This window comes from Pseudomonas sp. UBA5568 (assembly GCF_002425525.1).
Classification (GTDB): domain Bacteria; phylum Pseudomonadota; class Gammaproteobacteria; order Pseudomonadales; family Pseudomonadaceae; genus Aquipseudomonas; species Aquipseudomonas fulva.
Map to the genome: position 1 here is coordinate 1 of NZ_DIMK01000022.1, position 55,507 is coordinate 55,507.

Genomic DNA, 55,507 nt, shown 5'->3' on the forward strand with positions numbered 1-55,507 from the left:
GGCCAATGCGGCGACCCCCAGGGTCAGCCCACCTGCCAGCAGGTCCACCCCGGCACCGGCCGCCGCGCCTGCCGCCACCCCGCCGCCTACCCGCACCCCAAGCTGCTTCAGGGTTTCAGGATTGAACAGATCGTCTCCCCAGCGCCCGTCCAGCAACGGCAGGTCACTGGCGTGCGCATCGTCGCGCCGGAACGCATAGAGCTTGAGCAGGGCCTCCACGCAGCGCTGTTCACGCTGGCGCACGGCCTGGTGAAGCGCCTCGATGGCCTGTGCCTGGGCAGACGGTTCACCTTCCACGCTGCGCCGACAAGCGGCGCAGTCCAGCAGCAATTCGGCGATCAGACGCTTGCCGCCTTGCTGACGAGCTACCCGTTGGGCCTGCTGATCATCGATCAGGCGCTGCAAGCTGGGGCGCGCCTCCTCCAGCAGCAGGGCTAGGCTCTCGTACAGGCGGCGCTCGCCATCTTCTGGCGGGGCCACGCTGTCGAATTTCACCAATGCATGAAGCCCAAGCCGGGCGAGTGCTTCACGCCACTGCGGTTCGCGATGCGGATGGCTGGAAACGAAGTTGAGCACCGGTAGAAGTGGCTTGCCGCAGCTTGCCAGCACGTCGAGTTCGTCACGGTACTTGGCCAGCACCGGCTCGCGGGCGTCGATGACATAGAGCCCGGCGTCGCTGGCCAGCAGCTGGCGCAGCACCTTGGCCTCCTGCTCGAAGCGCTGGCGGGCCTCGCTGCCCTGAAGAAACCGCTCCAGCCGCGCCGGGCCATCCAGGCGCTCGCCAGGGCGCTCAAGGCGTTCGAGGTAGTCGAGCAGGGCAATTGCGTCTTCCAGTCCCGGTGTGTCGTAGAGCTCCAGCAGAGGCTGCCCGTCCACGGACAAGCGAGCGCCTTCCACATGGCGTGTGGTGCTGGGACGATGCGAGACCTCCCCGAAACCGACGTCGCGCGTGAGGGTGCGTAGCAGCGAGGTCTTGCCCACGTTGGTGTGGCCTACCACGGCCAGCTTCAAGGGCTCAGTCATGAGCGTGCTCCAACCAGGCCAGCGGTAGGGTGTCGGCATAGGGAAGCCCCAGGCGATCCAGGGCTTCACACCAGTCATTCAGGCGCCGCTCATCGCGAGGCTGATCAGCGGCGGCAGGCAACAGCCAGATGCGCGTACTTCCGGCATTGCGCGCCAGCTCGGCGAGCAAGGCCAGGCTGCCGCGATCCGGCGAGCGCTCAGGGTCAAGGGCAATGGCCAGGCGTGCGGGTGGAAAACGCCCCAGTTGTTCGAGCAGACGATGCCGCGACTCCCGGCTGTCCAGTACGCCGGCATCGGCGACGTTGGCGGGCAATGACGGCGGCCAGGGGCGCTGATCGTCCAGCTCGACGCCAACCAGCAGTGCGCCGGCATTTTCGATGAGTGACGGCTCGGCCTTGAACTGCGGCAGTGTGTCGGGTGCATCGTCTTGGACGCCCAGGCGCTCGCTGTTGGGCATCAGCCTGTCGCGCAGCGGCATGTAGCCTGGCAGGTTCGTGTCCAGCGCCAAATGTTCGCGCCCTTGCCGCCAGCGCCACAGGCACACGCCGGCCAAGAGCAGGCGCGGCAGCACGCCATAGACCAACACCACGCCCAGCAGCCAGCTGGCCCATGCCTGGCGCGTCATGGCCAGGGCCGGCGCGGTGTCGCCGCTGGCACGGATCATGGCCGGGTCAGGCACCGCAAAGCCCAGCAGCGCGGGCAGGGAGCCCAGGGCCTGGGTCATGGCGATGAAGGGTTCGGCCGCCAACAACGTGGTTTCCCAGACGAAGCCATAGCGCCGGGTGGCCAGCAATGTCAGCAGCACACCTACCGCGCTCAGCATGGCCACCAGCCACAGGCTGTGGACCAGCAAACCCAGCAACCAACGGCCCAGGCGTTGGCGCCCCAGCAGCACTAGCAAGGCCGGCGCCAGGTGGGCGGCACGGGCGTCGCGGGCCAAGCGTTCGCTCAACCACAGCCAAAGCCGCCCCAGCAGCGCGCCGTGCTCACCGCTCAGGAACAAGCCGATCAGCCAGCCCAGCAGCATGACCAGGTTCAGCCCCAGCAGGCTGCCCAGCGCCCAGAAGACATTCACCGGCCGCTGCCCGTCACCCAGGGCGGCCAACGCCAGGCCCCCGCCACTGAGCACCGCCATCACCAGCATCGCCAACAGCGCCAGGCGCGCCCCTTGCTTCCAGCGCCACAACGCGGCAGTCATGCCGTCGCGTTCGGCCAACAGCAGCGCACGGGTCTCGATGCGCAAGGCCAGGCTGCCGCCTTGCTGGCGAGCACGGCGGTTGGCTTCCTGATCCTCGAGGGGGCCGGCATGTTCCTCGCGCAGGCGTATCGCCTCGGTGAGCCAGCGCTTGTCCAGCAAAGAAGGTGCAGTCACAGGGTCTTCCATTGCACAGGTCGTGGCAGCAGCATAACTCACCCGTGCGGTGCTATTCTCGCTGGCATGAACACATTACTGCCCCTGAGCCTGATCGTGGCCTGCGCCGAAAACCGCGTGATAGGCATCGACAATTCCATGCCCTGGCATTTGCCGGGGGACTTCAAGTACTTCAAGACCACCACCTTGGGCAAGCCCATCATCATGGGCCGCAAGACCTGGGACTCGCTGGGAAGGCCGCTGCCTGGGCGGTTGAACATCGTGGTCAGCAGGCAGCCCGGGCTGGAACTGGCCGGTGCCGAGGTTTTCGCTTCACTGGAAGAGGCGCTGGTGCGGGCCGATCAGTGGGCGCGCGAGCAAGGTGTCGACGAACTGATGCTGATCGGTGGTGCGCAGCTCTACGGGCAGGCGCTGGAGCAAGGGCTCGTCAGCCGCCTGTACGTGACGCGGGTCGAGCTGTCGCCGCTGGGCGATGCCTGGTTCCCGGATTTCGATCGCAAGCAGTGGACGCTCACGTCCAGCCAGGCGCAGGCTGAGGAAGGCAAGCCGCTGTATCACTTCGAGGTGTGGGACAAGGCCTGAACGCCTGTTGCGCCAGGAAGGGAGCCGCGCTGTGCGGCCCCATCTGCACTCAGGTATGGCTCAATTCTGCGTGTTCATCATCGGCCAGTACCTGCTTGTCGGTTTCCTTGAGCAGCTGGCTGGTTACCACGCCTGCCGTCATCGAACCGTTCACGTTCAACGCCGTACGGCCCATGTCGATCAACGGCTCTACCGAAATCAGCAGTGCCACCAGCTCCACCGGCAAGCCCATGGCCGGCAGCACGATCAGCGCGGCGAAGGTGGCGCCGCCGCCAACCCCGGCCACCCCGGCTGAACTGAGCGTGACGATGGCCACCAAGGTGGCGATCCACAGCGGGTCGAAGGTATCGATGCCAACCGCTGGCGCGACCATCACTGCCAGCATGGCAGGATAGAGCCCGGCACAGCCATTCTGGCCGATGGTGGTCCCGAACGAGGCGCTGAAGCTGGCGATCGACTGCGGCACGCCCAGCCGGCGCGTCTGGGCCTCGATGTTCAGCGGGATACTGGCAGCGCTCGAACGGCTGGTGAAGGCGAAGGTCAGCACCGGCCACACCTTGCGGAAGAAGCGCAGCGGGCTGACCCCGATTGCCGCCAGGATGATGGCGTGAACCACGAACATCAGCGCCAGGCCCAGGTAGGACACGACCACGAAGCTGCCCAGCTTGAGGATGTCTTCCATGTTCGAGCTGGCCACCACCTTGGTCATCAACGCCAGCACGCCGTAAGGGGTGAGTTTCATGACCACGCGCACCAGACGCATTACCCAGGCTTGCAGGGTATCGATGGCCGACAGTGCACGCTGCCCCTTCTCGGCGTCGTCCCTGATCAACTGCAAGGCGGCCAGGCCGACGAAAACGGCAAAGATGACCACGCTGATGATCGATGTCGGCTTGGCCCGCGCCAGGTCGCCGACCGGGTTGCTGGGGATGAACGAGAGCAGCAGTTGCGGGATGTTGAGGTCGGCGACCTTGCCTGCATAGTCGCTGTGGATCACCTGCATGCGTGCGCTCTCCTGGGCGCCTGCCACCAAGCCTTCGGCACTGAGGCCAAAGAGGTTGGTCAGCAGGATGCCGATCAGGGCAGCGATCGCCGTGGTCAGCAGCAGCGTGCCGATGCTCAGGACGCTGATACGCCCCAGGGAAGAAGCATTGTGAAGACGCGCCACGGCACTGAGGATGGAGGCGAAAATCAGCGGCATGACGATCATCTGCAACAGGCCTACGTAGCCGTTGCCGACCAGGTCCAGCCAGGTGATGGTGGTCTTGAGCACGGGGTGCCCTGCGCCATAGATCGTGTGCAGCACCAGGCCGAAGCCCACGCCCAGTGCCAGGCCCAGCAGCACTTTCTTGGCCAGGCTCCAATCGGTATGACGGGTCTGCGCCAGCCCCAGCAACAAGGCCAGGAACGCCAGCAGGTTAAGCAGCAGTGGCAGGTTCATTAAAGCTCCGGAAACGAGAGGATGAGTCGCCGCCTCTATGTGCGATTGCGAGTGGAAATGCTAACAGCCTGAAAACAAAGGAATTTATACCCAAATGGAATTTGTATAGTCGTAAATGGAATATCGAGACGTCGCGGATTGCAATGAACACGGCGTTTACGGGGGCATAAAGGTCGCAATCGAGCGTGACCGACGGGTCTCACTCGACTAGCGTCTGTCAGTCGTCTCAGGAGATTCGTACATGAACGTTGCGCTCAAAACCGCTGCCATTGGCCTATCCCTGCTGTTGAGCCTGAAAACCTTCGCTACCGAGCTTGATCATTGGCCAGCTGAAGCCGCCAAACAGCTCGACCGCATGATCACCGCCAATGCCCACAAAGGTAACTACGCGGTGTTCGACATGGACAACACCAGCTATCGCTATGACCTGGAAGAGGCCTTGCTGCCCTTCATGGAGAACAAAGGGCTGCTGAGCCGCGACAAGCTGGACCCTTCGCTGAAACTCATACCCTTCAAGGACAGCGCCGAGCACAAGGAGAGCCTGTTCAGCTACTACTACCGACTGTGCGAGATCGACGACATGGTCTGCTACCCCTGGGTGGCGCAAGTGTTTTCCGGCTTCACCCTCAAGGAACTGAAAGCACAGGTGGATGAACTCATGGCGTCTGGCAAGCCTGTGCCCAGCACCTATTACGAAGGGGGTCAGGTCAAGGCCATCGAAGTGCAGCCGCCCAAGGTCTTCAAGGGCCAGGCCGAGCTGTACAACAAGTTGATGGAGAACGGCATCGAGGTCTACGTGGTATCAGCCGCTTCCGAAGAGCTGGTGCGCATGGTCGCCTCCGACCCCAAGTACGGCTACAACGTGAAACCGCAGAACGTGATTGGAGTCAGCCTGTTGCTCAAGGATCGCGCCACGGGACAATTGACTACGGCACGCAAGCAGATCAGCGCTGGGCACTACGATGCCAAGGCTAACGAAGGGCTTGAACTGACCCCTTACCTGTGGACACCAGCCACGTGGATGGCGGGCAAGCAAGCGGCGATCCTGACCTACATTGATGAATGGAAAAAGCCCGTGCTGGTGGGCGGCGATACCCCGACCAGCGATGGCTACATGCAGTTTCATGGCGTGGATGTCGGCAAGGGCGGTCTCCACCTGTGGATAAACCGCAAGCCCAAGTACATGGAGCAGCTCGAGGGGATGATCGCCAGCCAGGCAGCTGCCCAGGCCAAGGAAGGGTTGCCGGTGACGGCAGACAAGAACTGGGTGATCGTGACGCCTGAACAGATTCAGTGATGCGTGCAACGGTTTCCTCGTGAGCCAGGCGGTGAACATCGTTAAAAGCTTTTATGGAATGCGGATCGAGTGCTGGCGCAGTGAAATGCCTGGCATCCTGAATGTCGATCACAAATAGTGGACGCATACTTTTAGCCAAGCCCATGCCGAAGAAGATGTCTAGGTGTATGACTTCCAGATGTAGGAAAGGGCCTGAACGCCTTTGCGCTCGGGCCCAGGATCGCCCTGCCGTGGCATCACGTGAACTCAAGTATGGCTCAGTGTTGCTGATTCATCACCAGCCGGCATTGGCTTGTCGGTGTCCTTGAGCAATTGGCTGGTCACTACGCCTGCCGTCATTGATCCGTTCACGCTCAACGCCGTACGGCCCATGGCGAGCAGTGGCTCTACCGGAATCAGCAATACCACCAATACCGCCGGCATGCCCATGACCGTCAACACGACTATCGGCATCAGTGCGCCGCCGCCAACTGTGAGCGAAGTGAGCGTGACGACACCTATAAATGCGGCGATCCACTGCGGATCCAAGGTGTCGATGCCGATAGAGGGCGCGACCAGTACCGCCAAAATGGCAGGATAGAGCCCGGAACAGCCGCTTTGACCGAGGGTGGCTCCGAATGATGCGCTCAAGCTGGCGATCGAGTGAGGCACTCTGAGGTGGCGCGTTTGTACGTCGATGTTCAGCGGGATACTGGCCATACTCGAACTGCTGCTGAAAGCGAGAGTCAGCACCGGCCACACGTTACGGAAGAAATGCAGAGGGCTAACGCCGACTGCCGCCAGTATTATGGCGTGTATCAGGAACATCAGCATCAGGCCCAGACAGGTCACGAACACATAGCTGCCCAGCCCAATGAGATCTTGCAGGTTGGCGTTGACGACTGCTTTTGTCATCAGCGCCAGCACGCCGTAAGGCGCCAGGTTAATGATCACGCCCACCAGGCGTATCAACCAGGCTTGCAGCGTGTCGATGGCCCACAGTGCACGCCGTCCCTTTTTTGCATCTTCATTGCCCAACCGTAGGGCGGCCAGGCCAACAAAGACGGCAAAGATGATCATGCCAATGATCGAGGACGACTTGGCCTCCGGCAGCTCGCCTACCGGGTTGCTGGGGATGAGCGAGAGCAGCGTGTCTGGGATGTTCAGATCGGGGCTCTCGAATGCTTGGCTTTTGTCGTTGAATTGGAACGGGTCGAATAACTGAGCGCTTGGCGTCCACGCTTCGATAGCAAAGCTGACGAAGTTGGTCAGCAGGATACCGATCAGGGCAGCGATGGCGGTGGTCAGTAGCAGCGTGCCGATGCTCAGGACGCTGATAAGCGGCAGGGAGCGGGCAGTGCGCAGACGCGCAATGGCGTGAAGGATTGAGACGAATATCAGCGGCAGGGTGATCATCTGCAACAGTTCGACGTACCCGTCGCCCACCAGATTCAGCCACGGGCTGGTGGCCTTGAGCACGGAGCTTTCCGTGCCATAAATCCTGCGAAGGACCAAGCCGAAGGCCACCCCCAGGGCTAAGCCCAGGAGCACTTTCTTGGGCAGGCTCCAATTGGTATGACGAGTCTGGGCCAGCCCAAACAACAATGCCAGGAACGCCAGCAGGTTAAACAGCAGTGGCAGATTCATTGAAACTCCGGAAAAGGCGGCGGACTCAACGCCGTGCAATACGATTTCAAATGAAAAGGCTAACAGTCAAAAATGGCGTTCTATATATCCAAATGGACTTTACATATTTGAAAAGGGAATAAGGGAAATTCGTCAATTCCGCTAGACCCTGCGTCTTCTGGGGGGTGTAGGCCGTTGTAGAGGTTCGCGACCACAGGGTGCCGGACTGATTTCTATCGTTCCTTTCAGGACATTCTTACGCGATCTTGCATTCAAAACCGCCACCGCTGGCGACCCCTGCTTTTGGTTAAACGCCAACGTCCCTGGACACGATCGCTGACCAGTCGATGTCAAAGATGATGTATGAGCCAAGTCACCGTTTCGGCAATAAAAAACCGGCGCTCAAGGCGCCGGTTCTTGTACAGCTGGACGAGTATCACAGCCCTTCGAGCATCGCCTTATTGCGCACGGCACCTTTGTCGGCACTGGTCGCCAGCAGGGCGTAGGCCTTCAAGGCTGTCGTCACCTTGCGCGAGCGTACTTCAGCCGGTTTCCAGCCCTTCTTGTCCTGCTCGGCGCGGCGCTCGGCCAGCTCGTCATCGCTGACCAGCAGGTTGATCGAGCGGTTGGGTATATCGATCAGGACCTTGTCGCCGTCGCGTACCAGGCCGATGGCGCCGCCTGCGGCGGCTTCCGGCGAGGCATGGCCAATGGACAGGCCCGAGGTGCCCCCCGAGAAGCGGCCGTCGGTGAGCAGGGCGCACGCTTTGCCCAGGCCCTTGGACTTGAGGTACGACGTGGGATAGAGCATTTCCTGCATGCCCGGGCCACCTTTCGGGCCTTCGTAGCGGATGATCACGATGTCGCCGGCTTTTACTTCGTCGGCGAGGATGCCACGCACGGCGCTATCCTGGCTTTCGAAGATCTTGGCCGTGCCTTCGAACACGTGGATCGATTCGTCGACACCGGCGGTTTTCACCACGCAGCCGTCCAGGGCGATGTTGCCGTACAGCACGGCCAGGCCACCCTCTTGTGAATACGCGTGCTCGAAGCTGCGGATGCAGCCGTTCTCGCGGTCGTCATCCAGGGTTTCCCAACGCGTCGACTGGCTGAACGCGGTCTGGGTCGGGATGCCGGCCGGGCCCGCCTTGAAGAAGGTGTGGACTGCTTCGTCGTCGGTCTGGGTGATGTCCCACTTGGCGATGGCTTCTTCCATGCTGCGGCTGTGCACGGTAGGCAGGTCGGTGTGCAGCAGGCCGCCACGGGCCAGCGAACCCAGGATGCTGAAGATACCGCCAGCGCGGTGCACGTCCTCCATGTGGTACTTCTGGATGTTGGGCGCCACCTTGCACAGTTGCGGCACCTTGCGCGACAGGCGATCGATGTCGCGCAGGTCGAACGCCACTTCGCCTTCCTGCGCCGCCGCCAGCAGGTGCAGGATGGTATTGGTCGAGCCACCCATGGCGATGTCCAGCATCATGGCGTTCTCGAACGCCTTGAAGTTGGCGATGCTGCGCGGCAGGACCGATGCGTCGTTCTCGCCGTAGTAACGTTTGCACAGCTCGACGATGGTGCGGCCGGCGGTCAGGAACAACTGCTCGCGGTCCGAATGGGTAGCCAGGGTGGAGCCGTTGCCCGGCAGGGCCAGGCCCAACGCCTCGGTCAGGCAGTTCATCGAGTTGGCGGTGAACATGCCCGAGCACGAGCCGCAGGTAGGACAGGCGCTACGCTCGTATTCGGCGACCTTTTCGTCGGAGGCCGTGCTGTCGGCGGCGATGACCATGGCATCGACCAGGTCCAGGCCATGGCTGGCCAGCTTGGTCTTGCCAGCTTCCATCGGGCCGCCGGAGACGAAGATCACCGGAATGTTCAGGCGCAAGGCGGCCATCAGCATGCCGGGGGTGATCTTGTCGCAGTTGGAGATGCAGACGATGGCATCGGCACAGTGCGCGTTGACCATGTACTCCACCGCGTCGGCGATGATTTCACGGCTGGGCAGCGAGTACAGCATGCCGTCGTGGCCCATGGCGATGCCGTCATCGACCGCGATGGTGTTGAATTCCTTGGCCACGCCACCGGCGCGCTCGATCTCGCGAGCGACCAGCTGGCCCAGGTCCTTGAGGTGCACATGGCCCGGCACGAACTGGGTGAAGGAGTTGGCGATGGCGATGATCGGCTTCTTGAAGTCTTCGTCCTTCATGCCGGTGGCACGCCACAGGGCGCGTGCACCTGCCATGTTGCGGCCGTGGGTGGAAGTCTTGGAACGATAATCAGGCATGAAACACTCCTGGCGGCTTAATCAGGTCACAGAAAGGGGAGTGAGCTTCTCTTGTCCTCTGTACCGCAGGCCGGTTGCCACTGGCACGGATGGGGCCGAAGACCGCGCGGGATCGCCGCGTGCTTGGCCAGAGCTCATAAACCCGCCGGGGGATGACTGGCGATGAATAGCCCGATTCTACACCGCTGGCGCCGGGAAGGCATGACGATGTGCCCAGGTGGCGTTTTTGGGCAAAACCCGAAGTTGTAGGAACCGTCTGAAACGATCCGTGTGAGGCTGACCTGCACCTGACTTGCCATTATCATTCGGCCGCCGCATGTGCGGCTTGACGAGATGACCCTCAATGGACCTTCCCAGTTACCGGTTCACCATGAACTGCAATCTGGCACTGAGCGCGCCGCCGCCAGGGCTGCCTAGGGCTTGAGTCTGCGAGGCTGAAGCCTGCAGGCGCCTGGTCGGCGCCTGGAGAACTTCATGCAAAACCCTATCGATAAAAACACCGCTGTTTGTGCCGTAGACGCTGCGCTCGATACGCAACGGCGGCAAACCACCGAAAGCTTCCACAAAGGCGCCTCCATCACCAATACTATCGGTGACCTGCGGCATGCGACCCTCGGGTTGCTGTACCGCAAGCGTGTGCTGTGGCTGGTGCTGCTGGTGTTCGGCAACCTGTTCTCAGGGGCCGGCATCGCGGCCTTCGAAGAAACGATTGCCGCGCACATCGCGCTGGTATTCTTTCTGCCACTGCTGGTGGACAGCGGCGGCAATGCCGGCTCGCAGTCGGCTACTCTCATGGTCAGAGGTCTGGCCACAGGCGAGGTCACGCTGAGCGACTGGGGAAGAATGCTGGGCCGTGAATTTGGCGTCGCGCTGCTGCTGGGCTGCACCATGGCGGTGGCCGTGGCATCGCTTGGGCTGCTGCGGGGCGGCCCGCAGATCGCCTTGATCGTGGCCAGCAGCATGGTGGTGATCGTGCTGGTCGGCAGCCTGATCGGCATGAGCCTGCCGTTTCTGCTGAGCCGGCTCAAGCTGGACCCTGCCACGGCCAGCGGGCCGCTGATCACCTCGATTGCCGACGCAGCAGGCGTATTGGTGTACTTCGGGATCGCGACCCAGGTGCTTGGGCTTTAAAACGATCGGGGGCCACCCAGGCCCCCGTCTTGGTTTAGCTGTTAGGCAGCAACCGGCAGGTAATGCTCTTGATGTAGCGGGTTTCACCAATCGCCGGGTGCACCGGATGGTCAGGGCCCTGACCACCGCGCTCGAGCAACTGCATGTTGCGGTCCAGGTGACGGGCACTGGTCAGCAGGATGTTGTGCAGGTCGTCTTCGGGGAGGTGCATCGAGCAGGAAGCACTGACCAGAATGCCGTCCTTGTTCAGCATGCGCATGGCCTGCTCGTTGAGCCTGCGGTAGGCAGCCTCGCCGTTCTTCAGGTCTTTCTTGCGCTTGATGAAGGCGGGCGGGTCGGCAATGATCACGTCGAAGCGTTCCTCGGCTGCCTTGAGTTCGCGCAAGGCTTCGAAGACGTCGCCCTCGATGCAGGTCAGCTTGTCACCGATACCGTTGAGCTGGGCGTTGCGTTCAACGCCATCCAAGGCAAAGCCCGAGGCATCGACGCAGAACACTTCGCTGGCGCCGAAGGCACCTGCCTGCACGCCCCAACCGCCGATGTAGCTGAACAGGTCGAGTACGCGCTTGCCCTGAACATAGGGGGCCAGGCGTGCACGGTTCATGCGGTGGTCATAGAACCAGCCGGTTTTCTGGCCTTCACGGACCGGGGCTTCGAAACGGACACCGTTTTCTTCCAGCGGTACCCAATCCGGGACTTCACCGTAGACGGTTTCCACATAGCGCTGCAGGCCTTCGGCATCGCGGGCTGCCGAATCGTTCTTGAACAGGATGCCGCTCGGCTTGAGCACCTGGACCAGCGCCGCGATGACCTCATCCTTGTGCGCTTCCATGGTTGCCGATGCCAGTTGCACCACCAGAATGTCGAAGAAGCGATCGACGACCAGCCCCGGCAGCCAATCGGAATCGCCATAGACAAGTCGGTAGCACGGCTTGTCGAACAGGCGCTCGCGCAGGGACAAGGCCACGTTCAAGCGGTGCACCAGCAGCGATTTGTCCAGCGGCAGTTTAACGTCGCGTGACAGCAGACGGGCGCAGATCAGGTTATTGGGGCTTAGGGCAACGATGCCCAGTGGTTTGCCGTTGGCGGCTTCGAGCACGGCCTGCTGACCGGCCTGCAAGCCTTGAAGCGGGGTGGCGGCAACGTCCACTTCGTTGCTGTAGACCCACAGGTGGCCTGCGCGCAGGCGGCGGTCGGCATTGGCTTTAAGGCGAAGACTGGGCAGGGACATGACGTCGCTCCGGAAAAAAGAGCGGGAGTATAACCCCTACCCAGCCTTATTGCTGAGCGCCAGCGGTCAGGACGACAGGGCCTGGATCAGTGCCTTGTTGAAGGCAGGGATGTCATCGGGCTGCCGGCTGCTGATCAGGTTCCCGTCAACCACCACTTCTTCGTCGACCCACTCGGCGCCAGCGTTGCGCAGGTCATCCTTCAGGGTCTTGAAGCTGGTCATGCGCTTGCCCTGGGTCAAGCCGCTCGAAATCAGCAGCCAGCCGCCGTGGCAGATCACGGCAATCGGTTTGCCGGCTGCGTCATGGCTTTTGACGATTTTCTGGGCGCCTTCAACCAGGCGAATGGTGTCCGAGTTCTGTACGCCGCCTGGCAGGACCACGGCATCATAAAGCTCGCTGGCGCTGTCGAAGGTGCCGTCGACCTTGAACTCGTCCGCGGGCTCGTCGTGGTTCCAGCCGCGCACCGTGCCTTGCTTCTCGCTCAGCACGTGCACCTGCGCACCTGCCTGCTGCAGGGCGTCACGCGGGCCTGTCAATTCCACCTGTTCGAAGCCATCAGTCACCAGGATGGCCACGCGCTTGCCGTTCAATTCAGTACCCATGGGCCTTGCTCCTTTACTCGATGAATATGATAAACAGGCCCGTCCGCGCTTGTGAAAGTTCAAGTTCACTGATCCAGCGGTTAGTTCTGTGGGGTGCATCGCGGTAGAATTGGCAGTCCCATACGAGTGTGCACGCATGTCCCAAGAACTCACCGCCGAACAGATCCAGCAAGCCTTGCAAGGCATCAGCATCCCGCCGCAGCCGCAGATCATGGTCGATTTGCAGTTCGAGCAGTACATGCCTGATCCGGACCTGGAAACCATCGCCAAACTGATCGCACAGGACCCTGGGTTGTCGGGCGCCTTGCTCAAGCTGGTCAACTCGGCGCACTTTGGCCTGTCCAACAAGATAGGCTCGATCCAGCGTGCGGTGAACTTGCTGGGTAGTCGTTCGATCATCAACTTGATCAACGCGCAGTCGATCAAGGGCGAAATGAGCGATGAAACCATCGTCACGCTCAACCGGTTCTGGGATACCGCGCAGGATGTGGCGATGACCTGCCTGACGCTGGCCAAGCGCACGGGTATTCAGCCTGCCGACGAAGCCTATACCCTCGGCCTGTTCCACGACTGCGGCGTTCCGCTGATGCTAAAGCGCTTCCCCACGTACATGGATGTGCTCGAAGAAGCCTATGCAAAAACCGACGAGCAGACCCGCGTCGTGGACACGGAGAACCGCGCCTTCAACACCAATCATGCCGTCGTCGGCTATTTCACGGCCAAGTCCTGGCGCTTGCCCGAACACCTGACCGGGGCCATCGCCAACCACCACAACGCGCTGGCGGTGTTTCGCGATGACAGCGCCCGCAACAACCAGAGCCAGATGAAAAACCTGTTGGCGGTGCTCAAGATGGCCGAGCATATCTGTGCCTCCTACCGGGTATTGGGCAACCAGTCGGTGGATCAGGAATGGAACGTAGTGGGGCCGCTGGTGCTCGATTACATAGGCTTGTCGGAATACGACTTCGACAACCTCAAACAGAACATCCGAGAACTAGGTGGGCACTGATACATGCCTGAGTTACCCGAGGTAGAGACCACCCGGCGCGGTATTGCACCGCACGTCGAAGGTCAGCGCGTCAGCCGCGTGGTCGTGCGTGACCGCCGCTTGCGCTGGCCGATCCCGGAAGACCTGGACGTGCGGCTCTCCGGGCAGCGCATCGTCACGGTCGAACGCCGGGCCAAGTACCTGCTGATCAATGCCGAAGTGGGCACCCTGATCAGCCACTTGGGCATGTCGGGCAATCTACGGCTGGTGGAGGCGGGCTTGCCGGCTGGCAAGCATGAGCACGTGGACATCGAGCTCGAATCCGGTCTGATGCTGCGCTATACCGACCCGCGCCGCTTTGGCGCCATGCTCTGGAGCCAAGACCCGCTCAACCATCAATTGCTGCTGCGGCTCGGCCCCGAACCGCTGACCGAGCTGTTTGACGGTGAGCGATTGTTCCAGCTGTCCCGAGGCCGTTCGATGGCGGTCAAGCCCTTCATCATGGACAACGCCGTGGTCGTTGGGGTGGGCAACATCTATGCGACCGAAGCACTGTTCGCTGCCGGCATCGATCCGCGCCGAGCGGCCGGTGGCATCTCGCGGGCGCGATACCTGAAGCTGGCCATCGAGATCAAACGCGTGCTGGCGGCCGCCATCGAGCTGGGCGGCACCACGCTGCGCGATTTCATCGGCGGTGATGGCCAGCCAGGGTACTTCCAGCAGACACTGTTCGCCTACGGGCGCGGCGGCTTGCCCTGCAAGGTGTGTGGCACCGAGTTGCGGGATGTGAAGCTTGGGCAACGCGCAAGTGTGTTCTGCCCGCGCTGCCAACGCTGAAGCCATGCGCGCTTCGGGATGATCGCCATGGAGAGGCCGATGCGCGAGGATGCCGGCGGCCGGCAGCGTCAGGCCTTGCCAGTGATCTTGAGGTACTTGGCCATCAGTTGCTCTTCGCTTTCCGGGTGCGCCTCATCCAGTGGGATGCAGTCGACCGGGCAGACCTGCTGGCACTGCGGCTCGTCGTAATGACCCACGCACTGGGTGCACAGGTTGGGGTCGATCACGTAGATCTCTTCGCCTTGGGAGATGGCCTCGTTGGGGCACTCGGGTTCGCAGACGTCGCAGTTGATGCAATCGTCGGTGATGATCAGGGACATGGGGGCTCCGGCCGGGGCTCAGCGCCCGGGCATGTTCAACGCAATGGGCACAATTGTGCCGCATTCGCGCCTGCAGTGCACGCAGGCGCGACGATCTGGAACAGCGGCTTTACTTCTTGAAGCGTTCAGTCAGCGCATCGGCCACGGCCGGGTGCACGAATTTGCTGATATCGCCCCCCAGTGCGGCTATTTCGCGGACCAGGGTCGACGAGATGAACGAGTACCGCTCCGACGGCGTGAGAAACAGGCTCTCGACGTCGGGTGCCAGTTGACGGTTCATGTTCGCCAGCTGGAACTCGTATTCGAAGTCCGACACTGCACGCAAACCCCGAAGGAACACATTGGCACCTTGCTCCTTGGCAAAATGCGCCAGCAACGAGGAAAAGCCGATGACTTCGACATTGGGCAGGTGCCTGGTGACCTCACGGGCCAGCTCCACGCGTTGTTCCAGCGGGAACAAAGGGTTTTTCTTGGGGCTGGCGGCCACTGCAATGATCACGGTGTCGAACAGCCGCGAGGCGCGCTCGACCAGATCGCCATGGCCTTTGGTAATGGGGTCGAAAGTACCCGGGTACAACACTCGGTTCATCGCGTCATCCTGGCTGGAGTGCGTTGGGGAGTCGGATGGTAGCGCAGCGACTGCGCCCGGCCAAGTCATGCGGCCGGCCAAGGCACTATACTTTGGGCCAGCCAATGGTGCGAGGGCACGGCGCTTTGATACGGTGCAACGCCTTGGCAATACCTCGTACCATGGCGGTTTTCACTGCTCCGTAGACAGGATGCTGGACATGGCCCGGCCCATCAAGACCCGCGAGAGAATCGTTCAGAGCAGCCTTGAGCTGTTCAATCAGTCGGGCGAACGCAGCGTCAGCACCAACCATATCGCGGCGCACCTGGGCATCTCGCCAGGCAATCTCTATTACCACTTCCCCAACAAACAGGCGATCATCGCGGTTTTGTTCAGCCAGTACGAAACGCACGTAGACAGTTTTCTGCGTCCGCCGCAGGGGCGCCCGCTGGCGGTGCAGGACAAGCGGTTCTACTTGCAGGCGCTGCTGGCTGCCATGTGGAACTACCGTTTCCTGCACCGGGACCTAGAGCATCTGCTGGGCAGCGATGCTGAGCTGGCAGCCCGTTATCGGCGCTTCTCCGCACGCTGCATGCGTCAGGGCAAGGCCATTTACCGCGGCTTCGTCGAGGCGGGTATTCTGGCGATGAACCCCGCGCAGCAGGAGTCGCTGACCATCAATGCCTGGATCGTGCTCACCTCGTGGGTGCGCTTTCTCAGCACGACCCGGGAGCATGCAACGCACCTGGGTGAAGAAGCGTTCAAGCGGGGCGTCTATCAGGTGCTGGCCCTTGAGCTGGGGTTCGTCACCGAGCCTGCGCGCAATGCCGTGCAGGCCTTGTGCAGCGAGTTTCACGTACCGTTCATTCAGGCGCTTGAGCACTAGCGCCCGGGCCCGGGATTACATCGATCAGGAGATTGTCATGTCACTTGCGCAGTTGATCACCCCGCAGCAGTTGGCCGAGCGGCTGGATTCACCCGGCCTTGTCATTCTCGACTGTCGTTTCGCCCTTGAGGATGTGGATTACGGTCAGCGCAGTTACGCCTTGGGTCACATCGAAGGGGCGCACTTTGCCGACCTTGAGCGAGACTTCAGCGGCCCGGTCAGCAAGGGTGTGACAGGGCGACACCCGCTGCCTGATCCAGAAAAGCTGGTAGCGCGCCTGCGCGAATGGGGCGTAGATAACGAGAGCGACGTGGTGCTGTACGACGACGGTACCGGTGCCTATGCGGCGCGAGGCTGGTGGCTGCTGGCCTGGCTGGGCAAACGCAGTGGCGTTGCAATCCTGGACGGCGGCCTGACCGCCTGGCACGCCGCGCACCTGCCATTGAGCCTGGATCCCCCGGCCCGGCGCGAAGGCAACTTCAGCGGCCAGCCCGATGAGGCCATGCTGATCGATGCCGAAAGCCTGGTTCAGCGCCTGGGCAGCTCAGACCTGACCCTGCTGGATGCGCGCGCATTGCCACGTTTTCGTGGCGACATGGAACCCATCGACCCAGTGGCAGGACACATCCCTGGCGCACGCTGCGCCGCCTTCACCGAGAACCTTGGCAGCGACGGCCGGTTTCTTCCGCCCGAGCAACTCCGGCAACGTTTCGAGCAGCAGCTGCAGGGACGCGCGCCTGAGCATCTGGTTGCGTACTGCGGTTCAGGGGTAACGGCGTGTCATAACCTGTTCGCGCTGGCATTGGCCGGTTACCCGCTCGGCAAACTGTATGCAGGCTCATGGAGTGAGTGGATCACCCGCCCTGAGCATGCAGTGGCAACGGGCGACCAGTAGGCCCTCCACTACAGGCCTTCGCGTAACCATTGCGGAATTCGGCGCTCCAGGTAATAGCCCGGTTTTCGCAGGCTGCCGTCGACGAACCCGACATGGCCACCCTGAGCGTGCAGCTCAAGCTCGGTCCCTGGGGCCAGCTCATCTGCCGTCGGCACGCTCAGAGGCGAGACGAAGGGGTCGTCGCTGGCCTGGATGATCAGGGTCCGGGTACGGTTATGGCTCAGGTAGAAGCCACTTGAAGCGCGGCGATAATAGTCGTGCACATCCTGAAAACCGTTCAGCGGTGCAGTGACCTTGGCATCGAAATCCCAGAACGTGCGCAAGCCATGCAGTGGACCGAGCTGCTCCAGGATTGCCAGCCGTTCTGGGTGACCATGGTCTTTGAACAGGCGCTGCTTGACCTGCACATAGGCCAGCATCTCGCGCATGAAATGCGCCTGGTACACCTTCGAAAACCCCAGGCCGATACGATCGGCACACTGATCCAGGCGAAAAGGCACGGAAACGGCGACTGCCGCCTGCAACCGGCTGTTGTCACCCTGTTCGCCCAGGTATTTGAGCAGGACATTGCCTCCCAGGGAGTAGCCCACCGCGTACAGGGGCGCCAGCGGCCTTTTGGCACACAGGTGACTGACGATCTCAGCCAGGTCCTCACTGGCGCCGGAATGGTAGCTGCGGGGCAGCAGGTTCGGTTCCCCAGAGCAGCCCCGCCAGTTCGCCGCGACGCTCGCCCAGCCCAGTGCGTGCAGCGCCTGTTGCAAGCCTTTGACATAGGGTGAGCCCGATGACCCCGTCAACCCGTGAAGCACCAGCACCAGCGGCGCATGGGGCTGGTGCGGGCCATGCCAGTCAAGGTCGATGAAGTCCCCGTCCGCCAGCCAGATGCGTTCGCGCTCGCGTTGCAGCGTCGGCGTCTTGCGCCACAGCGGTCCCCACAATGTTTGCAGGTGAGGGTTGGAAAGGCCTTTGGCAGGATGAAACAGGGCGCTGGAACTTGGCATGCTGGGCAACTCGTGATGTGCCCGGCTAGAGTGCCATGAAACAGCGCTTGTATCAGCCTTCACTGACTCGCCTTACCCCGTGCTCGCCTATCGCTGGGCTGGCTCCGGCGCAGGCAAGGGGGACTGCTCAGCGTCGGGGCCGAGGGTGACGAATACCTGAGGTGCCTTTCGCCACCACACCTGCGCCACTTCACGAAGGTATGCAGGGGTCAATGAAGCAAGCCTGTCCAGATGGGTGGTCAGGTAATCGGCGGGCAAGCCCTGATGGCTGTGCGTGGCCAATGTCGCTGCCAGATGTGCGCTGTCGGCCAGTTGGCGGTGCAGCCGGGCAGCGATCTGATTGACGGCCATGTCGCACTCGACCTGAGTTGGCCCACGTGTGTGCAGGCAGTCCAGCATCCCTGCGACCAGTGCATGTGAAGCTTCCCGGTATTGGGGGGCGACGTCCCAGTGTATGTGCAGCAGTGTTCCAGCATCCAAGTGCCTGAGTTTGGTGGTGACCGTGTAGGTCAGCCCTCGCAGATGGCGCAGTTCCTGAGGCAAGCGCGCTTCGTGGTTGCCGCCCAGAATCTCGGTCAGCAACTCCAGTGCAGCATAGACCGGGTCGCTGGGTAGCACAGGAACGGCCACTGTCAGCATTGCCTGAGTTGCACTGCCAGGGTGCGTGATATGGTGTGACAGCGGCGACTGCTCAGCCAGCATGGACGGCGGCTGCGCTGCCCACTGCTGCGGCAAATCACGTGTCAGGTCATTGACCAGTTGCTCTGCGTCGTCCCGGCTAAGGTCGCCGACCAGCCCTATGTCGAGGTTATTGGCCGAGTAGGCCTTTGCATGAAAAGCCCGCACTTGGTCAGTGGTCAAGGGGCCGATGATCCCAGCATCGGCGTGCGACGCGTACGGATGGCCGCTGAAGACATGACCGGTGGTTGTATTGATCAGGCGTGCCAGCGGATTGAGTTTTTGCCGGCCTTGGTAGAGCGCTATTCGATCACGTATCTTCGTAACGTCCTCTGGGCGAAACGCAGGGCGAGCCAGCATCTGCGCCAGCGTTTGCGAAACTGCTCGCAGCAAACCGGGTGTGCTCAGGCACCTTAGCGTGATCGTGGCTTTTTCTTCGCTCAACGAGCGTCCCACGATGGCGCCCCTTGCAGTCATTTGCTCGGCAAATTGCGCCGCGCTCAGGGTTGCCGTGCCCTGATCAAGGCTGTAGAGCGTCAGCGCGGCCAGCCCTGGGTGATCGCCATCAAGTGCGCTACCTGCCCGGAATCGCAGCACCAGATCAATCATGGGGCGATCATGCGTAGCCATGAAACTGACCTTCGTGCCTTGCGCCGTCTCCCACCGCTCAGCCGTGGCCAGGAGTGCAGGAGGCTGGTCGAGTTCGACACGCTGGGTCGAGCTCAGCCTTGCCATCGCTTGCCGCGCCGTATCGATGGCAGGCCCTTGGCACAGCACAGGTGCTGGTTGGCGTATCTGATCGTCGTTCATGCTTGCGCTCCTGGTAGAAGAGAGGTGGTGGTCAGCCGCTCACGCCCCAGATAAGTGCGCGCTACCTGCTGCACCTGAGCACTGTCGATGATCGATATCAGGCGCGCATGTTCGTCGATCAGGCTTGCTGGTTGCCCTGTCGCGGCCATGGCGCCGATTTGCGAAGCTTGGGCCGTTGCGCTGTCGAGAGAGAAAAGCTGGCGGGCGAGCAGTCGCAGCTTTATCTGCTGCAACTGTTCAGCCGACAAGGCTTCGGTTTGCAAGCGTGCTATCTGCTCATAAGTCGCTTCAGTAGCTTGTTCGAGGGTCGCATTCAGTGTGTTCACGTAGGCTGAGAAGGTGATTACGGTGTCGCCACGTACAAGGGGGTCATAGGTTGCGGCAACGCCTGTCAGCAGGCCCCGTCCCCTGACAAGTTCGGCATACAGCCAAGCGCTGGAGCCCTCGGCCAGCACTTCACAGATCAGCTCGAGGGTTTTGCTCGTGAGTGCATCGTTGGCTGTGGCACAACTGGGGACGTTGAAGGACATCAGCAGGCCATGGCTAAGGCCGGGCAAGCTAACGGCCTGGCTGCGTTCCGCCATTGGAGCGTCTGAGCGGGGAAAAGGCGAGTCTGGCAGCTGACCGCGCTCCAGGTGCGCGAAGTACGTTTCGACCTGCTGTTTCAACGTTTCCAGTTCCACGTTGCCCACCACGACGAGCGTGGCGTTGTTAGGCCGGTAGCGGGTGGTGTACCACTGCCGCAGCGTTGGCAGGTCGATGTTCTGTAGATCTATCGCCGAACCGAAGCTTGGGGTCGCATACGGGCTGCTGCCGTGAGCCAGGGCCAAGTGACGGTCGTAGGCTTGCTGGATGGGCTGGGCGTCTACTTTCAGGCGTCGTTCGTCAGCGATCGCCTTGGCGCCTCGTGCCAACTCGGGCAACCCGAATGTGGCCGTGTCCATGGCATCTGCCAACAGTTCGAGCGCAACGGGCAGGCGCGATGCAGGCAACAACATGTCGAAAGAGGTGGCATCGAGGAGAGTACTGGCATTGGCCTGTCCCGCAAGGCGGGCAACGACTTTCGCGTACTGCCCAGGCTCAAGCTTGCGGCTGCCTTCGAAGATGACGTGTTCGAGCAAGTGCGAGAGGTTCGTCTGCCCTGCTGGCTCGTGACGGGTACCGACGTTGTACCAGAGCTGGACGGCGGCGAGGGCATTTCGGCTCTGCTGTCTCAGGTAGACGGACAGGCCGTTTTCAAGCGTGAAATGCTGCACAGGGGAGGGGCTGGCGCCTGCAAGAGAGGCAAGCGCCGCCGAGACATCATCGGCCAGTGAAGGCGCGGAGAGCGATACGGTCATGCTGAGGTGCTCGGATGGCTAGAGACCCGAGCAGCATCAGTCAACGTGGGGCGCCAGCTGCGCTAAATAGTTAGCCCCGTTGCCACAGTGCGTAATGCACCTGTCCGGTTTTCTTCTCCCGGTGCAGTCGCCAGTTGGCAGGTAGCTGCAAGGTCGACGGAGCCGCTTCGCTCTCGGTATATACCCACGCTTGCTCGCTCAGCCACTGGTTCTGTTCGAGCAGGTTGCAGGTGTCTGCCAGCAACTGCTGATGAAAAGGTGGGTCCAGGAATACCAGGTCGAATTGCTTTTTGGCAGGGCCTTGCAGATAGCGCAAGGCATCGGTCTGAAGGATCTGTCCCCGTGGACAGCGCAGGATCTCGAGGTTGTGCTTGAGGTTGGCGATGGCGGCAGAATTGCTGTCCAGTGCCACGGCATCCTCGGCCCCGCGAGACAGGGCCTCCAGTACCAACGCCCCGCTGCCGGTGAAGGCGTCGAGCACGTGCGCGCCCTCGATATAGGGGGCCAGCCAGTTGAAAACCGTCTCGCGTACCCGGTCAGGTGTAGGGCGCAAGCCCTCACCATCGGGCACGGCCAGACGACGGCTGCGCCATTGGCCCGCGATGATGCGCAGGTGGCCCTGGCCCTTGCTCTGGCCCGGTTGCTGGCGGGCGGGAGGGTTGGATCTTGGCATTAGTGCTCCGGTACCCCGAGCGGTTGCCCGGAGGGTTTATCAGTAGGGGCTGGCAGTGGCTTCTGCGGCACCTTCGGACCGACTGTGACGATGACCAGCTTGTCGGCGGACAAATGCTTGTTCATGGCGTCCTTGACCTGTTCGACGGTCAGGGCCTGGGACTGCTGCATGAAGTCTTCCAGCCAGCTCAATGGCAGGTTGTAGAAGCCGATGGCGCCCAGTTGCCCGACGATGCTGGCATTGCTCGCATTGGAAAGCGGGAAGCTTCCAGCCAGCTCGCGCTTGGCATCGTCCAGTTCCTGCTGGGTAGGGCCGCTGCGCAGATAGTCGGCCAGAATACCCTGAACCAGCTTCAATGTCCCTTCGCTGAGTTCGGCGCGGGTTTGCAGGTTGATCATGAACGGGCCGCGCACTTGCATCGGGCTGAAGGCCGAATAGACACCGTAGGTCAGACCGCGCTTTTCACGCACCTCACTCATCAGCCGCGTGCCGAACGCGCCGCCACCGAGGATCTGATTGCCCAGTGACAAGGCTGGCCAATCCTTGTCCTGGCGATCGATACCCAGCTCTGCGAGCATCAGGTGTGTCTGTTGGGACGGAAACTCGATGTGGGTGAAGCCTGCCTTGGGCGCTGTCGGCTGGGCTGGGGCAGGCAAGGCCGGGCCTTTGGGCAGGCCGGCTGAAACCTGCGCGGCAATTGCCTCGGCTTCGCTGCGGTTCAGGTCGCCCACCAGTGCAATGACGGCATTGCCCGGTGTGTAAGCCTTGGCATGAAACGCACGCAACTGCTCAAGGGTAATGCCGGTGATGCTTTGCGGTGTCCCATCGCTGGGATGCGCATAAGGGTGTTCGCCGTACAGGTGGGTGAACAGCGTCTTGCCTGCAAGCTTGCCGGGGTTCTGCTTATCGTACTCGAAGCCGGCCAGCATCTGGTTCTTGAGCCGTTTGAGCGCCTCGTCCGGGAAGGTGGGCTTGCCTGTGACCTCGGTAAACAGCTTCAAGGCCGGTTCGCGCTTGTCCTTGGCACTGAGGCTACGTAGCGAAGCGACGGCCATGTCGCGGTACGAGCCGTTGGCGAAATCCGCCCCAAGGCTCTCGAAGCCTTGGGCGATGGCAGTCACATCCTTGCCCTTTACGCCTTCGTTGAGCATGGCGTTGGTCAGGGCCGCCAGGCCTGGTGTGTCACCGTCCTGGCTGCTGCCGGCGGCGAAGGTCACGCGCAGGTCGAACATCGGGAGCTCGCGGGCCTCGACGAACAGCACCCGCGCGCCTTCAGCCGTATTCCAGTGCTGGATGTTCAGCTGGCGGGTAGTGGGCGCCTTGCCGTCAAGCTCGGCCAGGGACTGTAAAGTGTTGGCCTGCCGGGCTTGTGCATTGCCAGCCTTGGCAGCGTCCTCGGCCAGTGCCGGTACGGCCAGTGCAGCCGTCAATGCCCAAGTACAGATAGCCGTAGCCAGCCAGTGGGGACGATGCAAGCGACGGTCACTCATGAGCGGACTCCTCGGGCAGAACATGGGCAACGCTCAGGCGTTCGCGGGTGAAATAGGTACGGGCAGCTTGCTGGATGTCCTGAGGGGTAACGCGCTTGAGTTCGTCCAGCTCGCTGTCGATCAACTTCCAGGACAGGCCGACGGTTTCCAGCTGGCCGATGGTGGTTGCCTGGCTGCTGATCGAGTCGCGGTCATACACCAGCCCGGCGATGACCTGGGCGCGCACGCGCTCGAGCTCTTCTGCCGTCGGCGGTGTGGTCTTGAGTTCATCCAGCAGTTGCCAGATGCCCTTTTCCACGTCTGCCAGGGTTTTTTGTTTCTGCACGTTGGGCGTGGCTGAAATCAGGAACAGGCTGTCGCCGCGCGTGAAGGCGTTGTAGCTGGACGAGGCCCCGGCCACCAGCTCCTGCCCGCGCTCCAGTCGTGCGGGCATGCGTGCACTGTAGCCGCCATCGAGCAAGGCCGAGATCAGGCGCAAGGCATGCACCGTGCGAGGGTCCTGGGCCGTGGGCAGGCCAGGTACGTTGAAGCCGTAGATCAGGCTCGGCAGCTGGGTGCGCACGTGCAGGGTCAGCTGTCGCTGGCCGGGCTCTGCCAGCTCCAGCGGCAGCTTGGCCGCAGGTGTGTCCCGGCGAGGAATAGCGCCGAAGTACTTCTGGGCCAGGCCCTTGACCTCGTCGGCGGTAACATCGCCCACCACCACGAGCGTGGCGTTGTTGGGTGCGTACCACGAGGTGTACCAGTGGCGCAGCTCCTCGACTTTCATGCGCTCCAGGTCAGCCATCCAGCCGATGGTTGGGGTGTGGTAGCCGCTGGCCGGGTAGGCCATGGCACGAAACAGCTCGAACGCCTTGGCATTGGGCTGGTCGTCGGTGCGCAGGCGGCGCTCTTCCTTGATGACCTCGATTTCACGGCTGAACTCGTCGGCCGGCAGACGCAGGCTGGCCAGGCGATCGGCCTCCAGCTCGAAGGCGACCGGCAAGCGATCGCGCGCCAGCACCTGATAGTAGGCGGTGTAGTCGTCGCTGGTGAACGCGTTCTCTTCGGCGCCCAGATCCCGCAGGATGCGCGAGGCTTCGCCAGGGCCGACCTTGGCACTGCCCTTGAACATCATGTGCTCGAGCGCATGCGAAAGGCCGGTCTGGCCAGGCGTCTCGTAGCTGGAGCCGACCTTGTACCAGATCTGCGAGACCACCACCGGGGCGCGATGGTCTTCGCGCACGACCACTTTGAGGCCGTTATCCAGGATGAATTCGTGAGTGGGTTGCACATCGGCGGCGAAGGCCGCAAGCGGGAGGCACAGCGTGCCGAGCAACAGGCCAGCGGCGCGGCGGGCTAGAGCATTCATACGGTGTTTAACCTGTTCGGCGGCCCGCTGGGTTTAGCGTCGGCAGGCCAGGAGGTGCTAGGATACTGATCCGGTTGCCTGGCGACCATGCCTGTCGCCGTTCTGGCCTGCAGGACATCAAGACAAAACGTTGCGCATGAACCAGCCGGCTTCTAGATAGTCTGTTCTGCGTAGAAAGAATTCCTGATGCGCCCTAGCGGGCCATCGCTACCCTGAGATAGCCGTCTTCCATGTTTGGTTCCAACGACGACAAAAAAGCGCCGGCCGAGGCTGGCGAGAAGAAAGGCCTGTTCGGCTGGTTCCGCAAGAAGCCGCAGCCACCTGCGCAAGCGGACGTGCCGACGGAAAAATCCCCTGCTGTCCAAGCGCCCGCGCCAGCGACACCCGATCAAACGGATGGGCCTGCACCGCTGGCCGAGCAAGCTGCCCCGGCCGTAGCGCCGACTGCGGAGCCGACACCCCCAGTTCAGGTGACGCCTGCGCCCTTGCCCGAGGTCGCTGTGCCCGTGGCACCCGCGCCGGTCGCCGACCCTGCACCACACGTGCCTGCACCTGCACCTGCACCAACGCCTGCTGCTGTGCCTGAAGTGGAAGTTCCTGCCCCCGTGAGCAACCTGGTGCTGCCGGTTGCAGAAGAACCCGTGGCGCTGGTGCCCGATCTGCAAGCCAAGGCGCCACCAGTGATTCCGGATCGCCCGGCGCCTGCGCCGGCAGTCCAGCCCGTTGCAGAGCCGGCCAAGGTCGATTTGCACATCGAGGCCGAGGCTGCCCCGTCCGTCGAAGCCGCTCAGTCCGAGCCTGTGAAAGCAGGCTTTTTCGCCCGCCTCAAGCAGGGGTTGTCCAAGACCAGCGCCAGCATTGGCGAAGGCATGGCCAGCCTGTTCCTGGGCAAGAAAGTCATCGATGACGATTTGCTCGACGAGATCGAGACCCGCCTGCTGACCGCCGACGTCGGCGTGGAGGCCACGTCCACCATCGTTCAGAACCTGACGCAGAAGGTGGCCCGCAAGCAGCTGGCCGACGCCGACGCGCTGTACAAGTCCTTGCAGGAAGAGCTGGCCGCGTTGCTCAGGCCTGTCGAGCAGCCGATGGTCGTGGCGGCGCAGAACAAGCCTTATGTGATCCTGGTGGTAGGCGTCAATGGCGCCGGCAAGACCACCACCATCGGCAAGCTGGCCAAGAAGCTGCAGATGGAAGGCAAGAAAGTGATGCTGGCTGCAGGCGATACCTTCCGGGCCGCAGCGGTCGAGCAGTTGCAGGTGTGGGGTGAGCGTAACCGCATCCCGGTGATCGCGCAGCACACTGGCGCCGACTCCGCCTCGGTGATCTTCGACGCGGTGCAGGCAGCCAAGGCCAGGGGCGTGGATGTGCTGATCGCCGACACTGCCGGGCGCCTGCACACCAAGGACAACCTGATGGAGGAGCTGAAGAAGGTCCGCCGCGTCATCGGCAAGCTCGATCCCGATGCGCCGCACGAAGTGCTGCTGGTGCTCGACGCCGGTACCGGCCAGAACGCCATCAGCCAGGCCAAGTATTTCCACCAGAGCGTGGAGCTGACCGGTCTTGCGCTCACCAAGCTCGACGGTACCGCCAAGGGTGGTGTCATCTTCGCCCTGGCCAAGCAATTCAAGCTGCCTATCCGGTTCATCGGTGTCGGTGAAGGGATCGATGACCTGCGCACCTTTGAAGCCGAGCCGTTCGTCAAGGCCCTGTTCGCCGAGCGAGACTGACCATGATTCGATTCGAACAGGTTGCCAAGCGCTACCCCAACGGCCATGTGGGGCTGCACGAGCTGAGTTTCCGGGCGCGTCGGGGCGAATTCCTGTTCGTCACCGGGCATTCGGGTGCAGGTAAAAGTACGCTGCTGCGCCTGCTGCTGGCCATGGAGCGTCCCACCAGCGGCAAACTGATGCTGGCCGGGCAGGACCTGGGTCAGATCAGCAATTCGCAGATCCCGTTCCTGCGCCGCCAGATAGGCGTGGTGTTCCAGAACCACCAGTTGCTGTTCGACCGCACGGTCTTCAACAACATTGCCTTGCCCCTGCAGATACTGGGCTTGTCCAAGGCCGAGATCGCCAAGCGCGTGGACTCGGCGCTGGAGCGGGTGTCTCTGGTCGACAAAGGCGAGTTGTACCCTGCCGACTTGTCGACCGGCCAACAGCAGCGCGTGGGTATCGCCCGCGCCATCGTGCACCAGCCAGCCTTGCTGCTGGCCGACGAGCCAACCGGCAACCTCGACCCGCGCCTGGCCGCAGAGATCATGGGTGTTTTCGAAGACATCAACCGACTGGGCACAACGGTCTTGATCGCTAGCCACGACCTGGCCCTGATCGCGCGCATGCGTCACCGCATGTTGACCTTGCAGCGCGGCCGTTTGATCGGCGACGGGGAGGCCGGACAATGAGCACCACACGTTCACCAAAAGTTTCCGAGCGCGTCGCGCCCAAGCCTGCCGACCCCCAGCCTGCCAAGAAGCGTGGTGCAGGCGCCGACGATGACGGCCCGGACCTGCGTACTCTTATGCACGCCTGGCTTGAAAGCCATCGCGCCAGCCTGGCGGACAGCTTGCGGCGACTGGGCAAGCAACCCATTGGCAGCTTCTTCACCTGCATGGTGATGGCCGTGGCGCTGAGCATGCCCATGGGGCTGTCATTGCTGCTCAAGAACGTCGAGCAATTGGGCGGGTCCTGGCAGCGCGCCGCGCAAATCTCCCTGTACCTCAAGCTCGATGCCAACAGCCGTGACGGCGAGGCGTTGCGCGATGAAATCAAGGGCATGCCGGGCGTAGCAGAGGCGCAGTATGTGAGTCGCGAGCAGGCACTGCAGGAGTTCCAGCAGCAATCGGGCCTCGGCGAGGCGCTGCGAGAGTTGCCCGACAACCCACTGCCCGGCGTGGTCGTGGTGACCCCGACCGAAGTCGACAAGCCGGCTCTGGAAGCGCTGCGTCAGCGCCTGTCCGAGTTGCCGCGCGTCGATGTGGCGCAGCTGGACCTGGTATGGGTCGAGCGACTGGCGGCCATCCTCAAACTTGGGGACCGGTTCGTATTCGGGCTGGCCGTCATGCTGATTTCCGCGCTGCTCTTAGTAATTGGTAACACAATTCGTCTACATATCGAGAACCGCCGTGTCGAGATCGAGGTGATCAAGCTGGTGGGGGGCACCGATGCCTACGTACGCCGGCCTTTCCTGTACATGGGGGCCTTGTACGGCCTGGGTGCGGGCCTGTTGGCCTGGGCTATCCTGGCGTTTGGCCTAGGGTGGCTGAACGAGGCCGTGGTGAGCCTTTCTGGTCTGTATGGCAGCGATTTTGCCTTGGGTGGCGTACCGGCCTCCGATGGTCTTTCGCTCTTGATCGGAGCGGTGCTGTTGGGGTATATCGGTGCATGGATTGCAGTCGCCCGCCACTTGAACGAGCTGGCGCCGCGATAGTTTTTATTTGCCAGCATTGGCCTGGGCGCGCCCGTTGGAACTTGTACCTGGGCCCCAGGTCTATGTAGGCAGCGCCTGAAAAGCGCAAGTTCAGTAAGTCGGAGGTTCTTTAATGACCACATCGTTGCAACCTGCGTATGCCCTGGTACCCGGTGCAAACCTGGAGTCCTACGTGCATACGGTCAACAGCATCCCGCTGCTGACTGTCGAGCAGGAGCGGGATCTGGCTGAGCGTCTCTATTACGAGCAGGACCTCGAAGCTGCTCGGCAAATGGTAATGGCCCACCTGCGGTTCGTCGTGCACATCGCCCGCAGCTATGCCGGTTATGGGCTGGCCCAGGCCGACCTGATCCAGGAAGGCAACGTCGGCCTGATGAAGGCCGTCAAGCGCTTCAACCCGGAAATGGGCGTGCGCCTGGTGTCGTTCGCCGTGCACTGGATCAAGGCCGAAATCCACGAGTTCATCCTGCGCAACTGGCGCATCGTCAAGGTGGCGACCACCAAGGCTCAGCGCAAGCTGTTCTTCAACCTGCGCAGCCAGAAAAAGCGTCTGGCCTGGTTGAACAACGACGAAGTGCATCGGGTTGCCGAAAGCCTGGGGGTCGAGCCTCGTGAAGTACGCGAGATGGAAAGCCGTCTGAGCGGTCACGACATGGCGTTCGATCCGGCGGCCGAAGCCGACGACGATAGTGCCTTCCAGTCGCCAGCGCATTACCTGGAAGACCACCGTTACGACCCGGCGGTACAACTTGAAGATGCAGACTGGAGCGACAACTCCACCAGCAACCTTCATGAAGCCCTGCAGGGCCTGGATGACCGTAGCCGGGATATTCTGTACCAGCGCTGGTTGGCCGAAGAGAAAGCCACCCTGCATGAGCTGGCCGAGAAATACAGCGTGTCGGCCGAGCGTATTCGCCAGCTGGAGAAGAACGCGATGAACAAGGTCAAGGCCTTGATCGCTGCCTGATCGTTCTCTGTTCGACAAAAAGCCGCTGCCCTGCAAGGGGATAGCGGCTTTTTCATGCCTGCTCTGTATGCGGTGACAGGCTCATGGCCTGCGTGATGTGTCCAGTTGCATCAGGTAGCTGGGCCCGCCCAGCTGGCTCATCTGGCGGCGAATCCAGCCCGCGCGGCTGGCTACGTAGGTGCTTGGCTTGCCAGCATTCCACTTGAGGGGGCTGGGCAGCACGGCGGCCAGTTGTGCGGCTTGCTGCCGGCTGAGCTGACTGGCTTCCACGCCAAAGTGATAGCGAGCGGCTGCCTGGGCACCGAATACCCCTTGGCCCCACTCGGCACTGTTGAGGTAGACCTCGAGAATGCGCTGCTTGGTCCAGAACAGCTCCATCAAGCCAGTGAACCATGCTTCCAGACCCTTGCGCAGCCAGCTGCGCCCTGGCCACAGGAACAGGTTTTTGGCCACCTGTTGGGTCAGGGTGCTGGCGCCGCGCACGTTACCGCCACGCTCGTTGAAGGCCAGGGCTGCCTGGATGGCGGGTATGTCGAAGCCCCAGTGGCTGGCAAATTTCTGGTCTTCACCGGCAATGACAGCCACTTTGAGGTCATCGGAGATATGGTCCCAACTCACCCATTCGCGCTGCAGGTCAATCGGTTCGCCGCTTACCCATGATTGCACCTTGCGCTCGAGCATCAATGCCGTGCCGGGCGGGGGTACCCAGCGAAACACCAGGACCAGCACGATACTCACGGCGGCAAACCAGAGCAGAGCGCGCAGAAGACGTCGGAGAAGGTTTCGCAGCATAGGGTGGCTTGGCCGGACGTTGGGGAAGGGCCATTATACAGACCCGATTCGAGGAGTCGTCCCATGCTTCGCAGCTTCCTGATGCTTGCCGCTTTTTTCGGTTTTACCGGCGTGGCCCTGGGCGCCTTTGCAGCCCACGGCCTGAAAAATCGACTCAGCGCTGACTACCTGGCTATTTTCCACACCGGAGTCACCTACCAACTGGTTCACGCGCTGGCGCTGTTTGGCGTGGCATTGCTGGCGGTCCATCTGCCTGGCCGGCTGGTGGGTTGGGCCGGTTATCTGTTCGTGCTGGGTATCGTGCTGTTCTCCGGCAGCCTGTACCTGCTGACACTGACGGGCATCAGCAAGCTGGGCATGATCACGCCCATCGGCGGCCTGTGCTTCCTGGCAGGGTGGCTCTGCCTAGGGCTCGCCGCATGGCGACTGGGCTGACCGCCCAGTCCACATTAACGACTAATGGCGTGCGGTGGCCTTGGGTTGCGCGGCCTTTCGGCGCTAGAATGCGGGCCCCAAAGAACAATGGTGGCCGTGAGCATGCGTATCCAACTGAACGGTGAACCCTACGAATTGCCTGCTGGCGAAAGCGTCGCCGGGTTACTGGCACGCCTTGAGCTGGCTGGCCGCCGCGTGGCGGTTGAGCTGAATCAGGACATCGTGCCGCGCAGTCAGCATGACACCACCGCGCTGAGCGATGGCGACCAGGTCGAAGTGGTGCACGCCATCGGTGGCGGCTGACCGCTGTCGGCAACCCAACCGCAGGCCCAGCAACCTTTTCCCGAGGAACAACGATGAGCAACGTTCGCAGCGACAAGCCCTTCACCCTGGCCGGGCGCACCTTCCAGTCGCGCCTGCTGGTAGGCACCGGCAAGTACCGTGACATGGAGCAAACCCGCCAGGCCATCGAGGCCTCGGGTGCCGAGATCGTGACTGTCGCGGTGCGCCGCACGAACATTGGTCAGAACCCGGGCGAGCCGAACCTGCTGGACGTACTGCCGCCGGACCGCTACACCATTCTGCCCAATACTGCCGGCTGCTATGACGCCGTCGAGGCGGTGCGCACCTGCCGTCTGGCCAGGGAGCTGCTCGATGGGCACAACCTGGTCAAGCTGGAAGTGCTGGCCGACCAGAAAACCCTGTTCCCCAACGTGATCGAAACCCTCAAGGCCGCCGAAGTGCTCGTCAAGGATGGCTTCGACGTGATGGTCTACACCAGCGACGACCCGATCATCGCCCGCCAGCTGGCCGAAGCCGGCTGTATCGCCGTCATGCCCCTGGCTGGCCTGATCGGTACGGGGCTTGGCATCTGCAATCCTTACAACCTGCAGATCATCCTCGAAGAATCCAAGGTACCGGTACTGGTGGATGCTGGCGTAGGCACTGCCTCCGACGCCACCATCGCCATGGAAATGGGCTGCGAGGCGGTACTGATGAACTCGGCCATCGCCCATGCCCAGCAACCGGTACTGATGGCCGAGGCCATGAAGCACGCCATCGTGGCGGGTCGCATGGCATACCTGGCCGGTCGCATGCCCAAGAAACTCTATGCCAGCGCCTCTTCGCCGCTGGATGGTCTGATCAAGTAAGAGCCCCTGATGACTGATTCACAAGATCTGCCGAACGCCGCCGACGGCGACGCCCGCCCGCACCGCCGCATCAAGAGCTTCGTGATGCGTGCCGGGCGCATGACCGAAGGCCAGCAGCGCGGCCTGGACCAGGGTGGGCCGCTGTACGTCCTGCCGCTGGCGGACAGCCCGGTCGACTATGACCAGGTCTTCGGCCGCTCGGCACCGCGCACGCTGGAAATCGGCTTCGGCATGGGTCACTCCCTGTTGGAAATGGCGGCCGCTGCACCTGAGCAGGACTTCATCGGTGTCGAGGTCCATCGCCCAGGCGTAGGAGCACTGCTCAACGGCGTGCTCACCCAAGGGCTGACCAACCTGCGGGTATATGACTGCGATGCCATCGAAGTGTTGAATCGTTGCGTGGCCGACGACAGCCTCGACCGCCTGATGCTGTTCTTCCCCGACCCTTGGCACAAGGCGCGTCACCACAAGCGTCGCATCGTCCAGCTGGAGTTCGCCGAGTTGGTCCGGCGCAAGCTCAAGCCAGGCGGCGTGTTCCACATGGCCACGGACTGGGAACCCTATGCCGAGTACATGCTGGAAGTGATGAATGCAGCCCCTGGCTATCGTAACCAGGCAGCGGACGGTACCTACGTGCCGCGCCCAAGCGAGCGGCCGATCACCAAGTTCGAACGCCGCGGCGAGCGCTTGGGCCATGGTGTGTGGGACCTGAAATTCGAAAAGACCGCGTGAGGCGATGAACCGTACGCTGTGCTGATAGACAAAAAACCGCCTCGAAAGGGCGGTTTTTTTTGGTTGCTGAGCCGCTAGGCGGCGTTACGCTGAAGCGTTGCGCATAAAGGCGCCTGGACTGCTACAGCTTCAGCCGCGACGATCCGCTACCACACCGATCAGCGCCAAGACCACCAGCAGCACAGGCGCCAACGCATAGTTGTTGAACTGGCTCAGCCCCTTCAGGACCCAAGGTGTGGCGTAGATCAAGGCCGCGCCGCTGCCGATCATCACCAGCAATGCCATCAGCGGTACCCGCAGGGCCCCTGTCAGCCCTCCCAGGCGCTGTTCAGCCCAGGCCTTGATGTCCGTCCCGAACAGCACCAGCAGACAGCCTACCAACGCCAGAGAAATTTCCGACAAGTTGCTGCGGCTCCAGCGGGAAATCGTCGCGAGCAGGTCGAGTACCAAATCCATGGGTCATCCTTAGGTCAAGAAATACTGCAGCAAGTCATTGAGGAACAGTTGGCCCCTGGGCGTTGCCACCAGTCGATCCGGTTCGACCTGCAAAAGCCCTCTTTGTTCTGCAAGGCGACGGGCTTGGACCAGCCGTGCGAGCGGCAATCCCGTGCGCTCGGTGAACAGCTGCGCTTCCACACCCTGGGTCAGGCGCAGCGCGTTCATCAGGAACTCGATGGGCAATTCGTCCTCGGGCAACTGTTTTTCGCCGGCCTTGAACGGCTTGGCCAGGTTCAGGTAGTCCTTGGGTAACCGGGTTTTCCAGGTGCGTACGATACGCCCGTCGGCGTAGGTGAGCTTGCCATGGGCGCCGGCACCGATACCGATGAAGTCCCCGAAGCGCCAGTAGTTGAGGTTGTGGCGGGCGGCGCGCTCGGGCTGGGCGTAGGCAGACACCTCGTACTGGCCGAACCCGTTGGCCGCCATCAGGCCTTGGCCGGCCTCCTGAATGTCCCAGAGGATATCGTCCTCGGGCAGCTCGGGCGGCTGGTTCCAGAATACGGTGTTGGGTTCTACCGTCAGCTGATACCAGGACAGGTGCGTGGGCCCAAGCTCAATTGCATGACGCAGATCGCCCAGGGCGTCGTCCATCGTTTGGTCGGGCAAGCCGTGCATCAGGTCCATGTTGAAGTTGTCGAAGCCTGCGGCCCTTGCCATGCCAGCGGCGCGGATCGCTTCCTCGCCGTTATGGATGCGGCCCAGCGCTTGCAGCTTGGCCGGTTGGAAACTCTGCACGCCAATGGACAGGCGGTTGATGCCGGTCTGGCGATAGGCCTTGAACTTGTCCTGTTCGAACGTTCCCGGGTTGGCTTCCAGGGTGATCTCGATGTCCGAAGCGAACGGGATGCGTTGCTCGACGCCGCGCAGCAACCGGCCCAGGGCATCGGCGCTGAACAGGCTGGGTGTGCCACCACCGAAGAAGATCGAGGTGATGACGCGGCCCTGGACTGCGGCCAGTTCCTGATCAAGGTCGGTCAGCAGCGCCGCCACGTAGGCCGTTTCGGGCAGTTCAGGCCCGGCGGCATGGGAATTGAAGTCGCAGTAGGGGCATTTGCGCACGCACCACGGGATATGGATGTACAACGCCAACGGCGGCAGCTGGCTGATGCCGGGTGCCTGGATGAGCGGCGACGTCAGGGTCATGCCAGGCCCAGACGTTGACGCAGCAGCGCCATGGCGCGGGCACGGTGGCTGATCTGGTTCTTGTCAGCCGGGGTCAGGTCGGCGCTTGAGCAATCACGTTCTGGCACCCAGAACAGCGGGTCGTAACCAAAACCATGTTCGCCGCTCGCCTTGAACAGGATGCTGCCCTGCCACAGGCCTTCGCACAGGATTGGCAGCGGATCATCGGCGTGACGCACCAGCGCCAAGACGCAGACGAACTGCGCAGTGCGCTCGGCCTGCGGCACGTTCTTCAGCGCGTCGAGCAACTTGGCGTTGTTGGCGGCATCGCCCTGGCCATTGGCATAACGCGCCGAGTAGATGCCCGGTGCACCGCCCAGGCAGTCCACGGCCAGACCAGAATCGTCCGCCAAGGCGGGGAGCCCGGAAATACGCGCGGCATTGCGGGCCTTCAAGATGGCGTTCTCGACGAACGACAGACCGGTTTCTTCCGGCTCGACCTGGCTGAATTCGCCGATCGATCGCAATTGCACGGATTGACCGAGCATCGCCTGCAGTTCCTTGAGTTTGCCGGCGTTATGGCTGGCCAATACGAGTTGCTGGAAATTCATCATTCGCCTGGGAAAACGTCCTGGTTGAAGCTGAAGGAGTGACTGACACCACCGGCTTGGACGCCTAGCTCGAAGACGACGGTCTCAGGTTGTTCGATCGTGAATTGGGCGACGTACGACGCGGTGCCGTGGTCGGTCACCTGCTTGAAGGCCAGGGGCTGCTTGCGCCCGGTCAGGTCCTTGACCGCGCCGCTGACCACGGCCGTAATCGGCTTGCCGTCTCTGAGTACGGTAAGGCTCAGCACGCCCTGGTGACGGCTGCGGACCAGCCCCGTGGCCGCTGCGACCTGCGGGGTGAGCATGCTCGAGGTGAACGCGCCGTAGTGCACCGTGATATCGCCAAATACTTCTTTGCGAGCAGCGCGTGCAGTATCGGCTGCCAGTACTGGCAACGCCAGACACAAGCCGATCAAAAGCAGGGCAAGGCGACGCATGGCGCAGATTCTCCTGGGTCAGACCGCGACTTGATGTGCCTGCAGGCCGGGGCTGCTGACGCGGTAGATACCGATTTCGCCAAGCAGGTTGGGCCACAGCCGGCCGCCCAGGCCGTTGCGGTGCATATGGTCCACCGCCAGCCGGTCCAGCACCTTGGCCTTGCGCTCGTGAACCAGCTCTTCGAAATCGGCGAAGGTGCAGAAGTGGATGTTGGGGGTGTTGTACCAGGTGTACGGCATGAAGTCCGAGACGGGCATGCGGCCTTTGGTCGCGAGGTACCACCGGCAGCGCCAGTGACCGAAGTTGGGGAAGGTGATGATGCACTGGCGACCGACGCGCAGCATTTCGTCCAGGATGCGGTCGGGGTACTCCACCGCCTGCAAGGCCTGGGTCATGATCACCACGTCGAAACTGTCGCTGGCGAAATTGCCCAGGCCTTTGTCCAGGTCCTGCTCGATGACGTTCACGCCCTTGGCCACGCAGGCGGCGATGTTGTCCCCGTCGATCTCCAGGCCGTAGCCGGTGACCTGCTTGCGGTCGCGCAGCGAAGCCAGCAGCTCGCCGGTACCACAGCCCAGGTCCAGTACCCGGCTGCCGGCGGGAATCCAGTCGTGGATGATTTCCAGATCGGCTCTCATGCTGTCCTCAGATGGCAATGCGGTTCATGTAGTTCGAGAAACCCTGCATGTAGCGAGGCGTGGGAATCAGGAAGGCATCGTGGCCGTAGGGCGAGTCGATTTCCAGGTAGCAGACGTCCTTGCGCGCCGCCATCAAGGCATCGACGATTTCCCGCGAACGGGCCGGCGAGAAGCGCCAGTCGGTAGTGAACGACATGATGCAGTAGCTGGCCTTGACGTGGGCCAGGGTCGCGGCCAGATCGCCGTTGTGAGCCGCAGCCGGGTCGAAGTAGTCCAGGGCCTTGGTCATCAGCAGGTACGTGTTGGCATCGAAGCGCCCGGAGAATTCTTCGCCTTGATAGCGCAGGTAGCTTTCGACCTGGAATTCCACGCTGTGGAAGTCGTAGTTGAGCTTGTCACTCTTGAGCTCGCGGCCGAATTTCTCACCCATCGAGTCATCCGACAGGTAGGTGATATGCCCGACCATGCGTGCCAGCATCAGGCCCCGCTTGGGAATGACGCCCTGGTCCTGGAACGAGCCGCCATGGAACTCGGGGTCGGTGAGAATGGCCTGGCGCGCCACCTCGTTGAATGCGATGTTCTGCGCGGACAGCTTGGGCGCCGAGGCGATATCGACACAATGGCGCACGCGTTCGGGGTAGCTGATGGTCCACTGCAGCGCCTGCATGCCGCCTAAGCTACCACCCACCACGGCTGCCCACTGCGCGATGCCCAGGCGCTCTGCCAGGCGGACCTGGCTGTGAACCCAGTCTTCGACGGTCAGGATCGGGAAGTCGGCGCCATAGGCCTTGCCAGTGGCCGGGTTGATGCTGCTCGGCCCGGTGCTGCCATTGCAGCCACCCAGGTTGTTCAGGCTGACCACGAAGAAGCGATTGGTGTCGATGGGCTTGCCTGGGCCGATGCAGCTGTCCCACCAACCCGGCTTGCGGTCAGTGGCAGCGTGGTAACCCGCGGCATGGTGATGCCCTGACAGGGCATGGCAAATCAGTACCGCATTGCTCGCGCTGGCGTTCAGCGTGCCATAGGTCTCGTAGACCAGCTCATAGCGGTTCAGTGAACGGCCGCAGGCCAGAGCCAGCGGCTCGTCGAACCGGGCGGTCTGGGGTATGACCAGACCGACGGAATCTTCGGGAAAGACAGTGGACATCGACCCTGCTCACGCTTGACGGAGGCGTAAGTCTAAAGAGCACCACCCCCAGCGGCAAGCGAAGGCTTGTCGCCGGGGTGCTGTCGGGTCAGATCATCCGCCACAGCTCTTGCGGCATGCCAGCGTAGGCGGCCAATGGCGGCATGACGAACGACTGGATGACCTGGATGGCCAGGAACGCGAAGATCGGCGAAATATCCAAGCCCCCAAGGTTCGGCACGATACGGCGGAACGGCGCCAGCACCGGCTCGCTGATCTGATACGCAAGCTCGGCCGCCGGGTTGTGGCTGTTGGGCGCTATCCAGGAAACGATCACCATGACGATCATGGCCACCCAGAAGATTTTCAGGAACAGCGAGGTGATACCGATGATGGCCCACAACAGCAGGTGCAGCACATCACCGAAGGTACCGTAGGTCACCATCAGCACGAACCCCATCAGCAGGGCCTGTATGACCACGGCCAACAGCAGCGACGAGGTATCCAGCCCGGCGATGCTGGGTACGATTCGGCGGATCGGCTTGAGCAGCGGCTGGGTCGCGCGCACCGTGAACTGGCTGAGCGGGTTGTAGAAGTTGGCCTTGACCAGTTGCAGCACAAAGCGCAGCAGGACGATCACCAGGTACAGGCTGACCAGGGTTTGCACCACGAAGATCGCGGCGCCGGACAGTGCATTCATCTGAAACTCCTTATTTGCCCAGTTGCTCGGCCAGCTCTGCAGAGCGCGTGGCTGCAGCCCGCAGCGCCTGCTCCACGATGGCCTCGAAGCCACTGGCCTGGAACGATTTGATGGCGGCTTCGGTGGTGCCGGCAGGTGAGGTCACGCGGCGGCGCAATTCGGCGGCATCCACATCGCTGGCAACCGCCATGCGGGCGGCGCCCAGCGCCGTGTGCAAGGTCAACTCGGTGGCGGTCTCACGGGGCAGGCCGAGTTTTTCGCCAGCCGCCGTCATGGCCTCGATCAGCAGGAAGAAATACGCAGGGCCGCTACCGGAGACGGCGGTCACTGCATCCAGTTGTTGTTCCTGTTCGAGCCAGAGCGCCGTCCCTACCGCCGACAACAGTCGTTCGGCCTGCTGGCGTTGCTCGGCCGTGACTTCGGCTGTGGCGTACAGGCCACTGACACCCTGGCGCAGCAGCGACGGCGTGTTCGGCATGCAACGCACCACTGGGCGGCTGCCCACCCAGCTCTGCAGGCTGGCGCAGGTGATACCTGCAGCGATGGACACGATCAACTGGCCGTCCTTCAGGTCGGCGCGCAAGGCCTGGCACACGGTCTTCATCACCTGCGGCTTGACCGCCAGCACGATCACATCGGCGCCTTCGATGGCCTGTGCGTTGTGCTCGAAGGTTTCGATGCCCTGTTCGGCCTGAAGGCGGGTACGGGTTTCGGCACCGGGGTCGCTGGCGCGGATGTGCGACGCCTCCACGCCCTGGGCACGCAGACCACCGATCAGGCTTGCGGCCATGTTGCCGGCGCCGATAAAGGCAATACGTGTCTTGCTCATGTCAGGTCCTTGTTAGGAAAAGTGAGTTAAGCATGTCATCAAGCGTTGCCGTAGTCGCGGGCACCAAACAGGGCGGTGCCGATACGGACCCAGGTCGCGCCTTGAGCAATTGCAGCTTCCAGGTCATGGCTCATGCCCATGGACAGGGTGTCCAGGCCCAGCCCTAGCGCGTCCTGTAGCTGACGCAACTGGGCGAAGGCGGCTTCCTGGTCGTTGCGATCATCGGTAGGTTCGGGGATTGCCATCAGCCCCCGCAAACGCAGGTTAGGCAGGGCAGCCACGGCCGTAACCAGGGCGGGCAGTTGCGCGGGTGCGCAACCGGCCTTGCTGGCTTCACCGCTGACGTTCACCTGCAGGCAGATGTTGAGCGGCGCCAGGCCAGCTGGGCGCTGTTCTGAAAGGCGTTGGGCGATTTTCAGGCGATCCACGGAGTGCACCCAGTCGAAATGCTCGGCAATGGCCTTGGTCTTGTTCGACTGAATCGGGCCAATGAAGTGCCAGGTTAGAGGCAGGTCGATGAGTTGCTGTTGTTTCGTCAGCGCCTCTTGTAGGTAGTTTTCCCCGAAATCATGCACGCCCGCGGCATGGAGTTCGCGTATGGCGGCGGCCGGCTTGGTTTTGCTGACAGCCAGCAGCCGGACGTCGGCGGGATCACGCCCGGCAGCCTGGGCGCCCCGCGTGATGCGGTCGCGAATCGAGGAAAGGTTGTCTGCTAGGGTGGACATAGATCGACGCCGGCAACTGAAAGTTCGCCGCATTTTACCTGGTTGAAGGCAGATGGGGAGTCTCATGGAGGTGACAGACCTGCTGGCGCTTGCCTTGAAGGCAGGTGCCAGTGACATGCACCTGGCTGCAGGTCAGGCACCGGCGATGCGCGTGCATGGCGTGCTGCAACGCCTGCCGGTACCGATGGCAACGCCGGATGACTTGATGCGAAGCATGGAATCGTTGCTCGATGCCGACCCGTATCGACAGTGGGCTGCCGGTCACGACCTGGACGTGGCACTGGAGCTGCCCGCGCTCGGGCGGTTTCGCGTGAACCTGTTCAGGCAGATGAACGGCCCCGCGCTCACTGTCCGCTTGATCCCCGCGCGCATCGCCTGCGCTGAGGCGCTTGGCCTGGGCGAGATCGTCCGAACCACTGGCCGATACCGTGACGGTCTGGTCCTCATAGGCGGGCCGACGGGCAGTGGCAAGACGAGCACATTGGCAGCCCTGCTCGATCAGATGGGCCGCGAGCGTGCGCTGCACATCGTCACCCTCGAGGATCCGATCGAGGTCGTCCATGCCAGCCATCAAGGTGTGGTCAACCAGCGCGAAATCGGCCGCGATTGCTGCAGCTTTGCTCAAGGCCTGCGCAGCGCATTGCGCCAGGATCCCGACGTGATCGTGCTGGGCGAGTTGAGGGACCTGGAGACCATTCGTCTTGCACTGCGTGCCGCCGAAACGGGTCATCTGGTACTGGCAACCGTTCATACACGGTCAGCGATGAACACTGTCGACCGGGTGGTGGAGGTATTCCCAGCGCAGGAAAAGCCTTGGGTGCGCGCGATGCTGGCGGACTCGCTACGAGTGGTTGTGGCGCAAGTGCTGGTAGGCCGGCGGGGCGGGGGCAGGGTCGCGGCGCGAGAAGTGCTGGTGGTAAACGATGCGGCCCGCAACCTGATCCGCGAAGGGCGCATGGCCCAGCTCCATTCGGTGATGCAGACCGGCGCGGCAGAGGGCATGCAAACCCTGGCCGGGGCCATGAAGCAACTTCAAGCGGGCGGGCTGCTCGCCGAGTGATGCAACCCGTGCCGCCGCCCATTACCCAAGGTGGGCAAGTGAGCGGCGGCGTACGAGATTGGGATGAGGTTCGATTAGCGCTTGGCCAGGCTTAGCTGTTGCTTTTCCTTGGGCAGTACGCGTTTGGCGACCACGTAGTGTTTCTGCCAGTAGGGCTTGCTCAGGTTATCGATGCTCACCCGCTTGCCGCGACGCGGCGCATGAATGAAGCGGTCATTGCCCAGGTAGATGGCAACATGGTTGACGCGGCGGCTCTTGATGTTGAAGAAGATCAGGTCGCCTGGCTTGAGGTCGCCCTTGGCGACCTTGGTGCCGTGACCGCTGGCCATGGCGCTGGAGGTGCGAGGCAGGTTGACCTCGGCCACGTCGTTGAAGGCGTAGCGAACCAGGCCGCTGCAATCGAACCCTTTTTTCGGGCTGGTGCCGCCCCAAACATAAGGGGTGCCTAGCATGTTGACGGCACGATCGAGCACAGCGCTGCTTTGCTTGCTCGACGCGGCTGCCACCGTCTTGCCACGCGTGGTGCTGGCAGCGTTGCCAGGACGGGCGTGCAGGGTGGTCTGCTTGATAGGCGTGCGCTTTACCGAAGCGTTGGTGGTGTAGCCGGTAAAGCCGTTGGGAAGACGTTGCTCACGGTTGGTGGCGTGGGCGGCCAGGGGCAATAGTAGGCAGAGGGTCAGCCATGTCTTGATCAAAGGCGGCATAGATGAAGCTCTTATGAATAGTTGTGTGTTGGGCGCGCAACTTTATAACAGCTTTTTGTTCAAATTTTGATCCGTTGGTCGATTCTCGCTTACCATCCGTCGGCCTTGGCGGAAAAAGTCACAACTTTTTTTTAGAAAATTTAATCAGCAACCCACGAGGGCCATGCATGAATACTTATCAACAGGGCGCGCCCTTCCATGACACCCACAGCAAGGTGATCGGCTATTTGCTGTGGATCTTCGGCTTCACCGGCTCGCACCGTTTCTACTACGGCAAGCCCATCACCGGGACAATCTGGTTCTTCACCTTCGGGCTGCTGGGCATTGGCTGGCTCATCGACCTGTTCCTGATCCCGGCCATGGACCGCGAAGCCGACCTGCGTTTCCACTCTGGCCGCATCGACTACAACATCGCCTGGATACTGCTGACGTTCCTGGGCATCTTCGGCCTGCACCGCCTTTACCAAGGCAAGTGGATCACCGCCATCATCTATTTCTGCACGGGCGGGTTGTTCCTGGTGGGCGTCTTGTACGACTTCTGGACATTGAACGGGCAGGTGTCCGAGCGCAATGCCGGCCAGCGCTGACCGTCAGACCCTCTGGCGCGGCCTGGACAGGCCGCGCCAACCGCGCTGCACCAAGGCTATTGGCGGGTCTGACGCTGTTGCAGCAGCAGGTTACTGAAGCCTGCGCCTGCCAGTTGCTTCTGGGCCACGGTCAACTGCTCGCGGTTGCTGAACGGCCCGACCAGTACCCGATACCAGGTTTCTTCCTTCACCGTACCGGACTCCACTTTCACGCTCTGCCCCAGCAGGATGATCTGCGCGCGCACCTTGTCCGCATCGGCCTGCTTGCGGAATGAGCCTGCCTGCAGGAAGAACTGCGTGGTTGCCGCCGGCTTGATCACCGGAGGGGCAGGCGGTGGCGTCTGGCCCAGCAATGCAGCCTGGGCGCGTGCGGTGTCGATCTTGGCGGCCTCTGCCGGGGTCACTGGGGTGACGGGCTGGGCTGGCACAGGTGGCGTTTTCTCGGGTACGGCCTCAGGCGGCACGATGACTTCCGACTCCGGCAGCAAGGTGTAGAAATCGTACTTGGGCTTTACCGGCTGTTGCGGTGTGGCCTGGGTCGACTTCCCGGCTTCGACCGTCTTTTCGGTTTTCTGCTGCTCGGGCTTGGTGCGCTTGATATCGCCGCCACCGGGTTCGAGCTTCATCAGGAACACGATGAACGCACCGATGGTCAGGCCGACTGCAAGCCATACCCAGCCGGGCATGGGCTGCTTGGCGGGCGCCGTCTGGCGACTGGCGCCACGTTTGGGAGCAGGTTTCTTCTTGGCAGCCACCTTACATGCGCTCCAGGGTTTCCAGGCCGAGCAGTTGCAGACCTTGCTTGAGGGTGCGCCCGGTCAGGGCTGCCAGACGCAGGCGGCTTTGTTGCTGCTCGGGCGTCTCGGCAGCCAGGATCGGGCAATTTTCGTAGAAGCTGGAGAACAGGCCTGCCAGGTCGTACAGGTAGCTGCACAAGACGTGCGGCGTACCCTTGTCGGCTACGTTATTGAGAATTTCTCCAAACTGGGCCAGGCGCGCGGCCAGGTCCTGCTCATGAGGCGCTTGCAGCACGATAGTGCCTTCGACTTCGTCAAAGCCCTTGCCCAGCTTGCGGAACACACCGGCCACGCGGGTGTAGGCGTAAAGCAGGTAGGGGGCAGTGTTGCCTTCGAAGTTGAGCATCAGCTCGAAGTTGAAGCTGTAGTCGCTGGTACGGTGCTTGGACAGGTCGGCATATTTCACCGCACCAATGCCCACCACCTCGCCGATGCGACGCAGGTCCTCTTCGGGCAGGCCTGGGTTTTTTTCCTTCACCAGCGCATACGCACGGTCCTTGGCTTCGTTGAGCAGGTCGATCAACTTGACCGTGCCGCCGTCACGCGTTTTGAACGGGCGACCGTCGGCGCCGTTCATGGTGCCGAAGCCCATGTGCTCCATCTGCATGGGGTGGCCCAGGAAGCCGGCGCGGCGAGCGACCTCGAACACCTGGTTGAAGTGCAGCGCCTGGCGTTGGTCGACGAAATACAGGGCGCGATCTGCCTTGAGTACGTTGCTGCGGTAGCGCACCGCGGCAAGGTCCGTGGTTGCGTACAGGTAGCCACCATCGGCCTTCTGCACGATCACGGGGAGCGGTTCGCCCTCGCTGTTCTTGAATTCTTCCAGGAACACGCACTGAGCACCCTGGTCTTCGACCAGCAGGCCTTTGGCCTTGAGTTCGGCAACGACATTGGCCAGGTCATCGTTGTAGGCGCTTTCGCCCATCACGTCGGCCATGGTCAGCTTGACGTTGAGCAGTTCGTAGGTCTTCTGGCAGTGCGACAGCGAGATGTCCTTGAACCGTGTCCACAAGGCCAGGCAGTCCGGGTCGCCCGCCTGCAGCTTGACCACCAGCCCCCGCGCGCGCGTGGCGAAGGCTTCGGATTCGTCGAAGCGCTTCTTGGCCGCACGGTAGAAGTTTTCCAGGTCGGAGAGTTCGTCGCTGGTGATCGGGTTCTCTTCAAGGTAGGCCAGCAGCATGCCGAACTGGGTACCCCAGTCGCCTACATGGTTCTGGCGGATCACTTGATCCCCCAGGAACTCGAGCACCCGCGCCACGCTGTCGCCGATGATGGTCGAGCGCAGGTGGCCGACGTGCATTTCCTTGGCCAGGTTGGGCGCCGACAGGTCGACCACCACTGTCTGCGCTGGGCCAGCCTTGCGCGCGCCAAGCCGGGGATCGTCAAGCGCTGCGTCCAGGCGGGCCGCCAACGCGGCGGTGTTCTGGAAGAAGTTCAGAAAGCCCGGACCTGCGATCTCGACCTTGCTGATGTCGGCGCTGGCCGGCAGGGCCTGGATCAGTTTTTCGGCCAGGTCACGTGGCTTCATGCCGGCCGGCTTGGCCAGCATCATGGCAATGTTGCTGGCGAAATCGCCGTGGGTCTTGTCCCTGGCGTTTTCCACCTGGATCGCCGGCGACAGCCCGTCAGGCAACACACCGTCGTTGACGAGTTGGGTGAGGGCTTGCTGGATCAGCTGGCGAATGGTGTCTTTCATAGGAATCTCTTTTCGACCGCAAGCGCGGCGGGCGCCTGGATGCGCTGGTGGAAAAACTGAGCATTATCCGTGGCTGGGCGCGCGTTGCCAACCTTGGCAGGCATGTGCCCAGGCATGGAGCCGTCTGAAAACCGCCGTTGGGCCCGCCCGCAGCCTTGCCGTTCGCGGCTTGGCGCTTGAAACCGCCCTCAGTAAAGATCCACCGGGTCGACGTCTACCGACCAGCGCACCTGGCGCCCGCTCGGCAGTTGCTCCAGCACCAGCAGCCAGGCGCTGATGAGGCGGTGCAAGGGCGCGCGGGTGCTGGCCTGCAGTAGCAACTGAGCGCGAAAACGCCCGGCTCGGCGCTCCATGGGGGCGGGTACCGGGCCAAGCAGCTCGATGCCGGGCAGGTGCTGCTGCGCCATCAGGCGCTCGGCCGCCGTGCAGGCTTCATCCAGAAACGCCTCGGCCTGCCCCGGCTTGTGCGCTTCGGCGCGCAACAGGGCCAAGTGCGAAAAAGGCGGCAAACCGGCGGCGCGGCGTTCGTCGAGCGCCTGCTTGGCAAAGGCAAAATAGCCCTGCTCGGTCAGTTGAACCAGCAGAGGGTGGTCAGCCAGGTGCGTCTGGATGATGACCTTGCCGGGTTCTTCCGCCCGTCCTGCACGGCCTGCGACCTGCACGATCAGCTGGGCCATGCGTTCACTGGCGCGGAAGTCACCGGAAAACAGACCGCCATCGGCATCGAGAATGGCAACCAGCGTCACCCGGGGGAAGTGGTGCCCTTTGGCGAGCATCTGCGTGCCGACCAGCAGGCTTGGCTGGCCGCGCTGAATGGTTGTGAACAGTTGGTGCATCGCGTCCTTGCGCGAAGTGCTGTCGCGGTCCACGCGCAGCACGGGATAGTCCGGGAACAACACCTTCAGGCGCTCTTCGGCGCGCTCGGTGCCGGCCCCGACAGGGCGCAGGTCCACGTGCTTGCATTGAGGGCAGTGATGCGGCAGCCGCTCGTCGTAGCCGCAGTGGTGGCAACGCAGCACGCCGGAGCGCTGGTGAACCGTCATGCGCGCATCGCACCGCGGGCATTCGGACAGCCAGCCGCAATCGTGGCACAGCAGGGTTGGGGCGAAGCCACGGCGATTGAGGAACACCAGTACCTGTTGTCCCGCCTCCAGGGTCTGGCCAATGGCCTGCTGCAAGGGGCCGCTGATGCCGCTGTCCAGCGGCAGGCTTTTCACGTCCAGGCGCAACATGCGTGGTGCGCGTGCACCGCCTGCGCGTTGGGTCATGTGCAGCAGGCGGTAGCGGCCGCTCACTGCGTTGTGCAGGGTTTCCAGGGACGGGGTGGCCGAGCCAAGCACGATCGGCACGTTCTCCTGGTGCGCGCGCACCAGCGCCAGATCCCTGGCGTGGTAGCGCAAGCCCTCCTGCTGTTTATAGGAGCCGTCGTGTTCCTCGTCGATGATGATCAGGCCTGGGTTCTTCATTGGCGTGAACAACGCCGAGCGGGTGCCGATGATGATGTCTGCCTCGCCGTCACGCGCGGCCAACCAGGCATCGAGGCGCTCACGGTCGCTGACGTTCGAGTGCACAAGGGCAATGCGGGCGTTGAAGCGCTGCTCGAAACGCGCCAGTGTCTGCGGCCCCAGGTTGATCTCCGGGATCAGCACCAGGGCCTGCTTGCCTGCCTCGAGCGTTTCGCGGATCAGTTGCAGGTAAACCTCGGTCTTGCCGCTTCCTGTAACGCCCGCCAGCAGAAAAGCGCCAAACTGCCCGAAGCCGCCGAGCACGGCATCGAAAGCATCACGCTGTTCTTCGTTCAGTGGCAACTCCGACTGCGCCAGCCAGTGCTCACGCCGTTCAGCCGGGCGTTGGCGGCGTATTTCCACGCACACCAGTTCCTTGGCCAGCAGCAGATCAAGGCTGTCCTTGTTGAGGTTGAGCTTCGACAGCACGCTGTGGGCCACCCCATGCGGGTGCTGAGCCAGGGTCTTGAGCGCATCACGTTGGCGAGGGGCGCGTGCGATGCGTGGGTCTTCAAGGCGAGCGCCCGGCGCTGCATGCCAGAAACGTTCCTGGCGCATCTCGGCAGGTTCACCCTGACGCAGCAGGGTAGGAAGCGCCCAGCTCAAGGTGTCGCCCAGGCTGTGCTGATAGTACTGGGCGGTCCATAGGCACAGCTTGAACAGCGACGCCGGAATGGGCGATACCGGGTCGAGCAGGGCGCTGGCTGGCTTGAGTTTGTCAGCCGGCACCTCGCTTTCGGCACACACTTCTACCAGAACACCGATCATCTCGCGCCGCCCGAACGGTACGCGCAGGCGCATGCCTGGCACCCATGTCTGGTTAGCCATGCCGACCGGCGCCTTGTAGTCGAACAGGCGGCGCAGCGGGGAGGGCAGGGCAAGGCGCAGGATGACGTCGGGCACGCTAATGGTCTCGGGGGGCGTTTCAGAACTGGCGAGCCTAGCAGACGACGGTCGGTACAAGCGACAACTTGCGCTGGCGCCATGCTCTGGTATTATTTGCCGCCTAATTACGTGCGGTATTCAACAATTGGTGTTGGATGGCGGCACGCAGCTCGAGGAAGTGACCATGAAAGCTGATATCCATCCGAACTACGAAGCAGTTGCTGTCACCTGCAGCTGCGGCAACAAATTCGAAACCCGTTCGACCCTGGGCGATACCCTGTCGATCGACGTTTGCAACCTGTGCCACCCTTTCTACACCGGTAAGCAGAAAGTCCTGGACACCGGCGGCCGCGTACAGAAGTTCGCCGATCGCTTTGGCATGTTCGGTGCCAAGAAAGGCTGATGCGCATGGCGAACCCTTCGGGTTTCGCAGCGTTGCAGAAAAAAGCGCCCCTTGTGGGCGCTTTTTTTATGCTCGCTTGTTGGGTATCCCAGGCGCAGGCTTTCTGCCCGGCGCCGTCACGTGCTCAATGGGTGGCCGTACGGCATGTGGTCGATGGTGACACCGTGCGCTTGGTCGATGGCCGCAGTGTGCGTCTGATCGGGATCAATGCCCCCGAAATCGGCCGCAAGGGACAAGCGGATGAGCCTCTTGCCCAGGCTGCCCGCAAACGCCTGCAAGCATTGATCAAAGCCAGTGACGGGCGCGTTGGCTTGGTACGCGGCAAGGAGGGCAAAGATCGGTACGGTCGCAGCCTGGCCAACTTGTACAGCCGTGAAGGGCATAATCTTGAGGCGCAGCTGCTCAGCGAAGGGCTTGCATACCGTATTGCCATTGCACCCAATACTGAGCTGAGCGGTTGCCAGCAGCGCGCCGAGTCAGTCGCGCGCCGGGCGGCTGTCGGTGTGTGGAAACGCTCACCGGTGATGCCTGCCCATGCAGTGCGTAAACCAGGTTTTGCGCTGGTGTCAGGCCGCGTCACCGCCATCGAACGCAGTCGTACGGGGGTTCGATTGACCCTCGACAGCGCCATGACGCTGCACATACCCGCTCGTCTGCGCCGTGCATTGCCCGCGGGTTTCTTCGATAACCTCAAAGGGCAAAAGGTCGAGGCCAGGGGTTGGATTCGCAGCCATTCACGTAAAGTGCCCTACATGTCGGGTCAGCGACGCTGGCAGATGACCCTTACAGACGTCAGCATGCTCGACCGCCTGCAAAGATAAAAGATGTAGACATTTCTACACCAGATTGTACACACTGAAGCCTGCATGCCCCGTGGGTTGTAGCATAAAGTCTTAGGCTAGAGGCCTTGACACGAGTGACCGGCCAGTCTTGTGACGGCTGGACTCTTTGCGTATCCTCGGCGGTCCGTCAGAACAGCCAATAGCGGAATGCCCAACATGTCAGACCTGAAAACCGCCGCTCTCGAATATCACGCTCATCCTCGCCCAGGGAAACTGAGCGTCGAGCTCTCCAAGCCCACCGCCACCGCCCGTGACCTCGCCCTGGCCTACAGCCCAGGTGTGGCAGAGCCTGTGCGCGAGATCGGTCGTGATCCGGAGCTGGCCTACAAGTACACCGGCAAAGGCAACCTGGTTGCAGTGATTTCCGATGGTACTGCCATTCTCGGTCTTGGCGATCTGGGTCCGCTGGCGTCCAAGCCTGTCATGGAAGGCAAGGGTGTTCTGTTCAAGCGTTTCGCCGGTATCGACGTGTTCGACATCGAAGTCGAGTCCGAGAGCCCGCAGGCCTTCATCGATACCGTGCGCCGTATTTCGATCACCTTCGGTGGCATCAACCTCGAAGACATCAAGGCGCCAGAGTGCTTCGAGATCGAACGCACCCTGATCGAGCAGTGCGACATTCCGGTTTTCCACGATGACCAGCACGGCACCGCCATCGTAACGGCCGCCGGTATGATCAACGCCTTGGAAATCGCCGGCAAAACCCTCGAAGACGCCAAGATCGTCTGCCTGGGCGCAGGTGCAGCGGCCATTTCCTGCATGAAGCTGCTGGTCAGCATGGGTGCGAAGGTCGAGAACATCTTCATGATCGACCGCAGCGGCGTCATCCACGCTGGCCGTGACGACCTGAACCAGTACAAGGCACAGTTCGCGCACGCCACCGACAAGCGTACGCTGGCCGATGCCCTTGAAGGCGCTGACGTGTTCGTGGGCCTGTCCGGTCCAAACCTGTTGAGCGCTGAAGGCTTGAAGTCGATGGCCGCCAACCCGATCGTGTTCGCCTGCTCGAACCCCGATCCTGAGATCGCCCCTGAGTTGGCACACGCCACGCGCGACGACGTGATCATGGCGACGGGTCGTTCCGACTATCCGAACCAGGTCAACAACGTGCTGGGCTTCCCGTTCATCTTCCGCGGCGCGCTGGACGTTCGAGCCAAGCGTATCAACGAAGAAATGAAGATCGCCGCTGCCATCGCGCTGAAAGACCTGGCCAAGCAGCCGGTTCCCAAGGAAGTATGCGAAGCCTACGGCGTGGACGGCCTGGAATTCGGTCGTGAGTACATCATTCCCAAGCCGCTGGATGCACGCCTGATTACTGTCGTCTCCGACGCCGTGGCCAAGGCTGCTATCGAGTCGGGCGTCGCTACGCTGCCGTACCCGAAGCATTACCCGCTCAAGAACGTTGATGACGTGTTCAACGGCTGATCGTCGTTCTGCACCAACAAACCCGGCTGTCATGGCCTGATGCTGTTTACGTAGGGCCGCGAAGCGGCCCAACGATATCAAGACAGTATCAAGCCATGACAGCCGGGTTTTTTCATGGCTGTAGAACAAAGGTGCAGCGGGAATTCGCCGGCATCGAGCCGTAATGCCAGGGCCGCCTTGCAGCCCTGTCAGGGTACCGGTCAGGTATCAGAAGAGATCCATTGGCGTTGCTTCATCGGCTGGAAGCGGGCTACCCGGTGCAGTCCCGTTACCCAGTTCGTCCACCGACGGTGGCGAGTCCTCTGCCTTGAACAGCTCGAAATAGGCATTGGGCGTGCTTGCCGAGGCAGCACGGCCACTGACGGGATCGACCCTCAGGCTCAGGATGCCTTCAGGCTGCGCGGGCGGGTGCTCAGGCCGGCCTTGGAGAGCCGGGCCCATGAAGCCCATCCAGATCGGCAGTGCGGCAGTGCCACCGTATTCCCGACGACCCAGGGTTTCGGGCTGATCGAAACCAACCCACACCGTGGTCACGTAATCGGCGTTGTAGCCCGAGAACCAGGCATCCTTCGATTCGTTGGTGGTACCGGTTTTGCCCGCAAGGTCGGTGCGTCCCAGTGCCAGCGCTCGGCGGCCCGTACCGCGTTTGATGACGTCCTGCAGCATGCTGGTGAGGATATAGGTGGTACGGCCGTCGATGATGCGCTCGGCCACTGCCGGGGCTTGTGGTGCGGGCGCCTGATCGAGCGAAGTGGAGGGCTCACCCGGCACTTGACCAGTGCTGATGGGCTGCTCGGGAGCGGCCAGCCCGGCATTGTCTTCCGAACCTTGAGGAACGCGTGGCGGATTGGCCGTGAACAGCGTCTCGCCATTGCGGCTCTCGATACGGTCGATCAGGTACGGCGAGATCTTGTAGCCGCCATTGGCGAACGTACTCCAGCCGGTGGCGATCTCCATCGGTGTCAGTGTGGCAGTACCCAGTGCCAGCGACAGGTTGCGTGGCAGGTCCTGCTTGTTGAAACCGAACTTGGCGATGTAGTCGATGGTGCGGTCGATGCCCATGGCCTGCAGCAGTCGGATCGAAACCAGGTTGCGCGACTTGTACAGGGCTTCGCGCATGCGAATCGGGCCGAGGAACGTATTGGTATCGTTCTTGGGGCGCCAGACCTTGTCCACCGATTCGTCGACGAACACGATGGGTGCGTCATTGACCAGGCTGGAGGCGGTGTAGCCGCTGTCGAGCGCTGCGCTGTAGATGAAAGGCTTGAAACTCGAACCGGGCTGGCGCTTGGCCTGCATGGCACGGTTATAGTTGCTCTGCTCGAACGAGAAACCGCCGACCAGTGCGCGGATGGCGCCGCTGGTAGGGTCCAGGGTGACGAGCGCGCTCTGGGCGCTGGGCACCTGGCTGAATTTGAACGACCCGTCATCCAGCCGCTGCAGGCGCACCAGGTCGCCGACTTGGGCAACGTCTGCCGGCGACTGGGGCGCACGGCCTTGGGCATTGGTGTTGATGAACGGACGCGCCCACTTCATCGTGTCCCAGGCTACGGTTTGTTCCTTGCCATTACGGGTCAACACCTGAAGGCCGGTCTTCTCGACGCGGGTAACGATTGCCGGTTCCAGCCCCCCCAGTGTGCGCTGCCTGGCCAGTTCGTGAGTCCAGGCTGCCACGGTGCGGCCTGGGAAGCGTGCCTCGGGGCCGCGGTAGCCATGGCGTTGGTCGTAGTCGGTCAACCCTTTGAGGACCGCCTTGTTGGCGATTTCCTGCGTGTCGCTAGGCACGGTGGTAGTCACACGCAAGCCTTCGGTGTAGGCGTCGCTGCCGTAGCGGCCGACCATTTCGGCACGGGCCATTTCGGCGACGAAGGGCGCATTCACCTCAGGGGTGGGCACGTGATAGCGGGCGTTCAGCGGCTCGGCCAGGGCGGCCTGGTAGCTTGCCTCGTCGATCTTGCCGAGCTTGTACATGCGGCCCAGGATCCAGTCACGGCGCTCCTTGGCGCGGACCGGGTTGGCCAGCGGGTTGAAGCGTGACGGCGCCTTTGGCAGGCCCGCGATCATCGCCATCTGCGCCAGGCTCACGTCACGGATCGACTTGCCGTAGTAAACCTGGGCGGCGGCATCAATGCCGTACGCACGGTTGCCCAGGTAGATCTTGTTCACGTACAGCTCGAGAATTTCGTCCTTGGTCAGCTCGCGCTCGATCTGCAGTGCCAGCAGGATCTCGTTGGTCTTGCGCGAGAAACTGCGTTCGCTGGTCAGGAAGAAGTTCTTCGCCACCTGCATGGTGATGGTGCTGCCGCCGGTCTGGATGTGTCCGGTCTTGACCAACTGTGTGGCCGCGCGCATCAGGCTGCTGGGGTCGACGCCATAGTGGTTGAGGAAATTGTCGTCCTCGGCCGACAGAAGTGCCTGAATGAACTGTGGCGGAATCTCCGAGAAGCGGATCGGGGAGCGGCGCATTTCGCCAAATTCCGCGATCAGCTTGCCGTCGCTGCTGAACACCTTGAGGGGGATCTGCAACTGGATGCTTCTGAGCGAATCGACCGAAGGCAGGTTGGGGCTAAGATACAGAAACGCGCCGCTCACACCGAGTACGAGCGCGCAGATGGCTGCGACGGAAGACCACCAGAAGAACTTAAGCAGACGTATCAAGGCTTTTCGGTGTCCAGGTTGTGAATGGGTTGCACGCAGGCCCGGCGGGCCGGAAAACGCCGGGCATTATAAGCATTTTTCGCCACGCCGGGGTTACCGCCCGGGCTGCTCGTCGTCTGGCGGCGGCCAGGTCCAGGGGGTGCCCCAGGCAGCATCGAGCGCAAGGGAGGCCGCGATGCTTGGACGCTTCAGCAAGGATGCCGGTTCATTTACAGGGATTGAAATCGTCGAGAATGCGGTGCGGGTGGTTCAGTTGCGCAAGCGCAAGCGGCGCTTTGAGGTGCTGTGCCAGGCACAGGAACCCTATCAGCAGCCAGCCGACACCACCTGGATGGTTCAGCCAGCACATGCTGCAGCGGCGCTGCGCCGTGCCTTCGAGCGTCACGGTGTATGCCCGCATCGAGTGGCCATGGCGTTGGCAGCCGACCAGGTGATTTGCAAGCCGTGCCGCGTGCCGCGTCAGGCGTGCGAGGAGCAGATCGAAGCGCAGTTGCTCGCCGAAGCCGAGCGGCTACTGCCTTTTGCGCTGGATGACCTGGCCATGGATTTCCATGTGCTGGGTCCCTGCTCTGATGAGCCGAACAGTGTCGACGTGATGGTGGCGGCTTGCCGGCAGAGCACGCTGGCACTGGTGCAATCGGTGGCGAGGCACGCGGGGCTGCAACTGGAAGCCGTCGAGGTCGATACGATTGCCCTTACCCGGCTGTTACCACCTGCCTGTTCGGATCAATCCGCCGTGTTGCGGATCGATCTGCAAAACATCGCCCTGCATCGCTGGCAGCGCCAAGGCGTCTGCCAACGATGGGCGTGGACGTCGACTGAACCCATGTTGTCGGGTGAGCTGCCAGAGCAGGTCGTCTTGGCGCTCGTGTCGAAGGGCCTGCCGGCGGACCTGTGGGTGTCCAGCGGCGCCTGCATGACCCCTCGGCAGCTGCACGCGATGAGCGAACGGCTCAACGTGCGTTGCCGGCCGTTACCCTCACCCGGCGGGCTCGAGTGTCTCGGTGGTCCCATGCTGCTTGCCAGCACGCTGGCGGCAGGTGGGTTACGGGCATGATCAGGTTCAACCTGCTTCCTTGGCGCGAGCGGCAGCGGCAAGCGGCCATTCGGCGCTTTCGCAACCAGCTGTTGGCAAGCGCCTTGGCGGCCCTGTGCGCCGTGACGATGGTCGATCAGCTGGCGCGTCAACGGGCCCAGTTGCAGACGACCGATAACAGGCAGCGTGCGGCGGCATTGGCGGCCCTGAATGAGCCGACAGCGTCGAGGGCGCAGCTGCAGGACCAGTACGCCACGTCGTCGAGTCAGCTTGCCCGGTTTGAGACGCTGCGCGCTGAACAGCGCATCCTGGAGGGGCTGTTCACGGACCTTGAGCGCGCCCTGCCGACCACTGTGCAGTTGTTGGGCCTGCAACTCGAAGCCAGCCACCTGCAGATTACGGGCCTCGCTCCCTCTGGCGCCGTGATCGCCCAGTTCATGCGGGACCTGGGTCGCTCTGGCATGTTGATCGACCTGCAACTCAAGCAGATCAAAAGCCTGCCCCGTGCCGATCAGTTCCTGCTGACGGCACGCGTCGCTGCGTCCTGGTCATGAAACTGCAGGCGCACTTGGATCGAGCGGCGCTGCTCGGGCAGTCCGTGCGGGCCAAGCGCATGGCGCCAGTGCTGCTGGCCGTTTGCCTGTTCGCCTTGGGCTGCGCGATACGCCTGCCCGCAGCGCTGCAGCAAATGGACCAGGAGCAGGCCAAGTCCCAGGCACTGGATGAGCAGCAATCGGCTTTGAATGGAGAACGCGCAACGCTCGACAGCCTGCGCGCCTCGGTGGCAGGGGCTGAGCAACGCCTGCAGGTGGCCCTGTGGAACATGGCCGCCGGCCAGGACATGAGCGACCTGGTGGACCACATCTCGGCGTTGGGCCGTGCCCACGGCTTGCTCATCGAGCTGCTGCGGGTGCAAGAGGCGCAACCCCATGGTGAGTACCAACAGGTGCCGCTGGAGCTGCGGGTCAAAGGCGAGTATGCCGGCGTGCGGCAATGGTTATTGGAGTGGCTTGGCCAAGCTCGGCTGCTGCGCACTGGCGACATGAGCCTGGAGCCTGTCGCCGGGCAGCCTGGCATGGTGCAGCTACGGCTGCAGGTCGATGCCTTTCAGGCAACTGTCCCGACGCTGCAACCACAGACAGTGGCCCAGCTGCCGGCAAGCGTGCCCGCGGCGGCACCACAGGTCGATCCGTTCAGGCCGCAGCAGGACCGGCTGCCTGATCGCGGGCTGGCAAGCGTGCCGCTGTCCCAGGTGCGCATGGTTGGCAGCCTGTCACGGGCACAGGCTAACGAAGCGCTGTTAATGGCGGCCGGTAAGGTTCATCGGGTGCGGCTGGGCGACCGGGTCGGGCGCGATCAAGGGGTCGTTACGCATATCGATTCGGTTCAAGTGGAAATCCGCGAACACTGGTTCATGGACGGTGCATGGCACGAGCGCGTTGCGTTTATCTCTATGGCAACACCTGTGGGCAAGGAGGCCCTGGTCCTGGATGAGCAAGACATGGAAATGGCTATTGGCAACCCTGCTGCTGCCGTTGACGGCAATGGCGGCCCCTTACCAGGGTGAGCGGCTGTCACTGAATTTTCAGGATGTCGAGGTACGCGCCGTGCTGCAGGTGCTTGCCGATCATGCCGGCATCAACCTGGTCGCCAGCGACGACGTACAAGGGAGCGTCACCTTACGATTGGAAGATGTGCCTTGGGATCAAGCGATCGACCTGGTATTGCGCAGCAAGGGCCTGGGTCGACGCCACGAAGGCAACGTGCTGCTGATCGCACCGCTTTCTACCCTGAGCGCGCAGTCGTTCGAGGGCACCTCGAACCCACTCGACACGCAATCACAACCCATGCGTCGGGAACTGATGCGTATTCACTACGCCAAGGCCGCCGATTTGTCCGAGCTGTTGCTGGCGAGCCTGTCTGAGGACGGTATTCTTGCCGGCAGGGGCAGCCTGGGCGTGGATGAGCGCACCAACACGCTGGTGGTCCACCAGCCGGCGAATCGACTCGCCGAGATTCGGCAACTGATCGCCCAATTGGATGTGCCCGTGCGTCAGGTAGCGATCGAGGCCCGTATCGTGGAGGCCAACGTCGACTACCAGAAAAGCCTGGGGGTGAGATGGGGCGGCGACCTGTACAGCGCCGCACCGAGAGCGGGCAAGGACCTGTTCGTTGACCTGGGCGTCGAGCGGGGCGGCAGCAGCCTTGGCGTGGGTCTGTTGCGCGGCGACGTGCTGCTTGACCTTGAGCTCAGTGCCATGGAAAAGAGCGGTGAGGGCGAGATCATCTCCCAGCCCAAGGTGGTGACCGCCGACAAGGAGACGGCGCGGATACTCAAAGGTACCGAGGTGCCTTACCAGCAGTCCAACAAGAACGGCGCGACAACCGTGTCGTTTCGCGAGGCCTCGCTTTCACTGGAGGTGACGCCGCAGATCACGCCGGATGACAGTGTCGTCATGACCGTGAGAGTGACCAAGGACGAACCTGACTACGTCAATGCCCTCAATGACGTCCCGCCCATTCGCAAGAACGAGGTCAATGCCAAGGTCAGGGTCGAGAACGGGCAGACTATCGTGATCGGTGGCGTCTACTCCACCACGCAAAACAATGTGGTGGACAAGGTGCCATTTTTTGGCGATCTGCCGTATGTTGGACGGCTGTTTCGACGCGATGTACTACAAGAGAAAAAATCCGAGCTGCTGGTCTTCCTGACTCCGCGTATCATGAGTGACCAGACGATTGCTGTGAGTCGTTGATTCTGTGCGAAATTTGATACTTGTGGGGCCCATGGGTGCTGGTAAAAGCACCATCGGGCGCCTATTGGCCAAAGAGCTGCGCCTGCCATTCAGGGATTCCGACAAGGAAATCGAACTGAGGTGCGGTGCCAACATTCCGTGGATCTTCGACAAGGAAGGCGAACCGGGTTTCCGTGACCGCGAGCAGGCCATGATTGCCGAATTGTGCAGCCTTGATGGCGTGGTCGTTGCCACCGGTGGCGGGGCGGTCATGCGCGAGGCCAATCGCCGCGCGCTGCACCAGGGCGGGCGGGTGATCTACCTGCATGCCTCGGTCGAGCAGCAGGTCGGCCGCACCGCTCGGGATCGCAACCGGCCATTGCTGCGTACCGCCAACCCGGAGGCGACCCTGCGCGCCTTGCTCGAAACCCGAGACCCGCTCTACCGTGAAATTGCCGACCTGGTGGTGCAAACCGACGAGCGGCCACCGCGAATGGTGGTGATCGACATTCTCGAGCGCCTGCAGCAGTTGCCGCCCCGTTAACCCGGGACTATTCTCGGCCTCCTGCGCCGAGGCGAGGCTCAAC

The 55,507-nt window shown here is 62.4% G+C and carries 55 protein-coding genes; 25 read left to right on the top strand and 30 right to left on the bottom strand.

Annotated features, from left to right (window positions below):
• Both B2S33_RS06635 and B2S33_RS06640 read right to left on the bottom strand, forming a co-directional pair.
• A partial coding sequence (locus B2S33_RS06635; RefSeq protein ID WP_288650082.1) for a GTPase/DUF3482 domain-containing protein occupies positions 1 to 1,023 on the bottom strand: 1,023 nt, incomplete at its 3' end.
• Complete coding sequence (locus B2S33_RS06640; RefSeq protein WP_288650083.1) at positions 1,016 to 2,407, bottom strand: DUF2868 domain-containing protein; 1,392 nt, start codon at positions 2,405 to 2,407, stop codon at positions 1,016 to 1,018. The genes B2S33_RS06640 and B2S33_RS06635, both read right to left, overlap by 8 nt.
• Before the next feature lie 54 nt (positions 2,408 to 2,461).
• On the opposite strand from B2S33_RS06640, the gene B2S33_RS06645 reads away from it, so the two are divergent.
• Entirely contained in the window at positions 2,462 to 2,977 is a 516-nt protein-coding gene (locus B2S33_RS06645) for a dihydrofolate reductase (protein WP_181073538.1), read from the top strand.
• 49 nt (positions 2,978 to 3,026) lie between these two features.
• Here B2S33_RS06645 and B2S33_RS06650 read toward each other — a convergent pair whose 3' ends face one another.
• A complete protein-coding gene (locus tag B2S33_RS06650; protein ID WP_049695313.1) occupies positions 3,027 to 4,418 on the bottom strand; it encodes an L-cystine transporter in 1,392 nt (463 codons plus the stop codon).
• 241 nt (positions 4,419 to 4,659) lie between these two features.
• Between B2S33_RS06650 and B2S33_RS06655 the strand changes: the two genes are divergently transcribed.
• Positions 4,660 to 5,715 carry a haloacid dehalogenase-like hydrolase gene (locus B2S33_RS06655; protein WP_280077577.1) on the top strand — a complete coding sequence of 352 codons (1,056 nt, stop codon included), beginning with the start codon at positions 4,660 to 4,662 and terminating at the stop codon, positions 5,713 to 5,715.
• 246 nt (positions 5,716 to 5,961) lie between these two features.
• Here the strand turns inward: B2S33_RS06655 and B2S33_RS06660 are convergent, their stop codons facing one another.
• Positions 5,962 to 7,341 (bottom strand): cation:dicarboxylate symporter family transporter, encoded by a 1,380-nt coding sequence (locus B2S33_RS06660; protein WP_288650107.1) that lies wholly within the window; start codon positions 7,339 to 7,341, stop codon positions 5,962 to 5,964.
• A 415-nt stretch (positions 7,342 to 7,756) separates the two neighbouring features.
• A complete protein-coding gene (gene ilvD, locus B2S33_RS06665) occupies positions 7,757 to 9,598 on the bottom strand; it encodes a dihydroxy-acid dehydratase (RefSeq protein WP_288650084.1) in 1,842 nt (613 codons plus the stop codon).
• A gap of 474 nt (positions 9,599 to 10,072) precedes the next feature.
• Here ilvD and B2S33_RS06670 point away from each other — a divergent pair, with 474 nt between their 5' ends.
• A complete protein-coding gene (locus B2S33_RS06670) occupies positions 10,073 to 10,729 on the top strand; it encodes a magnesium transporter (protein ID WP_145278907.1) in 657 nt (218 codons plus the stop codon).
• A gap of 34 nt (positions 10,730 to 10,763) precedes the next feature.
• On the opposite strand, the gene B2S33_RS06675 is transcribed toward B2S33_RS06670, so the two are convergent.
• The gene (locus B2S33_RS06675) at positions 10,764 to 11,960 is read right to left on the bottom strand and encodes a class I SAM-dependent rRNA methyltransferase (RefSeq protein WP_027913478.1); all 1,197 of its coding nucleotides are present in this window, start codon (positions 11,958 to 11,960) and stop codon (positions 10,764 to 10,766) included.
• A gap of 66 nt (positions 11,961 to 12,026) precedes the next feature.
• Complete coding sequence (locus B2S33_RS06680; protein ID WP_027913479.1) at positions 12,027 to 12,563, bottom strand: type 1 glutamine amidotransferase domain-containing protein; 537 nt, start codon at positions 12,561 to 12,563, stop codon at positions 12,027 to 12,029.
• 190 nt (positions 12,564 to 12,753) lie between these two features.
• Between B2S33_RS06680 and B2S33_RS06685 the strand changes: the two genes are divergently transcribed.
• Positions 12,754 to 13,572, top strand: coding sequence for an HDOD domain-containing protein (locus B2S33_RS06685; RefSeq protein ID WP_173645904.1), 819 nt, complete (start codon positions 12,754 to 12,756; stop codon positions 13,570 to 13,572).
• Between the two features lie 3 nt (positions 13,573 to 13,575).
• On the top strand, positions 13,576 to 14,388 hold the full coding sequence (gene mutM, locus B2S33_RS06690) for a bifunctional DNA-formamidopyrimidine glycosylase/DNA-(apurinic or apyrimidinic site) lyase (RefSeq protein ID WP_027913480.1): 813 nt from the start codon (positions 13,576 to 13,578) through the stop codon (positions 14,386 to 14,388).
• Positions 14,389 to 14,456: 68 nt separating this feature from the next.
• Here the strand turns inward: mutM and B2S33_RS06695 are convergent, their stop codons facing one another.
• Complete coding sequence (locus tag B2S33_RS06695) at positions 14,457 to 14,708, bottom strand: YfhL family 4Fe-4S dicluster ferredoxin (protein WP_023532594.1); 252 nt, start codon at positions 14,706 to 14,708, stop codon at positions 14,457 to 14,459.
• Positions 14,709 to 14,817: 109 nt separating this feature from the next.
• The gene (gene coaD / locus B2S33_RS06700) at positions 14,818 to 15,297 is read right to left on the bottom strand and encodes a pantetheine-phosphate adenylyltransferase (protein ID WP_023532462.1); all 480 of its coding nucleotides are present in this window, start codon (positions 15,295 to 15,297) and stop codon (positions 14,818 to 14,820) included.
• A gap of 199 nt (positions 15,298 to 15,496) precedes the next feature.
• Here coaD and B2S33_RS06705 point away from each other — a divergent pair, with 199 nt between their 5' ends.
• Positions 15,497 to 16,162 (top strand): TetR/AcrR family transcriptional regulator, encoded by a 666-nt coding sequence (locus B2S33_RS06705; protein ID WP_027913481.1) that lies wholly within the window; start codon positions 15,497 to 15,499, stop codon positions 16,160 to 16,162.
• A 37-nt stretch (positions 16,163 to 16,199) separates the two neighbouring features.
• Positions 16,200 to 17,057, top strand: coding sequence for a sulfurtransferase (locus B2S33_RS06710; RefSeq protein WP_028686699.1), 858 nt, complete (start codon positions 16,200 to 16,202; stop codon positions 17,055 to 17,057).
• Between the two features lie 8 nt (positions 17,058 to 17,065).
• Here B2S33_RS06710 and B2S33_RS06715 read toward each other — a convergent pair whose 3' ends face one another.
• From B2S33_RS06715 to B2S33_RS06740, 6 genes are all read right to left on the bottom strand, one after another.
• The gene (locus tag B2S33_RS06715; protein ID WP_028686698.1) at positions 17,066 to 18,058 is read right to left on the bottom strand and encodes a hydrolase; all 993 of its coding nucleotides are present in this window, start codon (positions 18,056 to 18,058) and stop codon (positions 17,066 to 17,068) included.
• A gap of 87 nt (positions 18,059 to 18,145) precedes the next feature.
• Positions 18,146 to 19,546 (bottom strand): M16 family metallopeptidase, encoded by a 1,401-nt coding sequence (locus B2S33_RS06720; RefSeq protein WP_288650085.1) that lies wholly within the window; start codon positions 19,544 to 19,546, stop codon positions 18,146 to 18,148.
• Positions 19,543 to 20,886 (bottom strand): M16 family metallopeptidase, encoded by a 1,344-nt coding sequence (locus B2S33_RS06725; RefSeq protein WP_049695317.1) that lies wholly within the window; start codon positions 20,884 to 20,886, stop codon positions 19,543 to 19,545. Before B2S33_RS06725 ends, B2S33_RS06720 begins: the two co-directional genes overlap by 4 nt.
• A 70-nt stretch (positions 20,887 to 20,956) precedes the next feature.
• The gene (rsmD, locus tag B2S33_RS06730) at positions 20,957 to 21,559 is read right to left on the bottom strand and encodes a 16S rRNA (guanine(966)-N(2))-methyltransferase RsmD (protein WP_027913486.1); all 603 of its coding nucleotides are present in this window, start codon (positions 21,557 to 21,559) and stop codon (positions 20,957 to 20,959) included.
• Positions 21,559 to 23,004 carry a M16 family metallopeptidase gene (locus B2S33_RS06735; protein ID WP_392517049.1) on the bottom strand — a complete coding sequence of 482 codons (1,446 nt, stop codon included), beginning with the start codon at positions 23,002 to 23,004 and terminating at the stop codon, positions 21,559 to 21,561. The genes rsmD and B2S33_RS06735 overlap by 1 nt, the downstream gene beginning before the upstream one ends.
• A 37-nt stretch (positions 23,005 to 23,041) precedes the next feature.
• Positions 23,042 to 24,397, bottom strand: coding sequence for a M16 family metallopeptidase (locus B2S33_RS06740; protein ID WP_027913488.1), 1,356 nt, complete (start codon positions 24,395 to 24,397; stop codon positions 23,042 to 23,044).
• Between the two features lie 230 nt (positions 24,398 to 24,627).
• On the opposite strand from B2S33_RS06740, the gene ftsY reads away from it, so the two are divergent.
• From ftsY to rpoH, 4 genes are all read left to right on the top strand, one after another.
• Positions 24,628 to 26,127 (top strand): signal recognition particle-docking protein FtsY, encoded by a 1,500-nt coding sequence (ftsY, locus tag B2S33_RS06745; protein WP_049695318.1) that lies wholly within the window; start codon positions 24,628 to 24,630, stop codon positions 26,125 to 26,127.
• 2 nt (positions 26,128 to 26,129) lie between these two features.
• Positions 26,130 to 26,801, top strand: a complete 672-nt coding sequence (ftsE, locus tag B2S33_RS06750; protein ID WP_023532835.1) for a cell division ATP-binding protein FtsE — start codon at positions 26,130 to 26,132, stop codon at positions 26,799 to 26,801.
• Positions 26,798 to 27,826, top strand: a complete 1,029-nt coding sequence (gene ftsX, locus B2S33_RS06755; protein ID WP_027913490.1) for a permease-like cell division protein FtsX — start codon at positions 26,798 to 26,800, stop codon at positions 27,824 to 27,826. Before ftsE ends, ftsX begins: the two co-directional genes overlap by 4 nt.
• Before the next feature lie 112 nt (positions 27,827 to 27,938).
• A complete protein-coding gene (gene rpoH / locus B2S33_RS06760) occupies positions 27,939 to 28,793 on the top strand; it encodes an RNA polymerase sigma factor RpoH (RefSeq protein WP_023532728.1) in 855 nt (284 codons plus the stop codon).
• 81 nt (positions 28,794 to 28,874) lie between these two features.
• Here rpoH and mtgA read toward each other — a convergent pair whose 3' ends face one another.
• Complete coding sequence (mtgA, locus tag B2S33_RS06765) at positions 28,875 to 29,585, bottom strand: monofunctional biosynthetic peptidoglycan transglycosylase (RefSeq protein WP_049695319.1); 711 nt, start codon at positions 29,583 to 29,585, stop codon at positions 28,875 to 28,877.
• A gap of 63 nt (positions 29,586 to 29,648) precedes the next feature.
• Here mtgA and B2S33_RS06770 point away from each other — a divergent pair, with 63 nt between their 5' ends.
• The 4 genes from B2S33_RS06770 (at position 29,649) to trmB (ending at position 31,903) form a co-directional block, all read left to right on the top strand.
• The gene (locus tag B2S33_RS06770; protein WP_027913492.1) at positions 29,649 to 30,020 is read left to right on the top strand and encodes a DUF423 domain-containing protein; all 372 of its coding nucleotides are present in this window, start codon (positions 29,649 to 29,651) and stop codon (positions 30,018 to 30,020) included.
• A 102-nt stretch (positions 30,021 to 30,122) separates the two neighbouring features.
• Positions 30,123 to 30,323: a sulfur carrier protein ThiS gene (gene thiS, locus B2S33_RS06775; RefSeq protein ID WP_033728350.1), complete on the top strand. Its 201-nt coding sequence runs from the start codon at positions 30,123 to 30,125 to the stop codon at positions 30,321 to 30,323.
• A gap of 53 nt (positions 30,324 to 30,376) precedes the next feature.
• Positions 30,377 to 31,171: a thiazole synthase gene (locus tag B2S33_RS06780; protein WP_023532295.1), complete on the top strand. Its 795-nt coding sequence runs from the start codon at positions 30,377 to 30,379 to the stop codon at positions 31,169 to 31,171.
• A 9-nt stretch (positions 31,172 to 31,180) separates the two neighbouring features.
• A complete protein-coding gene (gene trmB / locus B2S33_RS06785; RefSeq protein ID WP_028686691.1) occupies positions 31,181 to 31,903 on the top strand; it encodes a tRNA (guanosine(46)-N7)-methyltransferase TrmB in 723 nt (240 codons plus the stop codon).
• A 129-nt stretch (positions 31,904 to 32,032) separates the two neighbouring features.
• Here the strand turns inward: trmB and B2S33_RS06790 are convergent, their stop codons facing one another.
• From B2S33_RS06790 to B2S33_RS06830, 9 genes are all read right to left on the bottom strand, one after another.
• Positions 32,033 to 32,359, bottom strand: a complete 327-nt coding sequence (locus B2S33_RS06790) for a DUF3392 domain-containing protein (protein ID WP_023532330.1) — start codon at positions 32,357 to 32,359, stop codon at positions 32,033 to 32,035.
• A gap of 9 nt (positions 32,360 to 32,368) precedes the next feature.
• Entirely contained in the window at positions 32,369 to 33,544 is a 1,176-nt protein-coding gene (gene hemW / locus B2S33_RS06795) for a radical SAM family heme chaperone HemW (RefSeq protein WP_288650086.1), read from the bottom strand.
• Entirely contained in the window at positions 33,541 to 34,137 is a 597-nt protein-coding gene (rdgB, locus tag B2S33_RS06800; RefSeq protein WP_280077582.1) for an RdgB/HAM1 family non-canonical purine NTP pyrophosphatase, read from the bottom strand. Before rdgB ends, hemW begins: the two co-directional genes overlap by 4 nt.
• Positions 34,134 to 34,568, bottom strand: coding sequence for a DUF4426 domain-containing protein (locus B2S33_RS06805; RefSeq protein WP_027913497.1), 435 nt, complete (start codon positions 34,566 to 34,568; stop codon positions 34,134 to 34,136). The genes rdgB and B2S33_RS06805 overlap by 4 nt, the downstream gene beginning before the upstream one ends.
• Positions 34,569 to 34,586: 18 nt before the next feature.
• On the bottom strand, positions 34,587 to 35,207 hold the full coding sequence (gene metW, locus B2S33_RS06810) for a methionine biosynthesis protein MetW (RefSeq protein ID WP_023532733.1): 621 nt from the start codon (positions 35,205 to 35,207) through the stop codon (positions 34,587 to 34,589).
• 7 nt (positions 35,208 to 35,214) lie between these two features.
• On the bottom strand, positions 35,215 to 36,354 hold the full coding sequence (metX, locus tag B2S33_RS06815; RefSeq protein ID WP_028686690.1) for a homoserine O-succinyltransferase MetX: 1,140 nt from the start codon (positions 36,352 to 36,354) through the stop codon (positions 35,215 to 35,217).
• An 88-nt stretch (positions 36,355 to 36,442) separates the two neighbouring features.
• Entirely contained in the window at positions 36,443 to 37,033 is a 591-nt protein-coding gene (locus B2S33_RS06820) for a YggT family protein (protein ID WP_023532686.1), read from the bottom strand.
• 10 nt (positions 37,034 to 37,043) lie between these two features.
• Entirely contained in the window at positions 37,044 to 37,862 is an 819-nt protein-coding gene (proC, locus tag B2S33_RS06825; protein ID WP_145278913.1) for a pyrroline-5-carboxylate reductase, read from the bottom strand.
• A gap of 38 nt (positions 37,863 to 37,900) precedes the next feature.
• Complete coding sequence (locus tag B2S33_RS06830; protein WP_027913500.1) at positions 37,901 to 38,587, bottom strand: YggS family pyridoxal phosphate-dependent enzyme; 687 nt, start codon at positions 38,585 to 38,587, stop codon at positions 37,901 to 37,903.
• A gap of 64 nt (positions 38,588 to 38,651) precedes the next feature.
• Between B2S33_RS06830 and B2S33_RS06835 the strand changes: the two genes are divergently transcribed.
• Positions 38,652 to 39,647 carry a type IV pilus twitching motility protein PilT gene (locus B2S33_RS06835; RefSeq protein ID WP_288650087.1) on the top strand — a complete coding sequence of 332 codons (996 nt, stop codon included), beginning with the start codon at positions 38,652 to 38,654 and terminating at the stop codon, positions 39,645 to 39,647.
• Positions 39,648 to 39,721: 74 nt separating this feature from the next.
• Here B2S33_RS06835 and B2S33_RS06840 read toward each other — a convergent pair whose 3' ends face one another.
• Positions 39,722 to 40,351, bottom strand: coding sequence for a C40 family peptidase (locus B2S33_RS06840; RefSeq protein WP_027913502.1), 630 nt, complete (start codon positions 40,349 to 40,351; stop codon positions 39,722 to 39,724).
• 167 nt (positions 40,352 to 40,518) lie between these two features.
• On the opposite strand from B2S33_RS06840, the gene B2S33_RS06845 reads away from it, so the two are divergent.
• Complete coding sequence (locus B2S33_RS06845; protein ID WP_023532338.1) at positions 40,519 to 40,938, top strand: NINE protein; 420 nt, start codon at positions 40,519 to 40,521, stop codon at positions 40,936 to 40,938.
• Between the two features lie 56 nt (positions 40,939 to 40,994).
• Here B2S33_RS06845 and B2S33_RS06850 read toward each other — a convergent pair whose 3' ends face one another.
• The 3 genes from B2S33_RS06850 to B2S33_RS06860 all read right to left on the bottom strand — a co-directional run bounded on the left by B2S33_RS06850 (position 40,995) and on the right by B2S33_RS06860 (position 45,839).
• A complete protein-coding gene (locus B2S33_RS06850; protein ID WP_280076485.1) occupies positions 40,995 to 41,693 on the bottom strand; it encodes an SPOR domain-containing protein in 699 nt (232 codons plus the stop codon).
• 1 nt (position 41,694) lies between these two features.
• Positions 41,695 to 43,431 (bottom strand): arginine--tRNA ligase, encoded by a 1,737-nt coding sequence (gene argS / locus B2S33_RS06855; RefSeq protein ID WP_027913503.1) that lies wholly within the window; start codon positions 43,429 to 43,431, stop codon positions 41,695 to 41,697.
• A 188-nt stretch (positions 43,432 to 43,619) separates the two neighbouring features.
• Positions 43,620 to 45,839, bottom strand: coding sequence for a primosomal protein N' (locus B2S33_RS06860; protein WP_088522831.1), 2,220 nt, complete (start codon positions 45,837 to 45,839; stop codon positions 43,620 to 43,622).
• Positions 45,840 to 46,005: 166 nt separating this feature from the next.
• On the opposite strand from B2S33_RS06860, the gene rpmE reads away from it, so the two are divergent.
• The 3 genes from rpmE (at position 46,006) to B2S33_RS06875 (ending at position 48,491) form a co-directional block, all read left to right on the top strand.
• Positions 46,006 to 46,224, top strand: coding sequence for a 50S ribosomal protein L31 (gene rpmE, locus B2S33_RS06865; RefSeq protein ID WP_023532368.1), 219 nt, complete (start codon positions 46,006 to 46,008; stop codon positions 46,222 to 46,224).
• Positions 46,224 to 47,045: a thermonuclease family protein gene (locus tag B2S33_RS06870; protein ID WP_110606385.1), complete on the top strand. Its 822-nt coding sequence runs from the start codon at positions 46,224 to 46,226 to the stop codon at positions 47,043 to 47,045. Before rpmE ends, B2S33_RS06870 begins: the two co-directional genes overlap by 1 nt.
• A 177-nt stretch (positions 47,046 to 47,222) precedes the next feature.
• Positions 47,223 to 48,491 (top strand): malic enzyme-like NAD(P)-binding protein, encoded by a 1,269-nt coding sequence (locus tag B2S33_RS06875; RefSeq protein ID WP_023532374.1) that lies wholly within the window; start codon positions 47,223 to 47,225, stop codon positions 48,489 to 48,491.
• Positions 48,492 to 48,698: 207 nt separating this feature from the next.
• Here B2S33_RS06875 and B2S33_RS06880 read toward each other — a convergent pair whose 3' ends face one another.
• A complete protein-coding gene (locus tag B2S33_RS06880; RefSeq protein WP_027913506.1) occupies positions 48,699 to 51,149 on the bottom strand; it encodes a penicillin-binding protein 1A in 2,451 nt (816 codons plus the stop codon).
• Between the two features lie 175 nt (positions 51,150 to 51,324).
• Here B2S33_RS06880 and pilM point away from each other — a divergent pair, with 175 nt between their 5' ends.
• The 5 genes from pilM to aroK are packed head-to-tail and all read left to right on the top strand — an operon-like array spanning position 51,325 to position 55,464.
• Positions 51,325 to 52,206, top strand: coding sequence for a type IV pilus biogenesis protein PilM (gene pilM / locus B2S33_RS06885; RefSeq protein WP_145278917.1), 882 nt, complete (start codon positions 51,325 to 51,327; stop codon positions 52,204 to 52,206).
• Positions 52,203 to 52,739: a PilN domain-containing protein gene (locus B2S33_RS06890; protein WP_110606387.1), complete on the top strand. Its 537-nt coding sequence runs from the start codon at positions 52,203 to 52,205 to the stop codon at positions 52,737 to 52,739. Before pilM ends, B2S33_RS06890 begins: the two co-directional genes overlap by 4 nt.
• Entirely contained in the window at positions 52,736 to 53,752 is a 1,017-nt protein-coding gene (locus B2S33_RS06895) for a pilus assembly protein PilP (protein ID WP_280077583.1), read from the top strand. The genes B2S33_RS06890 and B2S33_RS06895 overlap by 4 nt, the downstream gene beginning before the upstream one ends.
• A complete protein-coding gene (locus B2S33_RS06900; RefSeq protein WP_288650089.1) occupies positions 53,676 to 54,941 on the top strand; it encodes a type IV pilus secretin PilQ in 1,266 nt (421 codons plus the stop codon). The genes B2S33_RS06895 and B2S33_RS06900 overlap by 77 nt, the downstream gene beginning before the upstream one ends.
• Before the next feature lie 4 nt (positions 54,942 to 54,945).
• A complete protein-coding gene (gene aroK / locus B2S33_RS06905; protein ID WP_027913510.1) occupies positions 54,946 to 55,464 on the top strand; it encodes a shikimate kinase AroK in 519 nt (172 codons plus the stop codon).
• Positions 55,465 to 55,507: the final 43 nt, after the last annotated feature.

Coding starts and splice junctions, on each gene's coding strand:
- B2S33_RS06830 (WP_027913500.1), bottom strand. CDS start 38,587: ATGTCCACCCTAGCAGACAACCTTTCCTCGATTCGCGACCGCATCACG.
- B2S33_RS06840 (WP_027913502.1), bottom strand. CDS start 40,351: ATGCCGCCTTTGATCAAGACATGGCTGACCCTCTGCCTACTATTGCCC.
- B2S33_RS06780 (WP_023532295.1), top strand. CDS start 30,377: ATGAGCAACGTTCGCAGCGACAAGCCCTTCACCCTGGCCGGGCGCACC.
- argS (WP_027913503.1), bottom strand. CDS start 43,431: ATGAAAGACACCATTCGCCAGCTGATCCAGCAAGCCCTCACCCAACTC.
- B2S33_RS06790 (WP_023532330.1), bottom strand. CDS start 32,359: ATGGATTTGGTACTCGACCTGCTCGCGACGATTTCCCGCTGGAGCCGC.
- trmB (WP_028686691.1), top strand. CDS start 31,181: ATGACTGATTCACAAGATCTGCCGAACGCCGCCGACGGCGACGCCCGC.
- B2S33_RS06660 (WP_288650107.1), bottom strand. CDS start 7,341: ATGAATCTGCCACTGCTGTTTAACCTGCTGGCGTTCCTGGCATTGTTG.
- rpoH (WP_023532728.1), top strand. CDS start 27,939: ATGACCACATCGTTGCAACCTGCGTATGCCCTGGTACCCGGTGCAAAC.
- B2S33_RS06650 (WP_049695313.1), bottom strand. CDS start 4,418: ATGAACCTGCCACTGCTGCTTAACCTGCTGGCGTTCCTGGCCTTGTTG.
- B2S33_RS06670 (WP_145278907.1), top strand. CDS start 10,073: ATGCAAAACCCTATCGATAAAAACACCGCTGTTTGTGCCGTAGACGCT.
- ftsE (WP_023532835.1), top strand. CDS start 26,130: ATGATTCGATTCGAACAGGTTGCCAAGCGCTACCCCAACGGCCATGTG.
- B2S33_RS06820 (WP_023532686.1), bottom strand. CDS start 37,033: ATGAATGCACTGTCCGGCGCCGCGATCTTCGTGGTGCAAACCCTGGTC.
- B2S33_RS06715 (WP_028686698.1), bottom strand. CDS start 18,058: ATGCCAAGTTCCAGCGCCCTGTTTCATCCTGCCAAAGGCCTTTCCAAC.
- rdgB (WP_280077582.1), bottom strand. CDS start 34,137: ATGATGAATTTCCAGCAACTCGTATTGGCCAGCCATAACGCCGGCAAA.
- B2S33_RS06720 (WP_288650085.1), bottom strand. CDS start 19,546: ATGAACGACGATCAGATACGCCAACCAGCACCTGTGCTGTGCCAAGGG.
- B2S33_RS06770 (WP_027913492.1), top strand. CDS start 29,649: ATGCTTCGCAGCTTCCTGATGCTTGCCGCTTTTTTCGGTTTTACCGGC.
- hemW (WP_288650086.1), bottom strand. CDS start 33,544: ATGACCCTGACGTCGCCGCTCATCCAGGCACCCGGCATCAGCCAGCTG.
- ftsY (WP_049695318.1), top strand. CDS start 24,628: ATGTTTGGTTCCAACGACGACAAAAAAGCGCCGGCCGAGGCTGGCGAG.
- rsmD (WP_027913486.1), bottom strand. CDS start 21,559: ATGCCAAGATCCAACCCTCCCGCCCGCCAGCAACCGGGCCAGAGCAAG.
- B2S33_RS06845 (WP_023532338.1), top strand. CDS start 40,519: ATGAATACTTATCAACAGGGCGCGCCCTTCCATGACACCCACAGCAAG.
- B2S33_RS06740 (WP_027913488.1), bottom strand. CDS start 24,397: ATGAATGCTCTAGCCCGCCGCGCCGCTGGCCTGTTGCTCGGCACGCTG.
- B2S33_RS06705 (WP_027913481.1), top strand. CDS start 15,497: ATGGCCCGGCCCATCAAGACCCGCGAGAGAATCGTTCAGAGCAGCCTT.
- mtgA (WP_049695319.1), bottom strand. CDS start 29,585: ATGCTGCGAAACCTTCTCCGACGTCTTCTGCGCGCTCTGCTCTGGTTT.
- B2S33_RS06835 (WP_288650087.1), top strand. CDS start 38,652: ATGGAGGTGACAGACCTGCTGGCGCTTGCCTTGAAGGCAGGTGCCAGT.
- B2S33_RS06710 (WP_028686699.1), top strand. CDS start 16,200: ATGTCACTTGCGCAGTTGATCACCCCGCAGCAGTTGGCCGAGCGGCTG.
- B2S33_RS06645 (WP_181073538.1), top strand. CDS start 2,462: ATGAACACATTACTGCCCCTGAGCCTGATCGTGGCCTGCGCCGAAAAC.
- B2S33_RS06680 (WP_027913479.1), bottom strand. CDS start 12,563: ATGGGTACTGAATTGAACGGCAAGCGCGTGGCCATCCTGGTGACTGAT.
- B2S33_RS06900 (WP_288650089.1), top strand. CDS start 53,676: ATGAGCAAGACATGGAAATGGCTATTGGCAACCCTGCTGCTGCCGTTG.
- proC (WP_145278913.1), bottom strand. CDS start 37,862: ATGAGCAAGACACGTATTGCCTTTATCGGCGCCGGCAACATGGCCGCA.
- ftsX (WP_027913490.1), top strand. CDS start 26,798: ATGAGCACCACACGTTCACCAAAAGTTTCCGAGCGCGTCGCGCCCAAG.
- B2S33_RS06655 (WP_280077577.1), top strand. CDS start 4,660: ATGAACGTTGCGCTCAAAACCGCTGCCATTGGCCTATCCCTGCTGTTG.
- B2S33_RS06675 (WP_027913478.1), bottom strand. CDS start 11,960: ATGTCCCTGCCCAGTCTTCGCCTTAAAGCCAATGCCGACCGCCGCCTG.
- B2S33_RS06870 (WP_110606385.1), top strand. CDS start 46,224: ATGCGCATGGCGAACCCTTCGGGTTTCGCAGCGTTGCAGAAAAAAGCG.
- B2S33_RS06640 (WP_288650083.1), bottom strand. CDS start 2,407: ATGGAAGACCCTGTGACTGCACCTTCTTTGCTGGACAAGCGCTGGCTC.
- thiS (WP_033728350.1), top strand. CDS start 30,123: ATGCGTATCCAACTGAACGGTGAACCCTACGAATTGCCTGCTGGCGAA.
- rpmE (WP_023532368.1), top strand. CDS start 46,006: ATGAAAGCTGATATCCATCCGAACTACGAAGCAGTTGCTGTCACCTGC.
- pilM (WP_145278917.1), top strand. CDS start 51,325: ATGCTTGGACGCTTCAGCAAGGATGCCGGTTCATTTACAGGGATTGAA.
- B2S33_RS06805 (WP_027913497.1), bottom strand. CDS start 34,568: ATGCGTCGCCTTGCCCTGCTTTTGATCGGCTTGTGTCTGGCGTTGCCA.
- B2S33_RS06895 (WP_280077583.1), top strand. CDS start 52,736: ATGAAACTGCAGGCGCACTTGGATCGAGCGGCGCTGCTCGGGCAGTCC.
- ilvD (WP_288650084.1), bottom strand. CDS start 9,598: ATGCCTGATTATCGTTCCAAGACTTCCACCCACGGCCGCAACATGGCA.
- B2S33_RS06695 (WP_023532594.1), bottom strand. CDS start 14,708: ATGTCCCTGATCATCACCGACGATTGCATCAACTGCGACGTCTGCGAA.
- mutM (WP_027913480.1), top strand. CDS start 13,576: ATGCCTGAGTTACCCGAGGTAGAGACCACCCGGCGCGGTATTGCACCG.
- B2S33_RS06890 (WP_110606387.1), top strand. CDS start 52,203: ATGATCAGGTTCAACCTGCTTCCTTGGCGCGAGCGGCAGCGGCAAGCG.
- B2S33_RS06725 (WP_049695317.1), bottom strand. CDS start 20,886: ATGACCGTATCGCTCTCCGCGCCTTCACTGGCCGATGATGTCTCGGCG.
- metX (WP_028686690.1), bottom strand. CDS start 36,354: ATGTCCACTGTCTTTCCCGAAGATTCCGTCGGTCTGGTCATACCCCAG.
- B2S33_RS06875 (WP_023532374.1), top strand. CDS start 47,223: ATGTCAGACCTGAAAACCGCCGCTCTCGAATATCACGCTCATCCTCGC.
- metW (WP_023532733.1), bottom strand. CDS start 35,207: ATGAGAGCCGATCTGGAAATCATCCACGACTGGATTCCCGCCGGCAGC.
- coaD (WP_023532462.1), bottom strand. CDS start 15,297: ATGAACCGAGTGTTGTACCCGGGTACTTTCGACCCCATTACCAAAGGC.